This window comes from Desulfatiferula olefinivorans (assembly GCF_054657895.1).
Genome location: NZ_BAAHXV010000012.1, coordinates 56,820 through 113,485, shown reverse-complemented (window position 1 = coordinate 113,485; position 56,666 = coordinate 56,820). Strand labels below are relative to the sequence as shown.

Sequence of the window (56,666 nt, the reverse complement as noted above, 5' to 3'; positions counted from 1 at the left end):
GCCAAAGAGATCGAATCGCTGGTGGACGGCCTGAAGATTTCCGGCTGGAAACTCGGCCATACCCGTGAACGCTCGCGCAAGCTCCACACGGTTCCCCTGATCTTCACCCTGGAATCCTGATATCGGCGTCGCCCTTCCCGCCGGGGAAGGGGGTTACCGGTTGTCCCTGCCGCCGGGGCTCAGGATCACACCGGGGCATTCGGCGCAGACCTCCTCAAGATGATCCCTGAAATAGGGCCAGAAGGGAAAGGTCCGGCACTGCTCGGGCCTGACCGGATAGATTCCGCACCCGTTTTTTTTCTCATCGAAAAACACGCAGGCGTAATTGCCGCTGAATTTCAGTTCCCGGATGGACAGTCGATAGCCGACTTTCCTCAGATAACGGGCGATAAAGGTGTCCGTGCCAACGCCCAGATAACCGGCGATGGCCTCGATTTCCCGGGCGTTGACCCAGATGTTTCCCGTCTCGCCGTTGCAGCATCGGCCCGGGCAGGTCCGGCAGGCGTCCGGATCGAAGCGGTAGGGGTAACCGTCGGACGAGAGCAGCGTCATTTGAGCATGCCTGCGACCTGATTGAGGATTTCCCGTGCTTCATCGTAGTTGTAGCGGTTGACCTCTTCCTCCAGGTGGGCGATCAGTTCTCCGACGCCGCTGTCGGCCGGTTCTTTGGCGAACAGCGATTTGACCTTGCTGAAACTGGCGGAGGTTTCCACCGGGTCGGATTCCACCAGGTGGGCGTCCAGGGTCCTGAGAAGGACGCTGACTTCGCCGTTCAGACCGGCCGGGTGTCGTCTGCCTTCCGACGGGTTGTCTGCATCGGTTGACGGGGGTGCTGCGATGGCCTGGCGGATCGAGTCAAAGACCGTGGTCATTTTGTCTTCCACGGTGTTCAGGGCGATCAGGGCCTTGAAGATGTTTTTCTGGGTACAGGCCTCCTCAAGGGCGGCGGCGGCAAGCTTCAGCTCGCCCGCGGAGATGTTGGCCGCGACGCCTTTGAGGGAGTGGGCTTCGATGCGGGCCTTGTCGTATTTTTTTGTTTCGACCAGACTCCGGAAATGGTCCGGAAATCCGGCGTAGTTTTCCATGAACCGGGTCAGGACGGCGTTGAGCACGTCCCAGGAGCCGCCGAGACGGTTGAGGCCTTCACTGATGTTCAGGCCGGGCAGGGAATAGGATTGGCTGTTTTTGAGCGAACCCGTCAGCGGCGCCCCGAGCCCCTTGAGGTGGGAGACGTGTTTGCGGATGGCCGCAAACAGCTGCCCCTTGTCGATGGGTTTGGCTATGTAGTCGTTCATGCCCGCGTCCAGGCAGCGTTCCTTGTCGCCGTACATGGCGTGGGCCGTCATGGCGATGATCGGCAGATCCGTCAGGAAGAGTTCGCCGCGGATCACCCGTGTGGCCTCGATGCCGTCCATGATCGGCATCTGGACATCCATCAGCACGGCGTCGTAACGGTTTTCCTTGAGTCGCGTCAGGGCCTCCCGGCCGTTTTCCGCACGGTCCACGCTGATGCCCGCGGTGGACAGGATTTCCATGGCCACCATCTGGTTGATGGGGTTGTCCTCCACCAGAAGAATCCGCGTGTTGGGGAAGTCTTCGGGAAAGACCCGGTCCGATGACCGTTTTTCAGGCCGGCTCAGGGTGTAACCGAAGATTTCCATGATGGTGTCGAACAGCACCGACTGCTTGACGGGTTTGATCAGAAAGCTTTCGATGCCGATTTCTTTGGCCCGCTGTATTTCGGGTTCGCGGCCGTAGGCGCTGATGACGATGATGGGCGGGGCCGAAGTCCGGGTGTTCTGCTTGATCAGGCGGGCGGCCTCGATGCCGTCCATGCCCGGCAGCTTCACGTCCATCAGGATCAGGCCGAAGGGGCGGTCTGCGTCGATGGCCGCCTCGTATTTTTCCAGGGCCGACTGGGCGTTGGAGGATACATGGGCCTGAAACCCGAAGGCATCCATAAACCGTTTGAGCACAATGGCCGTGGACAGGTTGTCTTCGACGATCAGGGCCCGGGTGCCTTTGAGATTCGGCGGCAGCTCGATGGTTTTGGCGGTTTCGGACAGGCCGGTTTTGAAGATGGCCGTGAAGAAGAAGGTGCTTCCCTTGCCCGGAGCGCTGTTTACCCAGATGTCCCCGTCCATCATGCCCACAATGTTTTTGGAAATGGCCAGTCCCAGGCCGGTGCCGCCGAACCGGCGGGTCATGGAGTCATCCCCCTGCTCGAAGGCGTCGAACAGCGTCCCGATGGATTCCTGGGGAATGCCGATGCCGGTGTCCTTGATGCTGAACAGAAGCTTGGCCGTGGCCTCGCTCTGGGACAGCATCTTGACGGTCAGGCAGATTTCACCGGTGCTGGTGAACTTGAAGGCGTTGCTCAGCAGATTGGCCAGCACCTGACGCAGGCGAAGCGGGTCACTGATCAGCTCCTTGGGGACATCCGGGTCGATGTCGACGATCAGTTCGATGTCCTTGGAGATGCACTTTTCGAGGAACAGATCGGTGACGGCGTCGATCAGTTCGTACAGGTAGAAGGGGATGTATTCGAAATCGAGCTTGCCTGCGTCCATTTTCGAAAAGTCGAGAATGTCGTTGATCAGCTGGAGGAGGGATTTGGACGAGGACCGGACCACCGACAGATACTCGCTCTGCTTGCGGGAAAGGTCGGTGTTCATGATCAGGTCGCTCATGCCGATGATGGCGTTCATCGGCGTCCGGATCTCATGGCTCATGTTGGCCAGAAACGTGCTTTTGGCTTCGTTGGCCGCCTGGGCCTCCCGGGCGGCGGTCTCGGCTTTCCGGCGGGCGCATTCCAAGTCTTTGTTCATTTTCTCGAGGTTTTTGTTGGCCTCTTCGAGCTGACAAGTCCGTTCCTTGACGATTTCTTCAAGATGGGCCCGGTGGCGCATCAGCTCCTTGTTCTGGCGGTTGATTTTCGCCTCGGCCTTCTTCTGGTCGGTGATGTCGGTGATGATCGACAAAATACCTGTCCGGCCGTTGATAGCGATGGGGGTATCCGAGATGATGACGTTGATGATCTCACCGGTGCCCCGGAGCAGTTCGGCTTCGTACTGGCTGGGGATTTCCGTTCCGGCGACGTACTCCTTGAATCGTTTTTTGATCAGGCGTTTGCCCTTCATGGAGTTGGGGAAGAAATCCAGCATTTTCTTGTTGTAGAATTCTTCTTCCGAATAGCCGCTGATCCGAATGATGGCCTTGTTGGCGTAGACCGGCTGGTCAAGCATCCGCACCACGATGCCGTCGTTGGCGTTTTCGACCAGGGTCTTGTATTTCTCGTCGGATTCCCGCAGGGCGATCAGAGCCCGGTTTTTTTCCTCGAGCACATGCTTGAATTTCTCGCCGATGCCGAAGGACAGCAGCAGGACCATCAGACAGGAACCGATCTGGATGCCCCAGACCGCGATGAAGCTGCATTCCATGAATCCGAAGGATCGGAGAGCGGAAAAAAGGGTGCCGAAAATAAACACCGACCAGGCCGCCAGATACATCGGGGCGCTGGGCGCACCCTTGGAATACAGGACGCCCCCGCTGATCAGAAGCGTCGAGATGATCAGAAACACATAAAAGGTCGTGGCCTGGACCATCAGGTGGTAATCGACGACGAACACAGCAAAAACCATGACCAGAAGGCCCAGGTACATGTACCGGAGAACCCGGTCGGTGCGGGGGCTTTCATATTCGGTGTTCAGAAAGGCACGTGTGAACTGGATGCCGAAGACCCCGGCGGCGATCATGAACAGCAGATAGGCGGTGTTGGTCAGGGTCGGGCTGTCGGGCCAGAGGAGCTGGTAAGCCAGTCCGGAATGGGACAGGGTGTGGAAGGCGATGGACAGGGTGAACAGCATCAGGTGCAGGTGGCTGACTTCCCGGGTCGAAAAATAGATAAAGCCGTTGTAGACGGCCATGGCCAGCATGATGCCGTAAAAGATCCACTGGATGGGCATGGCGGCGGCGGCTTCCCGGTTGAAGGCCTGGGGCGTCCAGGCGGTCATGGGCGTGGACAGGGACCCCATGGAGTGGATTTTCAGGTAATAATCATGGATGCCGGGGGGCGTGGAGACGGGGAAAACGATGTTGTGATAATTGACCGGCCAGGAGGTAAAGGGCCGCCGGTCGCCCGCCCGGCTGACGGTAAACCCTGCCTCGGCGTCCGACGAGGGGTCGGGGCTGAACAGGTCGATCTCGTCGATGACCGGATAGCTGAATTCGAGAAACCAGGTCACCGCCTGATCCTGTGAATTGACGGCGGTGAAGGCCAGCCAGAGAGGATGGCGTGAGAATCCGAAGGACGGCCGGTCGCTGTCAACGGGAAGAAAATCGTCATGCCGGGATAGAACATCCGTGATATCAAGATCTTGTTCGTTGCCCTGGTAGTAGGCCAGGCAGGGGCCGAGAATGCGTGAGGAAAAGGTGTTGTCGAGAACCAGGGGCTCAAGGCCCAAGGCGTGTGAGCTGATCATAAGCCATGCAACCGGGAGAACGCAGCGAAGCAAAAATAACGCAACAGCCCGGAGACATTGAATACCAGCCATGAAATACCTTTATCGGTTTGAGAGACCGTGAATGTTCAGTGATTGTTCATGTCGACAATAATGGATAGGCCAGGGAGTGTCAAGGGCAAAGATCGGCGTGTATTATTTGGCAGTTATCCGCCGTAGAGCACCGGCGGAGCACCCGGGAGAGACCCTGGGGGCGGGGTGACATATTATGTATAGCGGCAGACAATGATTGACTGTGTCCTGCCTTTCCCCCGGAGCGGGGTAAGCCATGATTGCTTGAAAAATGAGGGGGATTGTCCGGCTTGCCGACAATTAGGGCGTCATGGTATAAGATTTGCTTAAAATTTGAGGCGTTTTGAGGCCGATCGCGGTGACGGCAGGTGAGCCGGACGGGCATCGCCCGAATTGCCGCGTCGACCGGGTTTGTCATGTCTCACAAAGAGGGGGTTGTTATGCTTTCGTTTTTGCCGGGGCCGGTTCGTGCCGTATTTTCCCTGCTGCTGTTTACCGTCAATACCGTGTTCTGGATCGGACCGCTTCTGGTCATGTCCCTGTCGAAACTGCTCATTCCGTTTAAATTCTGGCAGTATCTTTCACGGCTGGTCATCGACTTCATTGCCACCTGCTGGGTGGATTTCAATAATTTCAACATCCGGCTGATGCACAAGATCAAAATCGAGGCCACGGGACTCGAGGCCCTTTCCAAGAAAGACTGGTATGTGGTGGTCTCCAATCATCAGTCCTGGGTGGATATCCTGATTCTCCAGAAGCTGCTTCTCCGGCGTATACCCTTTCTCAAGTTTTTTCTGAAACAGGAACTGATCTGGGTGCCTCTGATGGGGCTGGCCTGGTGGGCCCTGGATTTTCCGTTCATGAAACGCTATTCCCGAAGTTTTCTGGAAAAGTATCCCCACCTGCGCGGCAAGGATATTGAAATCACCCGCAAAGCCTGCGAAAAGTTCAAGACCATTCCCGTCTCCATCGTGAATTTCATGGAAGGCACCCGGTTTACCCCTGAAAAACACAGACGGCAGCAATCGCCCTACTCCAATCTGCTCAAGCCCAAGGCCGGGGGCATCGCCTTTATTCTGGGTTCCATGGGCTCGATGGTCACCGGCATCGTCAATGTGACCATTGCCTATCCCGACGGTCCCAAGACCTTCTGGCAGTTTCTGTGCGGCCAGGTCCGTCATGTCAAGGTCAATGTGGAGCTGATCCCCGTAAACGAGACCATCATCGGCGATTACTTCGAAGACGAGCGTTTCCGGGACGGCTTTCAGAACTGGGTCAATACCCTCTGGCGTGACAAGGACCGGACGCTGGGCCGCATGCTGACCGACGAGGTCGGTTAAAAAAAAGGCCGGGGAGGGATAGTCCCTCCCCGGTCCATTGTCATTTCATGTTTCCGGATTTGGCGTTGGTCTCCATCGATCTCACACCGTTCCGCCCCGTCCTCCGGCGCTTTCGGAATTGACTCTCCGATGCGCATTGGCTATAATCATCCCGCTTTAAAAAACGGCTGACACAGGCGTGCTGCCGGAAGTCTTTCCATTTCCAGCCGCTCCAATCCCTTGGGTATCCGGTAATGATACCGTTTGTCTTATCCCTCGCCCGATGCCGGGCTGTCTGGTGCCATGATGGAATTCGATATTGAGGATCTGAAAAAGAAATACCGGAAGAAAACCCGGGCCCCCATCGTCGACCTCAGCGAGCTGCAGGTGATGGTTCCCGTCCTTGTGCGTGAAATCTGCCGCCTTGAGCACGAGATGGCCGAGCTTGCCCGCTATGTCAAGGATCTCGAGAAGAAGAAACCCCCCGCGTCGAAAGAAGGCGCCCTGGGAAAAGCCCAGTGGCAGGTGGCCTATGACATGAAAGCCCGGCGATTGATCATCACGCTCAAGGGGGTTTTTGATTACAAAAGCGGCAAACAGGCGTCCAATGCCCTGATCGAGGTGCTTGAACAGGCTGAGAAGGGGTTCGACGTGATCAACGATATTCGGAATCTTTCGGCGATCACGGATATGAAGACGGTGTTTCATCTGCGGAAGGCCCGTTACCATCTGGTTCAGGCCGGCGTGAACCGGACGGTGCGTCTGGTGAGCAACCCGAAGGCGAAGATGGCCCGTTTGTTCGAGACCTATTTCCAGGCGGGCGAGAAAACCATGGTGGTCACGACCATGGAGGATGCCGTTGCCGCCCTTGAGAACGACGGCAGATTTCTTGCCCCCTGAGGCCCGGTCAGCCGCCGATGGAGGCCATGACGTCATGGGGCCCCGGGGCCGTGCCCTGGCCCAGGGCGTGTTTCTCATGCTTGATCCGGGCGGCGGTCCGGAACAGGGCCGCCAGTGCCTCGTCGTCGGCTCCGCTTCGAAGCACCGGCGCGATGGAAAGGGTCTCGTCCGAAAGCAGGCACAGTCTCAGGCGGCCGTCGGCCGTCAACCTGATCCGGTTGCAGGTTTTGCAGAAATGGTCGCTGACCGGACTGATCAACCCCACCTCACCAAGCGCCCCCCGGATGCGGAAACGCCGGGCCGGCCCGTCCAGTCTGTCGGAAACCACCGGGTCGAGGGGACCCACCGTTTCGATGATGTTTCGGATATCGGGCGTCAAAAGATTCCGGCGCGGATCGAGCTCGGGATGGCCGATGGGCATGTATTCGATGAAGCGTACATGGAGGGGCAGGGTCAGGGTCAGCCGGGCGAAATCGGCCAGTTCGTCCTCGTTGATGCCGGGGAGGGCCACCACATTGATTTTGATCGGTGAAAAGCCCATGTCAAGGGCCTGCATGATCGCGGCCCAGACCCGGTCAAACCCGTCGTGGCCGGTGATGGCCCGGAATCGTTCGGGTTTCATGGAATCCAGGCTGATGTTCAGGCGTGTGATGCCCGCCCGGCGGATCTGCGAAAGATGGTCTGAGAGCAGGATGCCGTTGGTGGTCAGGGAGACATCGTCAAGCCCGGGGACGGCGGTCAGCCGTTCAAGAAAATCCGTGATGCCCCGGCGGACCAGCGGTTCACCGCCGGTCACGCGGATCTTGTTGATGCCGAGCCGGACGCCCACCCGGACGAGGCGGAGAATTTCTTCATAACGCAGAATGTCACTGTGGCTGAGCTTGGGATACGGCTCATGGGAGACGCAGTAGATACACCTGAGGTTGCATTTGTCCGTGACCGAAATCCGAAGGTAGTTCAGGGTCCGGTTGTACCGGTCGACCAGTGTCCCATGGGCCTTGTCGTTCACAAAAACACACCCCCTCAAGCGGACTGGTAATACGCAAGAATCGCATCGACAAGGCCCGGAATGGTGTAGTTGTCCGCACAGACAGACACATGGAAGCCCAGGCTCCGGGCCGTGTCGGCCGTGATGGGGCCGATGCAGGCCACCGTGACGTTTTTCATCAGATCGGCGGTTTCGTCCGGGGGAAGCAGGGCAGCAAAATTCCGGACCGTTGACGAGCTGGTAAAGGTGACCGCGTCGATGTCGCCGCTGCGGAGCCGGTCGAGCAGGCTGTCGGCCTGGTCCCGGACCTCCAGGGTCTGATAGGCCGCGACTTCGTTGACCCGGGCCCCCATTTTCCGGAGTTCCTCGGGCAGAATCGGACGGGCTTCAAGAGCCCTGGGGATCAGAATCCGACGGCCGTTTACGGCCTGGTGTTCAAACGCTTCGACCACCGACTCGGCCCGGTAGGTGTCGGGCATGATGTCCGTGTTCAGACCGAAATCCCGGAGACGCCGGGCCGTGGCCGGGCCGATGCAGGCGGTTTTGACGGTGTGCAGGCGCCGGACATCGTAACCTAAGGCGAACAGGCGCTCGAAAAAGAAATGCACGCCGTTGACACTGGTGAACACCAGCCAGTCATAGCTTGAGATCTCTTCGATGGCGTTGTCCATGGGGCCGGTATCCGGGGCGTCCGTCACGCGGATCGAGGGCGCCTCGATACAGGCCGCACCCAGATCGGACAGGCTTTTCACCAGATCGCTGGCCTGTTTGCGGGCCCGGGTCACCACGATGCTTTTGCCGAACAGAGGCCTGTTTTCGAACCACTGCATGGTGTCGCGCAGCGACACCACCTGGCCGACCACGATGATCGACGGGGACTTGAGCCCGGCCTGACGGACCCGTTCCACAATGGTGTCAAGGGTTCCGGTGACGGTTTGCTGGCGGGCCGTGGTTCCCCACCGGACCAGGGCCACGGGGGTATCCTGGGGCTTGCCGCAGGCGATCAGGCGCTCGACGATCATCGGCAGGTTTTTGACCCCCATGAAGAACACCAGGGTGCCCGATTTAGAGACGGCGGGCCAGTCGATGTTGGAGGATTCCTTTTCCGGATCCTCATGGCCGGTGACCAGGGACAGGGTGGCGGTGAATTTCCGGTGGGTCAGGGGGATGCCTGCATAGGCGGGGGCCGCGATGGCCGACGTAACGCCGGGAACCACCTCGAAGGGAATGCCCGCCTCGACCAGAACCTCGGCTTCCTCACCGCCCCGGCCGAAAATAAACGGATCGCCGCCTTTGAGCCGGGTGACCACCTTTCCTTCCCCGGCCTTTGCCACCAGAAGGGCGTTGATGCCGTCCTGGGACAGGGTGTGATCCCCGCCCTTTTTGCCCACATAGATCATGTCGACCCCGTCCGGGGCATGGCCGAGCAGGGCCGGCGAAGCCAGGTAGTCGTAGACGATCACATCCGCCTTTTCAATGCATTCTTTTCCTTTGACGGTGATCAGCCCGGGGTCCCCCGGACCGGCTCCCACCAGATATACTTTACCGGTTGTCGTTTTCATGGGCCTTTTCTTTCAACTGATCGAGGATGTGGTTCGCCCCCCGGGCAAGGAGGGTTTCGGCGAGGGTGACGCCCAGGGCCGCGCTCTGATCGCAGGGGCCGGACAGGCTGTCTTTGAAGACCCGTGATCCGTCCAGATCCGCCACGAGACCGGTGATGGACAGGGTGTCGCCCGCGATGACGGCATGGGCCGCCACGGGGACCTGGCAGCTGCCTTCCAGCCGGTGGAGGAACGCCCTCTCAGCGGTGACCCCCTGCTCGGTGACAGCATGGTTCAAGGGATCGACCAGGGCCTTGACCCGTGGGTCGTTTTCACGGATCTCAACGCACAGGGCACCCTGGCCCACGGCGGGAAGCATCCGGGTATCGTCCAGAATCTGGGTGATCCGGTTGTCGTAGCCCAGTCTGAGCACGCCGGCAGCCGCCAGGACAATGGCATCGAACTCGCCGTCGTCGAGTTTTTTCAGGCGCGTGTCGATGTTGCCCCGGAGGGGAATGATAACCGCATCAGGCCGGGCGTGGAGAATCTGGGAACTGCGGCGGAGGCTGCTGGTTCCCACCCGGGCGCCTGCGGGAAGGGTGTCGAGCGTATGTCCCTGAGCTGAAATCAGGACGTCCTGGGGATTTTCACGCATCGGAACGGCCGCGATGGTCAGGCCCGGGGGAATGGCTGCGGGCATGTCCTTCATGCTGTGAACGGCCAGGTCAATGGCGCCGGAGAGCAGGGCTTCTTCGATTTCCTTGACGAACAGCCCCTTGCCCCCCACCTTGGCCAGGGGCACGTCCAGGATCTTGTCGCCCTTGGTTTTGATGATGACGATGTCGACGGTCAGATCCGGGTTGTTTTTCAGAATTTCATCTTTGACCCAATAGGCCTGCCACTGGGCCAGCTTGCTGCCCCGGGTTCCGATTTTCAGTGCGGCGCCCATCTTAACGGCACCCCGCGCAGCTTGAGGCCGTGCAACCGGTGCAGGACGAGGCCGAGGCAGAGGAGCCCGTGGTCTGGCCGCTGCTGTTTTTGCTGACGAACCCGCAGGCGGAGATCATCTGTTTGACCTTTTTCCCCTTGCATTTCGGGCAGGCGTCCGGGCCTTTTCCGCCCATGACCAGATATTCAAAGGATGTGCTGCAATCCTCACAGGTGTATTCGTAAATCGGCATGCTCACCTCGCTGGCGGCGCCTGAATGGACAGGGCCGGCTGTTCCGCCTCCCGGATAAACCGGGAGATCGCGTATGTAAAAAAACACCTGACCGGATCAGGCGTTGCGTGGCGAGATAATAATCATTCCTTGGGATAAAAGCAACCCGTTTAACGGGAAAATGCCTGGGGAAAGAGAATGCGGTCCACCAGATCGCAGAGGATGTGTCCCATGGTGATGTGGCACTCCTGAATCCGGGCCGTCACGGTTGAATCGACCGGAAGCGTCATATCGCAGAGGTCGGCCAGACGACCGCCCCGGCCGATCATGCCCAGGGTCAGAAGATCGTTTTGACGGGCCAGTTCCATGGCCTTGACCACGTTTTTCGAATTGCCGCTGGTGCTGATGCCCCAGGCCAGATCCCCGGGGCGGCCCAGGGCGGCGATCTGTTTGGAAAACACGTCGTCAAAGTGATAGTCGTTGCCGATGCTTGTCAGAACCGAGCTGTCCGTGGTCAGGGCCAGGGCCGCCAGGGGGATGCGTTCGACCTGGAACCGGTTGACGAATTCGGCGGCCAGATGCTGGGCGTCCGCTGCGCTGCCCCCGTTGCCGAAGATCAGGATTTTATGGCCGGAGGTCAGGCAGGCGGCCAGGGTTTCGGCAATGCGGACCAGCCTGTCGGCGTTGCCGGTGACCCCGGCTTTCAGCACCGCCAGGGTCTCGTCAAGGGTTTTGAGGACGCGGGTTTTCATGACATCAGGCTCCTAGGATGTGGGCGAGCGCGTGTTGGATCAGTTCGGGTTCGTCGTCCTGAAGGGTTCTGGGATCTAAGATCAGACGGTCGTTTTCGATGCGGGCGATCACCGGCGGCCGGCCGGCCCGGAGTCGTTCTTCGAGTTCCCGGGCGGACAGGCCGCTGACGGAGAGTCCCAAACAGGTGCTGGGCAGGTCGAGCAGCGGCAGGGAACCGCCCCCGGCCCGGGACGCAAGGTCCATGAACTCTGTTTTGACCCTGGGATCACCGATGTCCGAAATGGCCCGGGCCACGGTTTCAGCCATGACGCGGGTTGCCTCCTTGGTCATGGTCAGCATGCGGAGGGTGGGAATCAGGCGGACGGCTTTTTCCTCGTCCCGATAGAGACGGAGGGTGCTTTCCAGGGCGGCAAGGGTCATCTTGTCGATGCGCAGCGCCCGGGTCAGAGGATTTTTCCGGATGCGTTCGATCAGGTTTTTTTTCCCGAGGATGATTCCCGCCTGGGGGCCCCCCAGCAGCTTGTCTCCGCTGAAGGTGACGATGTCGCAGTCCGCGGCGACCGATTCCTGGACGGTGGGTTCCTTGGTCAGGCCGTATTTTGAAAAATCCACGAAGGTGCCGCTGCCTAAGTCTTCCATGACCGGAATGCCACGGCTTCGGCCCATGGCCACCAGATCGGCCAGGGAGACACTGGCGGTGAAGCCCTGAATGCTGTAGTTGCTGGTGTGGACCTTGAGCAGAAGAGCGGTGGCCTCACTGATGGCGGCGGTGTAATCGGCCGCATGGGTCCGGTTGGTGGTGCCCACTTCCTTGAGGATGCCCCCGCTTTTTTCCATGACGTCGGGAATGCGAAACGATCCGCCGATCTCAACCAGTTCCCCACGGGAGACAATCACTTCCCGGCCGCCGGCCAGGGTGTCCAGGCAGAGGAGAACGGCGGCGGCGTTGTTGTTGACGACCATCCCCGCTTCGGCTCCGGTGATGTCGCACAACAGGTCTTCGACCACGCTGTAGCGCAGGCCCCGTTTGCCCGTATCGAGGTTCAGCTCCAGATTGGAATAGCGGTCGCCGACCTGACGGACGTGGGCCAGGGCTTCTCCGGCCAGGAGCGAGCGGCCCAGATTGGTATGGATCACGACGCCGGTGGCGTTGATCGTGCGTTTGAGGTTCAGGGTCATGCGTTTATCGACAAGGCCTTCGATGCGCCGGGTCAGGGCTTCGTCGGTCAGGTCGTCATCGCTGAGCGCGGCATCGTTTTTCAAGATGGCGGATCGGAGATCGTCGATGGTGTTTCGGACGGACTCGACCACCACGCGCCGGGGGACGACGTCGGTGTCGAACCGGCCGGACAGGCGATCCAGCATGGTGTCCACGCCGGGAAGGTTTTTCAGTCTCTGTTGCTGTTCGGGTGTGATGGACATAGTCTCACTTGATTGATTCAGGGATCCGTCCGCCCAGGGTCGGAACGGAACCTCAAGGGGTATCGGGGCTCGGCCCCCTCGTTGACAAACCTCCATGTCTTATCATGACGGAACTGTTCTGGAAACAGATTTGTTGGCGGAGCGAAGCGGACTGTCGTTTCGGCCGGACAGGATCATCTCCGGGTTGGTCAGCGCATCCAACGGGATCATGTCCACGATTTCGGGGAAATCCAGGACGGAAAACCCGTTCCGGTCGAGCAGAAGATTGAAATGGCTCATGTCGATCCGGTTGAGTTGGGGACCTGAGCTGAACATGTGGAACAGCAGGTTGGCCAGGCTGACAATGTCCGTGATCGGCATGGGTTCGCCGGTTCTCTCGGGGTGGTGATGAAAGGCGATGGCCTGTGTGACGCTGTCGGGCAGGGACCATTTTTGAGCCAGGGTGAGACCGATGCGGGTGTGGTTGGTGTTGAGATATTTGTCTTCGAGCATGATCATGGTGTTTGCGGGCTGCTTGAAGTCTCTGTAGAAAAACGGAACGAACCGGGCGACGAACTGGTCGAGGACGATTTTTCCGATATCGTGGAGCAGTCCGGCGGTGTAGGCGGAAAAGGGCAGTCCCCGTTTGTTTTTTTCGGCCAGTTTCTCGGCGATGAGCGCAACCCCGATGGCATGATGGTACAGGCCTCCCTTGACCAGCGAGTAGCCCTGGTTGTGGCTGATAAAAAGGTTTTTCACCGCCACGGTGGTCACGATCCGGTAAAGGTGGTTCCGGCCGATGATCAGAAGGGCGTCGTCAATGGAATCGATCCCCCGTTTTCCGGAAAAGACGGCGGCGTTGCAATACTTGAGCACCTGGCCGCTGATCACCTGGTCTTTTTTGACTTCCTGGGCCAGGTCCGAGAGGTGGTCGACGTCCTCGCTGATCATCCGGAGAATTTTAAGGGCGATCTGGGGAATGGGCTGAATGGCGTCCATGATCGTTTCAAGGTCGTCGGGACCGGGGGCAAGGGGCGATTCGTCCAGTTCCCCCCCCGTGTACGAAGGGCTGATGTCCACGGTTCCGTCGAGCATGTTGAGACTCAGGCAGCAGGTGAAAAAACCGCCGGTTTCGGACCGGTCCACCCGGATTTTTTCTTCCGCCAGGATGGTTCTGACCGTTTCGGCCGTCCGGCCGCCGATATCCAGATGGATGTCCTGACGGCTCAGTAATCCTGAAAAAGCGCCTCCGGCGATGCAGATGCGCAGGTTGTCTTTGGACGCCCCCATGGCGTACAGGGCGTCGAGGAATCGGGGCAGGCCGGTTGAGGCGTATTTGTCCTCGTCTCCCTCCCGGCAGCGGCTGACGGGTTCGGGCAGGAGGAAATGGGCCAGGCCGCCGATTCCATGGACGGGGTCATAGGCCGAAACGCCCACGCAGGAACTTAGGAATGCCTGGAACAGAACGGCTCCGACCCGGTCACAGGCAAAGGAACCTGACGGGACGTGCATTTTTTTCAGATGAATCGGTGCCATGGGCTGGGAATCTCGTATGGGTCAATCATCAAGGCGCGGCGGACAGGTCGAATTTTTAACGACTATACCATAAACGTCCGGAAGGATTCAACGACTAAGCCGGATTGTGAAAAATAAAAAAGCCCCTTTATCTGACGGGGGATATGAGGTATTTTTCACGAAACTCAGCCGGGTTCGGCCCCGGCGTTCAAACGGAGAGGACTGCATGAAAAAAGCCAAAGATTACATTATGTTTCCCCTGGATGTGTCCACCTTCGACGAGGCCCGTCGCTACATCCGGCTGTTGGCCGGGGAGATCGGCCTGTTCAAGGTGGGACTCGAACTGTTCATCACCATCGGGCCGGATATTGTCAAATTCATCCATGACACCGGTGATGCCGGGGTTTTTCTGGATTTAAAGCTCCATGACATCCCGGCCACGGTCGAACGGGCCGCCCGGGTGGTCGGTGATCTGGGGGTCGACTTTACCACGGTCCACTGCGGCGAAAGTCTGTCCATGCTCGAGGCGGCGGTGCGCGGCGGGGGAGCCAAAACCCGGATTCTCGGGGTGACGGTGCTGACCAGCGTGAGCGCCGATGACATTGCCCGGTCGGGGTATCAGGACATTTACGCCCGGCAGATGGCCTCGCTGATCGTCAAGCGAGCCGGAGACGCCCGGGCCGCCGGATGCGCCGGGGTGGTGTGTTCGGGACTTGAGGTGCCGATGATCAAAGAGGCCTGCGGTTCTGATTTTTTGACGGTGACGCCGGGAATCCGTCCCATGTGGGAGACCGTCGGCGGGGATGACCAGAAGCGGGTGACCACCCCGGCCCAGGCCATTGCCAACGGATCGGATTACCTGGTCATCGGCCGGCCGATCCGGGATGCCCGTGATCCGGTGGACGCGGCCAGACGGGTTTCTGAGGAAATCGAATCGGCGCTGTGATCAGGGCACGGTTTTGACGGAGACTTCCTTGCCGTGTTTGTCGAGAATCACTTCCCGGGTGAGGACGCCCCTGTCGTTGAAGTACTGGATGCCGGTGTGGTTGAGCATCCTGCCCGTGTAGGTAAATTCCTTGCGCAGGATGCGTCCCCGCTCGTCATACACGATCCGGGTCATGTTCCGGTCGTGACCGGCGATGAAGGGGACCGTGTGAAGCAGTTCCGTTTTTCGGAGGCGGTCGCCGGCGTCGAAATAATCCATTTGCTTGAACAGCCCCTCCGGGCCTTCGTAGAGCGGGTCGCCCTTGCCGTAGGTGGTCATGACGGTGTTGCCGCCGAATTCATTGCCCACGGCGATGATTTCCGACGTCCGGTTCGTTTCACTGGGGGTCTCGTTGATGAGGGCGTTTATTTTTCGTTGTTTGCTTCGCGAAAGTTCCAGCCGCCGGGTCAGCTCACCGCTTTCAAGAATGCGTTTGGCCTGTCGGTTGCCCAGTTCGGCGGCCCGGTCCAGGTCCTGGAGGGCCAGCTGCAGTTTGTTGACCTTGCTGTAGCACAAACCCCGGGCCAGATAGGCATCCCGATCATCGGGGGTCATCATCAGCACCATGTCGAAGTCGACGATGGCCTTGTAATAAAGCTGAAGATCGTAGTAGACCAGGCCCCGGTTGTAGTAGGCGGCCTGATAGTCGGGGTCTTCGGCGATGGCGCTGGAGAAAGCCTCGACGGCCTGGGTGAGTTTGCGCTGGCTGTAGAAAATGTTTCCCCGGGCCTTGTGCTTTTCGGCAAGGCCTGTGTCCGCCTCGACGACCCTTGAACCGGAGGCGGCGAGAAAGAGGACAATCATGGCCGCTTGTGCTATGATGGAACACAATCGCATCATACAGGTCCCCGTTGGTGGCATCTGTGGAGCATGGGTTGCGGTTATTGGGATAAACCTTGAAATTATGATTGTCATACCATGAAAAACAGCGATGAAAAAGAAAGAAATGAACGTCTGGACAAATTGATCCGGATGCTCACTGAATGCGGAACCCGTTTAAAAAACAAGGCATTGTCGGAGCTTCTCGAGGATGATCGATGCCACAACAAGCATCAGAGCGAAGACGAGTATCAGAAGGAGCAGGCCGCCTGGCTCGAGGCCGTCAGGCGGCGCAAGCCGAAATGATTCGTCAAAAAAAGCCGGCCGCCCCGAGGGACGGCCGGCCGTAACAAACCTACACGCTGAAAAAATTACATTTCTTCGATTTTTTCAGTGAGGGCCGGCAGGAACTCGAGAATGTCGGCCACAATACCCACGTTGGCAGCCTGGAAAATAGGCGCGTTGGGGTTTTTGTTGATGGCAACGATCAAACCGCCCTTGATGCCGCCCAGATGCTGGAAGGAACCGCTGATACCGCAGGCAAGGTATACCTTGGGTTTAACGGTGCAACCGCTGGTACCAACCTGGCGGGAGGCTTCCAGCCATTTGGCGTCGACGATCGGACGTGAGCAGGACACTTCGGCGGCGTTGCCGAGGGCTTCCTTGAGGTTCATGGCGATTTCGATGTTGTCTTCTTCTTCGATACCGCGACCGATGGACACGAGGATGTCGGCTTTAGTGATGTCGACATCGCCGGCTTCCGGAGCCACGATTTCGATGAACTTCCGGTTGGCGGAAAGGTCACCGGCGTCGGCGGATTTGTCGGTGACGGAACCGCCGGCTGATTTGGATTCGTCGGCCGGGAAGGTGCCGGGACGAACGGAAACAACCGCGCCGCCTGCCATATCCACGTTCACGTGGGTGCAGACTTCGCCGCCGAATTCCTGGCGAACCACTTTCAGGGTGCTTCCGTCAACGCCGTCGATACCGACGATGTCGGCGACGAAGGCGGCATTCATTTTCACGGAAAGGCCCGGGGCGCAGTCCATGGAAAAGGTGTTGTGTGCGAAAAGCACAACGGAGCCTGCGGGAATGACGTTGGCCAGAGCTTTCCGCACAACTTCAGCATTGGGATAGGCCAGAGCGGCGTTATCCACTTTGATGACGTTGGGGAAAATGGCGGCGGCTTCAGCGGCGACCGCGTCAATACCGGAGCCGGTCACGATGGCGGTGGGTGCGTCGCCGGAAACGGCTTTGGCGGCGTTGATCAGTTCCATGGCTGAATCGTCGAGAACCCCGTCGTTATGAACCAAATATGCAAATACCTGTGCCATGATTATAACCCTCCGTTTGCTTTAAGGATTTCAATGAGTTTATCAATGATCTCTTCAGTGCTTCCTTCAAGCATTTCAGCGCCTTCGCCTTTTTCAGGTACGAAGTAGTCGATTTTCTTGGTTTTGGCACCGGCAGCACCAACGGCAGAAGCGTCAACACCAAGATCGGATGCACCGAGTTCCGGAATTTCAACACCGGAAACCTGACGAATACCGCGGATACCCACGTAACGGGGCTCGTTGATACCGGTCTGGATGGAGAGTACGCAGGGAAGCGTGATTTCGTTCATTTCTCTGTTACCACCCTCGATTTCACGTCCCACAACCAGCTTGCCGTCGCCAACTTCAATCTTGTTGACCAGGGAAGCGTAGGGCATGTCGAGCATGGCGGCCAGCATGCCGCCCACGGCGCCGGCGCCTTCGTCAGCCTGGGCACCGGTGAGGATCAGGTCGTATTTGCCTTTTTCCACAGCGCCTTTGAGAATCGTTGCAATGCCTTTGCAGTCGGAGCCTTCGAAGGCATCGTCGGTCAGGAGCAGGCCTTTGCCCGCGCCCATGGCCATTTCACGGCGGAGAATTTCGTCGCTTTCGCTGTCGCCTACCGTGACAACCGTTACGGAACCGCCAACCTTGTCAACAATCTGGATGGCTTCTTCCACTGCGTAGTTGTCCCATTCGTTTACAGAGTAAACAAGATCATCACGCTCGATGTCGTTCCCTTCGCTGTTCATTTCAATTTCATTTTCAGCGGAATCGGGAACTCTTTTTACGCATACCAAGATTTCCATGTTATTCCTCCCAATAAGTTATTAAATCCGAATTGACATGCCGGTAAATCCGTCAAGCAAAACCGAAACAGGCCGGACGCAGAGGCGCGTCCGGCCCGGTATCCTATTCCATGTGCTGGTTGATCAGCTCGGTCAGTTCAATGGCTTCGAGCTGGCCGTCAAGACCGGCAACCTTGATGGCGTCTTCCATGTTGACCATACAGAAGGGGCAGGCGCAGACGATGACGTTCGCACCGGCTTCGGCGGCCATTTTTACGCGGATCACGGCCATACGTTCTTCTTCATGGGGTTCGTAGAAGAGCATCAAACCACCGCCGCTGCAGCACAGAGACCGGTCGCGGTTCTTCTCCATTTCCACGAGCTGAGCACCCGGGATGGCTTTGATGGCATCGCGGGGGTCATCGTAAATCCCGTTGTGGCGGCCCAGGTAGCAGGGATCGTGATAGGTGTAGACCTTTGAGGGATCCATCACCGGTTTGAGCTTGATCTTGCCGGATTTGACGTTTTTGACGATGGTCTCGCTGATGTGTTCGATCGGAAGATCGACACGGTAATCATTTTTCAGTGCATTGTACGCATGGGGGTCGGAGGTGACGATGCGCTTGGCACCGGATTCCTTGATGATCTCCATGTTGTGGCTCTTGAGGCTCTGGTACAGCATTTCTTCACCGAAACGGATGACTTCGTTACCGCTGTCTTTTTCGTCTTTACCGATGATGAAGAAGTCTTCACCGCAGGCATCCAGGATCTTGGCGCTGGATTTGGCGATGTTGACCATGCGGTCGTCGTAGGAGGTGATGCTGTCGACAAAGTAAAGGGTTTCACCGGAGTCGCCGTTTTCCATGATCTTGACGGAGCATTCGGCGGCGAATTCTTTGTCTTTGGCCCAGTCGGCACGTTTCTTTTCAACCTTGCCCCAGGGGTTACCGCGCTTGCCGATGGCCTGGAGGGGTTTCTGCAGGGTCTGGGGAACCTCGCCCTGATCCACGAGACCGCGGCGGAGGTCAACGATTTTGTCGATGTATTCGATACCGATGGGGCATTCCTGCTCACAGGCGCCGCAGGTGGTGCAGGACCAGATTTCATCGGCTTCGTAGATGGAGCCGACCAGGGGTTCCTTGCTGTTGAGGAACTTGTCGCGGATCGGGTAGTTCTTGAAGATCAGGTCACGGGCCTTGATGGTGATGAACCGGGGAGACAGGGGACGTCCCACCAGGTTGGCCGGGCACTGGTCGGAGCAGCGACCGCAGTCCGCACAGGAATAGAAGTCGAGCATGTGCTTCCAGGTGAAATCTTCCAGCTTTTTGACGCCGAAAGATTCCAGGGAATCCAGCTGTTCGTCGGTGATGCCGTAAACCACGGGTTTGATGTTGCCGCGTCGGACCCTCATGAACAGAACGTTGAAGAAAGAGGTGATGACGTGAAAGTGCTTGCCCATGGGCAGGAAGCAGAGGAAGAAGAAGAACAGGGTGTTGTGCACGTAGTAGGACGCGATGTGCAGGAACTGGAGCAGGCCGTGGGGCGCTGCGGAAAACACTTTCGAGAAAATCCAGGCCAGGGTCAGCGGAGCCAGGAAGGCATCGTGGCCGGCAGAGACCAGAACGGCTTCGAAAAGGCTTTCGGTCAGCATCAGGCCCATGATGATGGCCAGAACGAATACCGCCTCAGCGGTGTGATCGTGACCGTATTTGGCCGGAACGGCGTAGCGTTTGGGCTTGATGATGCCGCGGCGGACGGCGGCGATGATACAGGCAACGAACACGGCGGTGGCCATGTAGTCTTTGGCCACGTTGTAGACCATGCCCAGGGGCTGATCAGCGCCGAGGCCGGGCAGGGCGAAGTCCGGAAACATACCGATGACGACCAGAGAGCAGGTCCGGATGCTCAGGGTCAAAAAGCCGAAAAAGATGACGATGTGAAGAACACCTGCCACCATGTAGCGGGGCTGACGGATCTGGCCGAGCCAGATGGTGAAGATGTTAAGGATGCGTGCCGGAATGTCGCTGAAGCGGCTGTTGTCCGGAGCCGCCTTGACCAGAGGTGCCACCCGGTTCGCCATGATGTAAGCGAAGATCCCGACGCCGACAACCACATACAAAAAGGACAGGATCGCCCCAGGGAAAAAACCCAGAAATTTGTAATGAGCTGGTGCAATTAGATGTTCCATTTTTAATTTTACCTCTCCTTGAATTGAATTTATTAATCAATAGCACGCCAAACAGCGCTACTTGTCTCCATCTTCTGAAATGAATAATCCCTCATACTTAAATGACAACGCAGGATTCGTCAAGAAAAAATTCAAGGGCCGTACGACTGTACAAGAGCGGCCGGGCCATGCCGTGACGCATGAATTTCCGGGGTGTTTGTGCCCGGGAGTTTTTTTGCTGTCCACGCCTAACCTCCCTGAATCGTTTTTGATCTGCCTGATGCTCCTTGGGTTTGTCCGGCCGTGGGGCCGGCAGCTCCGGCGTTGTCCGAATCGGACCGGAGGGGTTTCCCTCCGGTCCGCAGGCCGAATCAGCCTATGAATGAATCTTCAGAGATCTCAACGGTGGCGCCGTTGCAGGCCTTGATGGCGTCCATTTTTCCGGAGGTCACCGGAAGAACACAAGCCGTGAAGTATTCCAGGCTTTTCAAAAGTCCTTCGTAGAACGGAACATCTTTTTTCTTGGCACTTTCAAGTTTGCCGGCAGCGATGGTCCCCCGCCACAGCAGCATCCAGGCCATGACCACATCGCCGGTCACCTCGAGGAAGGGGTGGGCGAAGGCGAAGGCATTCAGCACCTTGTCGCTCATGGCGGTCTTGCCCATGTGCATGGCCACCTCACCCAAACGGTTGAGGGCGTTTTCCACGGCGGCGGTCATGGCGGCCAGTGCGGGAATGTCCTTGGCCGTCTTGAGGGTTTTCTGGATTTCACCCATCAGGTCCATGAACACCTGCCCTTTTTTCATGCCGAGCTTCCGGCCGAGAAGGTCCATGGCCTGAATCCCGTTGGTGCCTTCGTAGATCATGGTGATGCGGCAGTCACGCATCAGCTGGGCCACGGGGTATTCCTCGATGAACCCGTAGCCGCCGTATACCTGGATGGCATGGTTGCAGACCTCGAAGGCACGGTCGGTCACGTAGCCCTTGGCCACCGGGGTGAGGATTTCGATCAGTCCCTGGTATTTTTCCCGAACGGCCGGATCATCGGAGACGGCGATCATGTCGTTGCAGTAACCGATGAAGTACAGAAGGCTGCGCATGGCTTCCACGTATGTTTTCATGATCATGAGCTGGCGACGGACATCGGGGTGCTGGATGATCGGCACGCCCCCGTCCTGGGGTTTGACCAGGTTGGCGCCCTGGATGCGTTCCTTGGCATAGTTGACCGCATACATGTAGGCGGCGGTGGCGCAGGAAAAACCCTGCATGCCCACCAGCAGACGGGCTTCGTTCATCATGACGAACATGGCCTTCATGCCTTTGTTTTCTTCGCCCAAAAGGGTTCCGATGCATTCGCCTTTGCCGCCCAGGGTCAGGGAGCAGGTGGCGTTGCCGTGGATCCCCATTTTGTGCTCGATACCGGTGCAGACCACGTCGTTGAAGGCGCCCAGGCTGCCGTCTGCGTTGACGCGGAATTTGGGAACCAGGAACAGGGAAATCCCCTTGGTTCCGGCGGGGGCGCCTTCGATACGCGCCAGGACCGGATGGATGATGTTTTCGGCCATGTCGTGCTCGCCGCCGGAGATGAAGATTTTGGAGCCGGAAATCGAGTAGGTGCCGTCGGCATTCTTTTTGGCGACGGTTTCAAGTGCCCCGACGTCGGAGCCGGCACCGGCTTCGGTCAGCAGCATGGTCCCGGTCCATTTGCCGGTGTACAGATTTTTCAGGAACAGCCGTTTCTGCTCGTCGGTACCGAACTCTTCGACGAGTTTTCCGGCGCCGTGGGTCAGACCGGGGTACATCATGAAGGGGAAGTTGGCCCCGTTGAAAAATTCGGACGCGGCGGAGGATACGGACCGGGGCATGCCCTGGCCGCCCCATTCGGGTTCCTCGTTCATGGCCAGCCATTCGCCGGCATTGAACAGTTCGAACAGCCGGGGGAAGGTTTCGGGGACAATGACCTTGCCCGCTTCGAATTTACAGCCGCTCTCATCGCCGTCTTTCCAGGTGGGAATCATTTCCTTGACGGCCAGATTTCTGGCCTCGGAGACGACCATGTCGACGGTTTTCTTGTTGAAATCGGCAAATTTTTCGTGTTTGCTCAACTCTTCCACGTTCAACTGTTCATGAAGAACAAAGTCGATGTCTCGTCTGTCTGCGATAAGCTGTGCCATGATGTTTTTCTCTCCTTCTTGGTTATGAAAGGTGGCCTTTTCTCGTCCGCGATGTGCCGTCCCAAACCCCTGTTTCTCAGCACGGTCGTGGGTTTCTCCCCAACTAAACACACCGGCCGCGGCCGGTGAACAAGCGCCTAATGATTGCCGATGCCTCTCAGGTAAAGATCCACCAGGGGATCGGCCATGGATACCAGATCGTACTTGCCGTTGGCCAGCACCCATGAATTGATGACTTCCTCCACGGCCCCGGTGATAAAGGTCTTGACCAGGCCGATGTACAAATCCTTGCGCATGATGCCTTCGTTTTGTCCCTCTTCGATGATTTCGCCGACCAGTTCGCGGTATTTCCGGGTGATGTCCCGGATATGGACCTTGATGGCTTCGGACTGCTGAACCTGGCGGGTTTCGGCCTGAAAAACAATGGCCATGTCCATGTTGCCCTGGAATTCTTTGAGATGGCTGGTGACCAGGTTCCGGAGTTTGCTTTCCGCATTGTCGCTTTTGTCCACTTCCATCTGGAACTGGTCGAAAATCTGCCGTGTCTTGTAGGCGAAAAACTGAAGAAGGATGTCTTCCTTGTTTTCGAAATACAGATAGATGGTACCGTCGGCCACGCCGGCCTTCCGGGCGATCTGGGCCACCGTGGACTGGAAGAAGCCGTGTTCAGCGAAGACCTTGATGGCGGCGTCCAGAATGATATGGTATTTTTCAGACTTCATAATCGGATCAGGCCTGTGTGCGTTGCATGGGTCGGTATGAATACTCATTCATTTTCAAGCACGAATAGCAAAAACCGCAAATGCCTGTCAAGGCAAAAAAACGGGTCAATTATTTATGTTAGTGATATTGGGTAGATAGCTTGTAATGGCGGTCGAATGGCCGGAGATAACGCCGGAGTAAGCCCGGAGCCGCCGGGGGCGGCGCCCGGGGATTTTGAATGAATCAGGAATGCTCTGGAGCGGGAAGGTGGACCGTCAACTGGTTGAAGGGAATCGACCACTTTCGGGCGTTGCACACATCCACGCAGGCGGCCTGGATCAGGCGGTTCAGGCGGGCGTAATGCCTGGCCCCGTCGCCCGCCACATCGACCAACAGCTCGATGTCCAGGGATGAAGCGGCGGCCTGCTTGAATTCAGCACGGACCCGGATGATCCGGTCCATGAACCCCGATGCCGTCAGATGCTCCTCGACGCCTTTTTCCAGGATGCCGGGCACCGAGTCCGTGACGATGGGCTGGAGGGCGTAATCCAGACCGAAAGGCACCTTGATCCGGAATCCTGAAGAAAGATTCATCGGGGCCGCCGACAGATAGTCCGCCGCCGGATAGGAAATTCGGGCCCCGCCGATTTTTTCCACGACCACGGTTTCGGGCGTCTGGGTCAGGACCTTCATCGGGTTCTCGTCTCCAAGCAGCACCCAGTCCCCAATCCGGGAGGGAAACCAGGGTTCGGTGGCGGACGCCGGGCGGGATCGCAGGGAAAGCAGGTCGGCCACCGGAATCCGAATCCGGCTGTTGGGGATATCGGGGTTATATATTAAGGTGAAGACATTGATCGACAGCACCTTGTAGGGAATACCGTTGTAGACGATCAGTTCGCCCTCCCTGACGGGGCCCAGATTGAGGATCAGGCGGCACTGATCCCAGACCCGCGGCAGGGTTTCCTTGGATGTCCAGACCAGGCCGATCATGAAGACCAGCAGCAGGGACAACAGCACCCAGTCGCTGAGCAGGTAGAGCACGCCCAGGAGCACCCCCAAAGACAGGCCCATCGCAGCGATGCGGTAGCCCAGGTCGAAGGCCCGGATATAAAACGGCGATTCAAGTCTGCGGCGCCGGGTCGCCCTGACGATCACCCCGTGAAAGCGGAAGAGGATGAAGGCGGTCAGGAAAAAGGCCAGAAGGGCCATGATCAGGTTGTTGCCATGGCTTTTGAAAAACATTTTCGGGATTTTCTGAAGGGTCCGGGTGAAGGGCTCGTCATGGCCGCTGATCTTGTCAAGCTGGAGCGTTGCGATGCTCCGCTGGGTTTCAACCTCGCTCCGCCGGTTTTTCCAGGCGGCCAGGGTTCGGCTGAGCCGTTCCCGCAGCCGGGGAGGGCAGCCCGGGTTGTTCATCAGGGTGTTGATCCGTCCCATGGCCTCGTCGATCCTCTCGAGCTGCTGATTCTGGGTCTCGATGGCGCTGCGGTATTTTTCGATTTCCCTGGGCCGTGACGTGGCCTGTTGCAGTTCCCGGATCAGCGGGCTGAGGATGATTTTCAGTTCACGGTTCCAGTTGAAATCCTCATCTGCGGCCTGTCCCAGGGTGTCCAGGCTGATTTCGGAGGCCAGGTCGTTGAAGTTTCCTTCAAGGCTGAACAGCTTCCGCTGCAGGCTGTCTAAGTGGGATTCAAGGAGCTGTTCGCGTCCCTGGCCTTCGGGTTGGGACATGCGGTCCCGGGTTTCGATGATTTCCCGGGACAGGGAATCCATGGCATTCTGAATCCGCGTCAGTTCGACCAGCTTTTGGTCGATGTCGGTGCTCGATTCTGCGGCGCCCCCCAGGATCGGGGTCAGGCCGATCAGAAGAATGATCAGAACATGGAGTATGACGCGGTCCGGTCGGCGCGAGGCTGCCATCTGGGGTGCTCTCCCTTCGGGTAAGGTTGACGAGTCATCACGGTTGGGACCCGGCCTCGGTTGGCGCGGGCCGGATCGGATGATGCAAAAAATGTACGGAACATTTCCGGAGAAGTCAAGGAAGGCGGTTGATCCCCCGGGATTTTTCACTTATAATCCGAAAATAAAAAACAAACGCCCGCATCATTCCCGTTGCGAATTCGGCTGACCTTTCCGGGCGAACCCATGGACGGCGCCCATGAATGTAAGTTCAACCCTTCATTTTCTGCCCGACTACAGTAGGCACCCGGCCTGGGAGCAATCGGACCCGGGCCGGATTCAGTATCCGCCCGTCAAAACGCCGGATGCGTCACGGATCGCGTCCGATGCCGACGCCCATCGGTCGGATCAGGATTCCGGTGCCTACAAATATTATGTTCTTGTCGATGCCCGTGACATGGTGTATACCCGCCGCAAGAATCTGGAAAACCCATTTCACGCGGTCAAGGGAGGGCTCGTCAACCTTTACGTCTGACGCCCTTGCCGCCGGTCCGCCGGTCTGGAAAGACGGAAAATAAGACTTTACAAACCCCGGCAAATATATTTGAATTGGCATCATTTTTAGCATGATGACCGACGTCTGCGGATAACCTTTTGACGAGGAGAAGAACACCATGGCTGACGGAAACACCCGTTACACTGCAGAATACAACGAGGCCCTGACGGTGGGACGGCCCCCCAATATCGTGTCCCTGTTTCCCAACTCAAAAGCGCTGATCGTCAGCGGCAAGTATATCGATCGCGCCATGATCGAAAAAGGGCAGGCCATGACCATCGCGGCCAACGGCCGGAGCCATATCGTGATCCGGGGCGTCCTTGCCGCCGCCCAGCGGGCCCGGGCCGCTGTGATCATTGAAATCGCCAAATCCGAGGGCGGTCGCGAGGCCTATTGCCCCGTCAGCTACTGGAACATCGCCCGGCAGGTGGACGCCGTCGCCAATGAACTGGGCATCACCGTTCCGGTGGCCATCCATGCGGATCACTACGGGATCAAGAACGAGGCCGACCTGGACCAGGCCCGGACGGAGATCCCGTCGATGTTCGAGGCCGGTATCACCTCCATCGCCATCGACGCCTCCCACCAGCCCGATGACCGCAACCTTCTGGCAAATATCGCCATGAAACCTTATATTCCCGAATGGGCCGGCCTGGAAACCGAAATCGGAGAGATCAAGGGCAATGACGGGCTTTCGTCTCCGGCCGAAGCGGTGTTTCTGATTGCGGGGCTCAACGCCCACGGCATCTTTCCCGACTGGATCGCCCTGAACAACGGGACCACCCACGGCATCGAGGCCAGCGGCCAGGGTATCGATGTGGATTTGACCCTTGCCATCCACCAGGCCATTGCCAAATACAGGGTGTCCGGCGCCCAGCACGGAACCTCGGGCAACAGCTTCGAGCGGCTTCGTCAGATCGCCCGGAAGACCCACACCACCAAGGCCAACGTGGCCACGGCCCTCCAGATGCTGTCCTGGGGCCTCTCGGTCAACGACGAGGGCAACGCCCAGCAGGATGCGGACGGAAATTTCATCAAGATCGAGGGGGAGGGGCTGACCGAAGATCTCTGGCGGGACATGCAGTCCTATGCCCGCGCCAAAGGAATTTCCGGCGGGAATTACAAGAAGCTGAACCTGCCCTTTGAAAACAAGATCCTCAGCCAGCCCGAAGCGGTTCGCCGCCGCATGGCCAAGCGGGTCGAGGATTTTACTTACACCCTTCTGGTTGAAGTGTTCAATGCCGGGGGGACGGCCGATCTGGTGATGGCGGATATTCTGAAAAACAGGTCCCATCATCCCGGCGTCAAGGCCGACGTCATGGAATCGCCCGACGAATGGACCGAGGACGCCATTGTCCATAAGGCGGCCGAACTCAATACCGACAAGGGGCCTGCGGGTGATTTCGACGACTGATCCGCCGGGCGGGTCCGGGGCGGGGACGGGCATGCGAGAAAAAAAATTCTGCTCCTATTGCGGATCACCGGTCATCACGACCACCGTCGAGGGCCGGTTGCGGAAACATTGCCCCCACTGCAACACCACCTTGTACGAAAACCCCGTGCCTGCGGCCTGTGTGGTCCTGATCGATCCGGACGACCGGATACTCCTGGCCCGACGCAAGGTCGCGCCCCAGGCCGGGCTCTGGTGCCTGCCCGGCGGATTCGTGGAGCTGGGGGAACGGCCCGATGAGGCGGCCCTTCGTGAACTGGTCGAGGAAACAGGCCTTGCGGGAAAAATCGAGATGCTGATGGGCGTGGCCATCGATCCCCACCCCGATTACGACACGGTGCTGATCACCGCCTATCTGGTGCGAACCTTTAAGGGACGTCTTGTGCCCGGAGACGATGTCTCGGAGGCGGGATTTTATCCCTTCGACCGGCTTCCGGACATTGCCTTCCGAAGTCACCGCCATTTCATTCGCCATTATTACAGCGCCTATTCCCCGGTCACAAAATAATCCGATTTTTTTGTAAAGTTTCGTCCAAGGAGAGCCGATGGTACAAGCAAGGAGAACGGGTTATGCATATACCATCGTACCAGATCAACAACGTGATCAAGGTCTACAGCCGGCAGATCAGCCAGAACCGTCTGATCGACCGGCAGAAGGGCCTTGGGGCCGATGGGCTGTCCATGCAGGACAGTATCAGCATTTCCGAAGAAGGGAAACGGCAGACCATCATAAACAAAGTGTCCGCCGATATTCTGGACCGGATCACCCGCTTTGGTCCCAAAGATGAGACCGAACAGCAGATCGTGGACCGGCTGAACCGGGAAATCAGCGGGAAACTCAAGGGGTTTGATACCCACGAGCAGCAGTTTGTGTTTAATTTTATCGGTGAGAACAACGAAAAGGTCACCAGCACCCTTTCCGTGGAGGATTCAAAAATCGTCAGCCGGCGCCTTGAACAGCTTGTCAGGGAAACCGTTGACAAGTCCATGGAATCCTGACCTGGAGGTAAGACAATGAAAGTATCGGAAACCAATGTAAATTTCGGAAGACAGGCCTATGTCAAGGGGGTGGAATCCGCCTCGCCCCAGGATTTGGCTGCCGGCCGGCAGGCCGAAGCCCGAAAGGAAGTCCCCGAGGACAAGGTGAGCCTCTCCTCCAATGCCCAGGACATGCAGGTGGCCAAAGATGCCATGGCCCTTGCGCCCGAAATCCGGACCGACAAGGTGGAGGCGGCACGTAACGCCATTGACCAGGGAACCTATCAGATCAACGCTCAGCAGATTGCCGACAAGATCATCGGTTTTTCCATTGACCAGATGGTCTGATCGCCCTTAGGGCCCGGCGTGTTTTGAATGAACACCCTTTTTTTCCCCCGCTCAGACCCCGGGTCGGAGCGGGGCGTGTCGTTTTGCTTCCGCAGGATTGATCCCCGTCTCCAGTTGCCTTTTCCCCAAAAATAATCCTTTGAGATCGATTTAACGTTTAACCGTGGCCCGGGATTTGCTATTTATCCTTAACAGCAAGGGGTTATGGTCCAAAAAGGGAAAAGATTGCCGGGTTCCGCTTATGAAAAACAGGGAACCGGCAAAAAAATCCCCTGACGTGACACCTGACAATTCGAATCACTGGAGACATGATGATGAAAGGGATATCCGATCTTGACAAACTTGGTCCGGTTCAGCCAAAACCGGCCGACAAGGCTGGGGGCGCTGTCGATCAGGACCTGTTCCGCAAAACCTTTGAGCAGGCCCTGGCCGGCGTGGAGGAAACCGTGACAACCCCGGCCCCGTCCGGACTGGGTGAAATAAGGTCCTTCGGTTTTCGTCTGGAGGATTCCGGGGATCAGGCCCTGGAAACCGGCACAGACCGTCTGCTGACCCTTCTGGATAATCTGGCCTCGGCCCTGTCGGACCCGGATCGTACCCTGAAAGAGATGGACGGGCTGGTTCGGACCATCAAGCAGGAAGCCGACTCGCTGACCGAGGCGGCCCGGCAGCGGCCCGATGGGGATTCCTTGAAAGCCGTGGCCGAAGAGAGCGCCCTGCTGGCCCAGGTGGAGTACCTGAAGTTCACACGGGGCGACTACGCCTGACCTACCATCCCATCCGGACCTTGACGCCCCGACCGTGAAGGTAATGCTTGATGTCGGAGACGGTGTAGCTGCCGTAGTGGACCATGGAAGCGATCAGGGCCGCGTCGGCCCTGCCGTCGGTCAACACCGCCCGCAGGTGCTCGGGCGTGCCCGCGCCGCCGGAAGCGATGACCGGAATGTCGACGTTTTCCGAGATCAGCCGGGTCAGGGTCAACTCATAGCCGGTTTTCATGCCGTCGGCATCGATGGAGTTCAGGCAGATTTCACCGGCCCCCAGGGACTGGGCCCGCTGAGCCCATTCCAGGGCGTCGATCCCCATGTGTTTCCGTCCGCCGTTGATCACGATTTCATAGCCCGAGGGAATGGCCGGGCTTTTTTCCACCTGTTTCACATCCATCCCCAAGACCACGCATTGATTGCCAAAGGCCTCGGCCCCCTGCCGGATGATGTCCGGATTGAGGACGGCGGCCGAATTGACGCTGATTTTTTCGGCCCCCGCCAGAAGCACTTTGCGCATGTCCTCGACGGTTCGTATCCCGCCTCCCACGGAAAAGGGAATGAAAATCGTTTCGGCCACCCGCCGGACCACATCGATCATGATGCCCCGTTTTTCGTGGGAGGCGGTGATGTCGTAGAAAACAAGTTCATCGGCCCCGGCTTCGTAGTAGAGGCGGGCCATGTCGACCGGATCGCCGATGTCGATGTTGCCTTTGAATTTGATGCCCTTGGTGGTTCGTCCCTCATGGACGTCCAGACAGGGGATGATGCGTCGGCTCAGCATGGTGTCCACCCGCAGAAATTGTTTAAAAGTCGAAGACCGGCCCGGCCGCTTTTCTCCGGATGAAACTGGGTGGCGATCAGGTTGCCGCATCCGATGATCGAGGCGAAGGCCGTCCCGTAGACCGTCGTTCCGATGCGGTGTTCGATGGATCGGGGCTCGGGATAATAACTGTGAACAAAATAAAATTCATCCTCGGCGGTGATCCCGGCCAGGACCGGATGGTCCCGCTCCACCCTGACCCGGTTCCAGCCCATGTGCGGGATTTTGATCGGCGACCCGTCGTCGTCGCGGCTTTTCGGATCGAACCGTACCACCTTGCCGGGAAGGATATCGAGGCAGGGGGTCTGGTGTTCTTCGCTGTGGCCGAGGATGATCTGGGTGCCCAGGCAGATACCCAGAAGGGGTTTTCCGCTATGATAAAAGTCATGGAGCACCTTGTCCAGGCCCCGGCGTTTGAGGCCGGCCATGGCCGAACCCGCCGACCCCACACCGGGGAAGATCACCCGGTCGGCCCGGCGGATGGCTTCGGGCGACGCGGTAATCTCATGGGCGAAGCCCAGATGTGCCAGGGCCCGCGCCACGCTGGTCAGGTTCCCGGCGTCATAATCGATGATGGCGATCATAGGTCGTTTCCCACAAAAAAGGGTTGTCAAAAGAAGGACGCATCCTAACAGAAAGCGGGTTTATTGGGTATCTTTTTTTGCGGCATCCCAGGCCCGGTTTTTTTCGTCGTCGGAAAGGTCCGTCAGGTTTATGTTCTGATCGGCCAGACGGCGTTCCATGTGCCGGTAACGGGTTTCGAACTTGCTGATCGCGGCGGCCAGAGCCGTCTCCGGATGAATGTCCAGGAACCGTGCGACGTTGGTCAGGGTGAACAGAAGATCCCCGAATTCCAGGGTGACGGCGGCCCGGTCGCCGTCTCCGACGGCGGCTTCCAGTTCGGCCCATTCCTCCCTGACCTTGGCGATGACCCCGGCCAGATCGTCCCAGTCGAAGCCCGCCCGTCCCACCTTCTCGGAGATCATGTGGGCCCGATGGAGCGGTGAAAGGCCTCCGGGAACCCCGTCGATGACGGAACCTTGGGCGCCGGTTTTCTCGTCGGCCTTGATCTTCGCCCAGTTGGCCTTCACCGCCTCGGCATCGGCCGCATCGACGGTGCCGAACACATGGGGATGGCGGCGGATCATCTTTTCCCGGTTCCGGGCGATGACATCGTTCAGGGTGAACTGACCCGCCTGTGAGTAGAGAAAGGCCATGAACAAAACCTGGAACAGCACGTCCCCCATTTCATCGGCAATCCTGTCCGCATCACCGGCGTGGACGGCCTCCATCAGTTCGTAGGATTCTTCGATCAGATAGCGGATCAGGGTTTCGGGGGTCTGCTTTTTGTCCCAGGGGCAGGCGTTCCGGAGAACGGCGATCAGGGACAGCATGGCCGCAAGGGGATCATCGTCGATGGGTGTCAGCTCCGTCAAAACAGCACTCCCGGGTCATCAGGGTTGGGTCGGTAACCTTTTTTTTCGGTCTTCCCAGGATTTCCGTGCAATGTCGATTTTGGCGCTGAATTCGTGCCGCATGTCCTTGGACGCAAACCGGCTCATGGCTTCCGAGGCCGAGGACACATAGGGACAGAGCAACGATTCGTTGATCACCGGTGCGCCTTTGCTCAGAAAGGTGGTCAGGATGAGCAGCAGCATGGATACGATCATGAAGCCTTTGACAAAACCGAACCCCGCGCCGCAGAGCTTGTCGACCCAGCCCAAAAAAACGATTTTCATCAGGTATTTGAGCAGGATACCCAGGGCGGACACGGCGGCGAACAGGGCTCCGAAGATGATCAGGAAGCTGACGATGTTCAGATAGCCCGCATGGGGAAACAGGTCGGCAAAACGATTCAGCGCCGAGGCCAGATGGGCGTAGTAGGTGTAGGCGGCATAAAGTCCTGCGATGACGCCGATGATCGATGTGGCCTCCTTGATAATCCCACGAAAGGCTCCCCGGATGACACAGAAACAGATGATGGCGATGATGGCGATATCAAATGGATTCAAATCCGTCTTCCTTATAATGATTATCCTGGGCGAAGACGGCACCGGGTCACGCCGGCGCCGCCGCTTGATCACCCGGTTTGATTAACAAAGGCGAACTATTGAGTCAAGTTATTTTTATTTTTAGCTTTTTCAGCGTTAATGCCGTTTGCTTCTTCAGGGGAAGGTATGATAGATTCATCAATTAACAATTGTATTTCCGGACGGATTTATATAAACAGTCCAGGTTGGAAAAAATGAGGGCAACCCAAACACGGCACAAGGCGGTCATGACCATTGATGGATGAGAACCAGAATACGCCCCGGATGGAACAAAGCTTTCCCGATCTCAATCTGGCCCGGCAGCTGTTCGGAGAGCACAACAGGAATTTGAAAAACATCGCCGACGCCCTGGCGATTACCGTCAATGTCCGGGGCAACACGGTTTACGTGCAGGGTGACGCCATCGCCGCCGACCTGGCCCTCAATATCCTCAGCCAGCTTTACGGCCTGCTCAAGGAAGGCTTTCCCGTTTATCCCAGGGATGTGGATCACGCCATCAAAACCCTTTCCGCCGACGATCGGGTCAAGCTCAGGGATATTTTCATGGATACGGTCTACGTGACGGCAACCAAACGGCCGATCACGCCCAAGAGTCCCATTCAGAAAGCCTACATCGATGCCATCCGGACCCATGATATCGTTTTCGGCGTCGGTCCGGCCGGAACGGGCAAGACCTATCTGGCCATGGCCATGGCCGTGGCGGCTCTGTCCGCCGGTGAGGTCAACCGGATCATTCTGACCCGGCCCGCCGTGGAGGCCGGTGAATCCCTGGGATTTCTGCCCGGCGATCTGGCTGAGAAGGTGGACCCCTATCTGCGGCCCCTTTATGATGCGCTCCATGATATGATGCACTTTGAAAAAGTCGCGGCCCTCACCGAACGGGGCGCCATCGAGGTGGCTCCCCTGGCGTTCATGCGGGGGCGCACCCTGAACAACGCGTTTATCATTCTCGACGAGGCCCAGAACACCACATCCGAACAGATGAAAATGTTTCTCACGCGCATCGGATTCAACTCCAAAGCCGTGATAACCGGGGATGTGACCCAGGTGGACCTGCCACGGGACAAGCCCTCGGGGCTGATCGAAACCATGCGGATTCTTGACAATATCGAAGGAATCCGCTTTATTGAGTTTTCAAAAGACGATGTCGTCAGACACAGGCTGGTCATGAAGATCATTTCAGCGTACGAGAAGAATGAACGCGCCAAGGCCAAGGCGAATCAGGCCAGGTAGCGCCGGTTTGACAACGGCCTCCACGGCACCGGCGGCAGACCGTCGGGCCGCCGCGGAGAAGCCGTCAGGAATCCGGCTGGCGGAATGCTCACCCAAAGGGCCGCACCGGTGTCGCATGCGGTAAATATTATGGCAAAAAACAAACCGACCTTCAGGCATAAACTGACCGACTTCTTTCGAAGCAGCAACAATGTGGTCTGGTTTATCCTGCTGGGGTTCACGCTGGTTTTTACGGTGTTTCTCTATCCGGATATCAGCGCGGACAAATACGAGTACAAGCTGGGGGACATTGCCCCCCGGGATATCAAGGCCCCCCGTGATTTTTTCGTGGAAGACACGGACGCCACGGAGATGAACCGTCTCCAGGCGATACGCTCGGTGCTGACCGTCTATGACCACGACACGAACCTGGCCATTGATTTGACCCAGAGGGTCCGGCGCGTGTTTGCCGAGTTCCGGGGCCTGTTCATCGAGGCGGCCAAGACCGGTGCCGTGGCGGTGCCGGCTCTCCCGCCGGTGGCGGCCGGATCAGCCCCCAACGGCGGGGAGGAGGCCAAACCCGAAACCACGGTCCATGCCCTGATATGGGCGAAAAAAGACGAGTTCGAACGGAAGCTGGGCATCAAGGTCAGCAAGGCGGTGTACCAGGTGCTTGAAAAGGCAGAGTTTTCCGTGGAAATGGAAAACCTGATCTGCGAGATTCTGTTCAAGATTCTGGATAACGGCATCGTGGACAACAAGGAGATTCTGCTTCGCCAGGTTGAAAAGGGCATCTCCATCCGGAACCTGGCCACCAAGACCGAGACCGTGGAGCAGAGCCTCAAACGGTTCTACAGTCTGGAACAGGCCCAGACCATGGTCCGTATCGAGGCGGACCCCCTGCTTGAGGGAATCGACTACAGCGTCCGAAACGTGATCGTCGATTTTTCCCAGCGGCTGCTTCTGCCCAACATCACCCAGAACCGCAGCGAGACCGAAGCGCGTGAAAAGCGCGCCGAGTCGGAAATCGCCCCGACCATGTTCCGGATCAAGGCGGGCGAGATGCTTCTCCGGGAAGGGGAACGGGTGTCCCGGCCCCAGTTGCTCAAGCTCAAGGCCCTTCAGAACCAGACCCGAAACGAAAACATGATTCTCCGGAGCGTGGGCGTGGCCCTCCTGGTGCTTCTGTTCCTGTCCACCGTCTATATCCTCAATCTCAGGCCCAGGAACGAAATCAACATCGACCACAACAAGAACATGCTGTTCCTCACCTGCATCATGGTGGTGTTTCTGTTTATCACCAAGATCTCCCTGTCGGTGCCCGGCGTCATCTCGGCCACCCTGGCCTTCGACATTCCCGAGTCATCGGTCCATTACGGCATGCCCATCGCCGCTGCGGCCATGACGGTCTGTCTGTTCATGGGCCTCGAGGTGGCGATTCCGTTCTGCATCGTGTTCTCGGTTCTTGTGGCCATTTTGTTCGAGAATCAGTTCGAGGTGTTCGTGTTCTTTCTGATGAGCACCACCATGGCCGCCTACTGGACCCGGGACTGCAGTGAGCGCAAGGTGTTCATCAAAGCCGGAGCCAAGCTCGGGCTGGTGAACCTGCTTTTTTCCACGGCCGTTATCACCTATTTCGGTGATTTCAACTGGAACAGCATCTTCTGGGGCTGGGTGTTCGCCTTTTCCGGCGGCATCGCCGCAGGGATCGTCACGGCGGGGCTGGCACCGCTGGTGGAAATCCTTTTTGATTACACCACGGATATCAAGCTGCTCGAACTGGCCAATCTGGAGCAGCCCATTTTGCGTCGTCTGATGATTGAAGCGCCGGGAACGTACAACCACAGCGTCATCGTGGGCACCATGGCCGATGCCGTGGCGTCCGAGATCGGGGCCAACCCCCTGCTGGCCAGGGTCTGCGGCTACTATCACGACATCGGCAAGATCGACAAGGCCCAGTATTTCATCGAAAACCAGCAGCACGGGAAAAACAAGCACGACAAGCTGGCTCCGTCCATGTCGGCCCTGATCCTGACCGGCCATGTGAAAAACGGCGTGGAAATGGCCAAGAAATACCGTCTGGGCAAACCGATCATCGATACGATCCGCCAGCATCACGGCACCAGCCTGATCGAGTTTTTCTACGAAAAGGCCAAGGCCCAGAAAATCGACAGTGAAGAAACGGTCAACCCGGCGGACTTCAGGTATCCCGGGCCCAAACCCCAGACCGTGGAGGCCGGCATCGTGATGATCGCCGACGTGGTCGAAGCCGCCTCGCGGACCCTGGACGACCCCACACCGGCAAGGATCCAGGGCCTGGTTCAGCGGCTGATCAACAAGATCTTCTCCGACGGTCAGCTCGATTACTGTGAAATCACCCTCAAGGATCTGCACAGCATCGCCAAACGGTTCAACCAGATCCTTTCAGGCATCCATCATCACCGCATCAAATACCCGGACAAGACACCGGCCGCCAACGGAAAAGCGAAAAATGGAGATACTGACCGACAACAGGCAGCAAACCCACAGCGTGGACTTGACGAAACTTGGGACGAAAGCGGAAGCCATCTTAAGCGCCTTGGGATTAAATGATGACGAGCTGTCGATTCTGATCGTCGACGACGCCGACATGGCCGAGCTGAACCAAACTTACCGGAACAAGACCGGCCCCACCAATGTGCTGTCCTTTTCCATGCGTGAAGGGGAGTTCGGGGCGATCACCCCCCTTCTGGGCGATGTGGTGATTTCGGCGGACACGGCGAAACGTGAAGCCGATGACGCGGGTATCACCCTTGCCGAGCGTCTGTCCCAGCTTCTGGTCCACGGCATCCTCCACCTGGTCGATTACGATCACGAGCGCTCCGAGGCGGATGCCCTGATCATGGAAACCAAAAGCCTCGAGCTGCTTCGTCTGATCGAACCCAATCCGAATCTCGACGCGTTTTAGCGGACGGCAGCCGCCGTCGTCTATCATGGATTTATAATCGAAGGAGAACACCCATGGCAGGACTGGCAGTGAATATCGATCATATCGCAACCCTGCGCCAGGCACGGGGAACCCGGTATCCGGACCCCGTGGCCGCGGCCCTGATCGCCGAAATGGCCGGAGCCGACGGCATTGTGGCCCACTTAAGGGAGGACCGCCGCCATGTGCAGGATCGGGACGTCCGGCTGCTCAGGCAGGTGGTTCAGACCCGTCTGATTCTGGAGATGGGGGTGACCCCGGAAATGATCGGCATCGCCCTCGACGTGAAGCCCGACCTGGTGACCCTGGTGCCCGAGCGGCGTGAAGAGCTGACCACCGAAGGGGGGCTCGATCTGATCGTGCATCGGGACAAGGTGTCCGAGGCCGTCGAGAACCTGAAAAGCGCAGGGATCACGGTCAGCGTCTTCATCGATCCCGATGTGGAGCAGATCAAGGTCGCCCACCGCATCAGCGCCGATATGGTCGAAATCCATACGGGGACCTTCTGTGACGAGATCTCCGGGCCCCGGCGGGAAAAGGCCTTTGCCGACATCGTCAACGCCGCCAAGGTGGCCGACAAGCTTCGTCTGGGCGTCAACGCCGGACACGGAATCTGTTACACGTCGATCAAGGCCTTTGCCGGACTTCACGAGATCGACGAGTTCAGCATCGGCCACAGCATCGTGTCCCGGGCCGCCATGGTCGGCATGGATGCCGCCGTCCGGGAGATGCGTGCCCTGATTGCCGGCCTTTAGGGTCGCGGAAAGGAGGGGACAATGGATCTGGTCACCGCCGGTCAGATGCGGCAGATGGATCGTAAAACCATCGAGGATCTGGGCATTCCCGGCCTGGTGCTGATGGAAAACGCCGGTCGGGGGGCCACGGGAGCGCTGCTCGACATGATGGCGGCCCTGTCGCTCACGTCCGTGGGCGTTCTTGCCGGACGGGGCAACAACGGGGGCGACGGATTCGTCATCGCCCGTTATCTGGCCTGCCGGGGCATTCCCGTTACGGTCTACCTGTTTTGCGACATGACGGCCGTCTCCGGTGACGCCAAAGCCAACCTGGACCTTCTTGCCCGCCTTTCCGTTCCCGTCATCGAGATTCGGGACCAGGCGGATCTGCTCAGGCACAAAACCGCCATGGCCCATCGGGACATCTTTGTGGACGCGCTCCTCGGAACCGGGGTGAACACGGATGTCACGGGCCTGTTTCGCCTGGTCATCGAATTTGTCAACAAACTGGACAAACCGGTTCTTTCCGTGGATATCCCCTCGGGCCTGCATCCGGACACGGGCCGGATCCTGGGAGCCTGCATCCGGGCCCGGGTCACGGTTACCTTCGGAGCGGCCAAGGCCGGGCTGTTGCTCTACCCGGGCGCGGGTCTTGTCGGGCGCATCGAGGTGGTGGACATCGGCATACCGCCGCAGATGGCCCGTGAAGCCCTGGTCTATACGCACCTGTTGACGCCTGATATGATCCATGACCTGTACCGGTCGCGCCTTCCGGACAGCCACAAGGGCAGCGCCGGACACCTGATGGTCGTGGCCGGATCCCTGGGAAAAAGCGGCGCGGCCGCCCTCTGTGCCGAAACGGCCTTGCGTGTCGGCACAGGTCTGGTCACCCTGGGCGTTCCCGCATCGTTGAACCCCGTGCTGGAAAGCCTGCTTACCGAAGTGATGACCCTGCCGCTTGCCGAAGCCGGAGGCGGCGTTCTGGGCAAGGCCTCGCTGGATCAGATCCGCTCGGCGCTGGACGGAAAAGCCTGTCTGGCCGTGGGGCCCGGCCTGGGGCTGGACCCCCAGACCGTTTCCGTGGTCCACGCCCTGATGGGTGAAGCGTCGGTGCCCGTGGTCATGGACGCCGATGCCCTGAACAGTCTGGAAGGCCATGGGGGCCGGTTGAAAACCATGGCCCATCCGCCGGTTCTGACGCCCCACCCCCGGGAAATGGCCCGGATGACCGGGCGGTCCGTCGAGGCCATTCAGGCGGATCGGGTGGGCACGGCCCAGGCCTTTGCGGAGAAGTACCGGGTCCATCTGGTACTCAAGGGAGCGCGGACCGTGGTGGCCCACCCCGACGGCCGGGCCTTTGTCAATCCCACGGGCAATCCCCTTTTGTCGACCGGGGGAACCGGCGATGTGCTGACGGGGCTGATTGCCGGTCTGATCTGTCAGGGCTATGATCCGGGCGACGCCGCACGCATGGGCGTTTACCTTCACGGCGCGGCGGCCGACAGGCTGGCCGATACCGTGGGACCTGTGGGGGTTCTGGCTTCGGAAATGGCCGCGGTCATGCCCCGGGTCATGGGGCTGGTCCGGGACCGCCGCCTGCCCGCCCCGGATTTCATCACACAGCGAGCGTTCTGATATGACCGCCCTGTCTGACCGGCTTTGTTCCGGCTCGCCCTTCACCCTGATCGCCCCGACCCTTGCCGACACGCATCGGATCGGCCGGGAACTCGGGGCCCTGGCCGAACCGGGCACGGTGATCTGTCTGGCCGGGGATCTGGGCAGCGGCAAGACCGCCCTGGTTCAGGGGCTGGCCCGGGGTCTGGGCGTGCCCGACGCGTATTACGTGACCAGCCCCAGCTACACCCTGGTCAACGCGTATCCCGGTCGGCTCCCTCTGTATCATCTGGATCTTTACCGTATCGAAGACCCCGAGGATGTCTGGGACCTTGGCATCGACGAGATGCTGGCCGACGGCGGTGTTCTGGCCGTGGAATGGCCGGATCGGCTTCCCCCGGGTTTTTTTGAGGACTACCTCCGCATCGAGATGGTCATCGGACGGGACGATGCGCGACAATTGTATTTTCAGCGTTTCAGCGCTGGACTTGGATGAAGAAATCTGATAAGGAACTTTTTTTGTCCAACTGGCCTGGAAGTGAATCAGATTTGCTTATAATCAAGCATTGTTAGGGAGATGAAATGGCACTCATTGTTCAAAAATACGGCGGCACCTCGGTCGGTAATATCGAACGCATACGCAATGTCGCAAAACGGATCATCAAGACCTACGATCAGGGTCATGACGTGGTGGTGGTGCTTTCCGCCATGTCCGGGGTGACCGACAACCTGATCGCCATGGCCCATCAGGCCAGCAAGGTGCCGGACAAACGGGAACTTGACGTTCTCATGGCCACCGGCGAGCAGACCACCATCGCTTTGATGGCCATGACCCTTCAGGACATGAATTATCCGGCGGCCTCCCTGCTCGGGTTCCAGGCGGACATCTTGACCGACGGCATGGCCACCAAGGCCCGGATCATGAGTATCGGCGCACAGCGGATCAAAGATCTTCTGGCCCAAAAGAAAATCGTGATCATCGCCGGCTTCCAGGGCATCGATCCGGACGGCAATATCACCACCCTGGGCCGGGGCGGGTCGGATACCTCGGCCGTGGCCATCGCCGCTGCGGTCAAGGCAGATACCTGTGAGATCTATACCGATGTGGACGGCGTCTACACCACGGACCCCCGCATTTGCGACAAGGCTCGAAAACTCAAACAGATTTCCTACGATGAAATGCTGGAAATGGCCAGCCTGGGCGCCAAGGTGCTTCAGATCCGTTCCGTGGGCTTTGCAAAGAAATACAATGTACCGATTCACGTGAGAACATCATTCAATGAGGAGGAAGGCACAATGGTTGTTGGTGAAGATTCCGGCATGGAACAACTGGTGGTATCCGGTATCACCCTGGATAAGAATGAATCCCGTCTGACCCTGAAAAAAGTGCCGGACCAGCCCGGTGTCTCGTCCAAAGTGTTCACCCCGTTGGCCGAAGCCGGAATCCAGGTGGACATGATCATTCAGAACACGCGGTCCGGCGGTGAAACCGATCTGACCTTCACGGTCAACAAGACCGATTTTGCCCAGGCCAAAGCCATTGCCGAAAAGGTGGCCCAGGAACTCGGAGGCAAGGAGGTTCTGGGTGCCGACGATATCGCCAAGGTGTCGGTGATCGGCGTGGGCATGAAGAACCATGCCGGTGTGGCGGCCACCATGTTTTCGGCCCTGGCGTCCGAAAACATCAACATCCGGATGATCAGCACCTCGGAAATCCGCATTTCCTGCGTGATCGACGAACGTTACGGCGAGCTGGCGGTCCGTGTGCTGCACCAGGCCTTCAACCTGGACAAGATCTAAGGCTGTCGTGTATCGGTTCAGCGCCGATCAGCTTCTTTTCGTCCTTGTCGCGGGGGCCGCGATCCTGCTGGTGATTCTGGCGGGCAGCGGCCCTTTTTTTTAGCCGGCCGCCATGATGCTGCTTCAGGATATCCGAAAGAGCCCGCCGTCGCCCTGCCATTACCTGCCGGGGAAAACGTGGCGCTTCGACTATTTTTTCGCCGCGGGCCTGAACGAGGAAGAGCTTGACGCCTATCTGACCCGCGGCTGGCGGAAATTCGGCTATTATTTTTTCAGGCCGGCCTGTCCCGACTGCCGGGCCTGCATTCCGCTCCGGGTGCCCACGGAAACCTACCGGATCAGCCGGAGTCAGAAACGGGTCCTGGCCGGAAGCCGGGACATCCGGGTCCGTTTCGGTCCCCTTGCCTTTTCAGACCGGATCTTCGACATCTACCGCGACCATTCCCTCCATCGTTTCGGCAAGCGGGACAACGATCCCGGCGAATTTTTCAGGAGTTTTTTCACCCCCTCCTGTCCCTCCCTCCAGTCCGAGTATTACCTGGGCGACACCCTGGCGGGCGTGGGCTTTCTGGATCGCTGCCGGAGCGGTCTGAGCAGCGTGTACTTCATCTACGACACGGCCTTCAGCCGTCTGAATCTGGGCACCTTCAGCGTGATCCGGGAAATCGGCGAAGCCAAAGCCCTGGGGCTTCCCTACTACTACCTGGGTTATTATGTCGAGGCCTGCCCCCGCATGACCTACAAAAACCGCTTCCAGCCCAACGAGACTTACAACTGGGATACCGGTCTCTGGACGGGGGAGCATGGACACTGTTAGATTTTTGTTAGGATTATTCCCCCGTATTGTAATTGAAATACGTGTATGATAAACTTCAAAATCATTGTGCCGTCCTCTCGGCGCGTTCGTTTCCCCACCGATTTCGTTTTCTCTTGACCAAATTTCGGGCGTACGTGTTTTGTCTTTATCGCAGAGCCTGTTCGGTTTTTCTTATCGCGTGTGGTGGTGGGAGATCATTCTTTTGTAATTATCGGGTCGGTATCATGTCGCGTTTCTTGCTGTCTATCATCAAAAGACGGGCCAACGGCGTCGGCCCGTCAGATCAAGGAGGACGTATGGGTAAGATTCTGTGTTTGTCAGCCCTGGTGTGGTGTCTAATGCTTGGCAACCTGTCGGTTGCAGCGGTTAATGAATTGACCGTCGTGTGTGATGAATGGCCTCCCTATCAGATCGTTGACGAAGGGGGTGGGCTTAGCGGTTTCAGCACAAAGGTCGTAAGGGAGGTGTTCAAGCGCATGGGCGTCACGGTGAAAAGCCTCAAGGCCTACCCGTGGAAACGGGCCATTTACATGATCGAGACCGGAGCAGCCGATGCGCTGTTTTCAGCTAATTTCTCCGATGAACGCACAGCGTTCGCCTTTTATCCGGAAGAAACCCTCGTGACGTCTCCCTGGGTGATCTGGTCACGGGCCGAAGACAAGGTGAACTATCGCGGACTGACTGATCTGAAGGGGAAAAAGGTCGGGGTCGTTCGCGGGTACAGCTATACGCCGGAATTCCTTGAAACATTGAAAACCATCGGGACGATGGATGAATCGACGGACGATGAGACCAATTTCAGGAAACTGAACGTTGGGCGGATCGATTTGGTGGCCGCCGAACTGGGTAACGGGTCCGCCATCTTGAAAGCGCAGAAGATGTCCCAGATCATTCCTCATACGGATAATCCCATCAAATCGGACGGTCTATATATCATGTTCAGCAAAAGCAAGGTTCCTGAAGCGTTCGTCAGGCAGTTTTCAGATACGCTGAAGCAGATGAAAAGCGAGGCGGTGTATCAGTATATTTACGAAGAATACTTCAAATAGAAGGGCTAAACGTTGGGAGAATCATCATGCGGGCACGGCCTTGCGGCTGAACTGCGAAGGGCCTGCATTTTCACAGGCCCTTCGGGGCTATTTTGAACGGTACTCGTCGATGGCTTTGTGAAGGGTTTTCACGGCCAGCTGGATGCAGTGGTGTTTTTTCTCGGGAATGTTTTCAAGGGTCTTGAAGATGTCTCCGTCGTTGATGCTCCGGGCGAAATCAAGGGTTTTGCCTTTGACGATGTCCACGGCGGCCATGGCGGCGGATATGGCGCCGGCGCAGCCCATGACTTCATACTTGAGGTCCTCGATGATGTCCCCGTTGATTTTCAGGTAGATCGTCATGGTGTCCCCGCAGGACCCGATGAAGTCCGACACCTGGTCGGCGTCGGCAATGCGGCCCATGTGGGGCCGGTTCAAAAAGTAGCGGGCGGCCTTTTCCGAATAGCCCGTCTGGGCCATGGCCGTGATCATGTCCTCCAGGGGGGCTGCCTCAGCGTGAAGCTCTTTCATAGTCTCTCCGTCACATCAGGGTGTTAAATGTGATGGCTTCGTAAAACGCCCGATTTCTGCGTTGCGCGTCATCCCTCGTCATTGCGGCGTACCCTAAGTACGCCTCATTCCTCGGGCTTCGCGGCGCCTTGAACTCGAACGTTTTTCTTTACCATCGTTTGATGACTTTTTTTCGAGTCTATCAAATGTTGCTCGAATGCCAAACGGGACAAATTAATAAGAATCGTCCGTGAAGTCAAGCAAAGAGCTTAAAATCCCGGTCTCCCCCCGGAAAAAAACGTCAGATCATTTCAAGAAAGGCTTCAATCCTCACTCTCAGCTGTTCGGTGTTCGAATCGGAATAGTCGGTTTCAAGGTGGAGCATGGGCCGGCCGCAGGTGTCGTTCAGAAAGGATTCGAGGCCGAAGGATTCCACGTTATACGTGTGACAGGCCTGCCAGGTCAGGTCCACCACCCCGTCCACGGAAAAGCGTTCGATCATGTCTGCGAGGAGATCAAGGCGTCCCGGATTGGGGCTCATCACCGAACAGGGGATGGACAGGTACTGACGGGTCAGGGCGTCGATGGGATCGTCGGTTTGGGGGATGGTGAACACCTGCTTGTATCCGGTGCAGTTTTCGAAGCCCACCACGCAGGCTCCGGCTTCTTCAAGGATCCGGCAGACCTTGTCCGATCCGATCCCCATGGGCACGCCCGAAATGAGGATGCGGGGCGTTGACGATGTGTATGGACTTTCGCCCTTGGCCGCACGGCCCGTGAAGTGATCCGCGATATCGTTCATCAGACGGATCCCCTTTTCCTTGTCCGCCAGAAATCCCACCTTGAACAGGACGTTCAGTATTTCAGACCCCTTGATGGGCGAGGGCTTGGTTTGGGCCAGATCCATGACGGCCTTCTTGGCATCCCGTTCCCGGTTGAGCAGATCGATGGCCGCGTTGATGCGTTCTGTGGACAGAGAGATGCCGGTCAGATCTTCGATCCGCGTTTTCATGGTCTCGACCTCGCGGCGAAAGGGCGCAAGCGACAGGTCCGTGTTCTGATTCTGGGGAAGCTGGAGCACGTGCACCTCTTTGTATTCCTGCATCAGTTCGAACATTTTTTTCTTTCCGTCGCAGGTGGTGTCCGCCACGATGATGTCTGAAAAACGGAAAAAAGGACAGGAATCCAGGGCAGCGAAGCCGTAACTGCTTTTGATCAGGGGGCAGAGGTTCCTGGGAAGCACCTCTTCGGCGGCGGCGACGGGGTCGTTTTTGGTGCCGCAAAGGGGCAGGGGGACGGCGTCGGCGGCCACGATCAACTCCACCGGCGAATACAGGCAGTAGCACCCGACGGCTTTGCGTCCGTCTTTTTTCATGGTGTCGATATCACGGACATTTTGTTCGAAGGCTGCCTGCAATGTGTTGAATAGCGTTTCGCTCATGGTTTACCTCACGGTTTCGGTTGCGATGAATGCGGCCCCCAATGCACCGGTCATCTGGGGCTGTTCGGGAAGGAGGACCTCTCGCCCGCTCACGGCTTCGAGAAAACGGACCATGCAGCGGTTGTGGGCCACGCCTCCGGAGAAAACGATGGGCCCCTCGTCCGAGACCCGGCGGATCATGGACAGGGCCCGTGTGACCACGGACCGGTGAAGGCCGCGGGCGATGTGACGCCTGTCCTGCCCCCGGGCCAGAAGGGAGGTGACCTCGGATTCGGCGAACACCGTGCACATGCTGTTGATGGACAGCTCGCCGTCCGCCGACAGGGCCTGGTCGCCGAAGTGCTCGATATCGAAGCCCAGGGACCGGGACATGATTTCCAGGAATTTTCCCGTTCCCGCTGCGCAGCGGTCGTTCATTTCGAATTTGACGACCTTGCCGGCCCCGTTGGTCCTTATGACCTTGCTGTCCTGGCCGCCGATGTCGAGAATGGTCCGGACGCCGGGGAACAGGGCCTGGGCCCCCCTGGCATGGGCCTTGATTTCCGTGACCGTTTCCCCGTCACAGGCGATTTCGAACAGGTTCCGGCCATAGCCCGTGGCGACGATGCGGTCAAACGTGAGACCGCGGATCAGGTCGAAGGCCACGGCCATGGGGTCGAAACCCGTATCGGCCTGTCGGGTTTCGACCACCTTTCCGTCTTCAAGAATCACCAGTTCGATGGATCGTGATCCGATGTCGATGCCTGCCGAACGCATGGGGCCTCCTCAGGGTGCGGTTTCGTAAAAATTGTCTGATACCTGTCATAGCTAAGGGTTGTCAAAATGATAATCCCGATGGCTTGCGGGCGGCGGATCGGTCCTTTCAATGACGGGTTGCGGCCCGGCCCCGTGATTTTACATTAATATTACCTTTGGCCCTTGACATTGCAAAGTCCGTCGGGGCACAATTCGTTATCACCGATGTGACTTCCACCATACAAGACTCCCTGCCGCAAAGGCCCGTTTGCCGGGCAGGGATCGTGATTCTTCACTCAGGAGTTTTTTGATGAAACGTTTGATGCGGGAGGCGGCGCCGCTGGTGCTGATCGCCCTGGCCGGGCTTGCCTCGGGATGCGCCCTGACCACCCGGCTGATGGTGGACATGAGTTCGCCCGTGGTGACCCAGATGAACGAGTCGTTCAACCGGAACTGCGATATTGGGATCATGGCCGAGAGCATGCCCTTCTCGCTGGCCGGCATCAGCGGGCTGATCGATATCTCGCCGGACAATGACGCCTTTCTGCTGAACGGGGCCCATGCCTATTTCGGTTACGCCTTCGCCTTTGTGGAGGACAGCGACGAGCCCCGGGCGAGCCGGATGTACCGCATCTCACGGGATTACGGGCTTCGGAGTCTGTTTGCAGACGGGACGTCGGTGCTTTCCGAGCCCCTTGACGCCTTCGAGCGACGAATTGGAACCATCAGGAAGAAAAAAGTGCCGGCCCTGTTCTGGACCACCATTGCCTGGCTGAGTTACATCCGGCTCAATCTGGACGATGTCCGGGTGTACCTGGACGTTCCCAAGGCCGAGGCCATGGCCCGTCGGCTTCTGGAACTCGACGAGACCTATTTTTTCGCCAGTCCCTGCCTGGTGATGGCCTGTTACTATTCGGCCCAGCCGGAAATTGCGGGCGGTGATCCGGTCAAGGCCCGCGCCTATTTTGAGAGGGCCATCGACCTGTCGGGGGGGCGTTTTTTGATGCATCATCTGTTTTTCGCCAAATTTTACGCGGTGCGAAAGCAGGACAGGGAGCTTTATCTGAGCCTGCTTCAGCATATCCTCGACCAGCCCGAGGACATTCTGCCCGACCATTGCGCCGTGACCAATGTCTGTAAGATGAAAGCCGGGGAGCTTGTGAACCATGTGGATGACTTCTTTTAAAACAGCCGGGACGAGCCGTGTCATGTCCGTATGGACGGTGGGATTACTGTGCGTTCTGATTTCCGGATGGCCCCTGCCTGCGTCGTCGGGCCCCTCAGAACCCCAGGTGGTGCTCAAGATGGCCACGGTGGCCCCCAAGGGCCACGCCATGACCCGGCGCATGGACGATTTCAACGAGGAGGTGAAACGGGCCACAAACAACCAGGTGGCCTTTAAAATTTACTGGGGCGGGGTCCAGGGAGACGACAGCAACGTGTTCCGGAAAATCCGGCTGGGCCAGCTCCACGGCGGGTTTTTTTCGGGCTACAGCCTGGGGCAGATCGTGCCCGAGGTCCGTGTGACCGAGATCCCCTACCTGTTTGCCGGCGACGCCGAGGTGGCATACGTCAGGGACAAACTCGAAGCGGACATGTTCGAATATTTCGATCAGAAAGGCTTCGTGGTGCTGGGCAGTTTCGTCGATATCGGCTTCATGTACCTGTTTTTCAAACAGCCGGTCATGACCGTCGACGACATGCGAAAGGCCCGCTGCTGGGTGCCGGGGGAAGACACCCTGGCCCAGGCCTTCTACAAGTCCATGGATATTAACCCCGTACCCCTGTCGGTCAACGACGTGATGACCTCGGTGTCGACCAACCTGATCGATTCGGCGGGCATGACCCCCTTCGGGGCCATCGCCTTCCGATGGTACACGCGGTTCAAGTACATGTCCGATGTCCCCATGCTCAACGTGGTCGGGGCCAACATCGTCACCAAGAAAATCTGGAACCGGATTTCACCGGAACACCGGCGGATCATTCTGGACATCGCCGATCGCTACTGTGACCGCCAGAAGGAGGACCTGAGGGCGGCCAACCATGAAAGCGTCAAACTCCTCAAGGAAGCGGGCATGACCATTCTCCAGCCCGACTCCGAGGCCCATTCGCAGCAGGTCCGCTTTCTGATGGAGGCCGGACACGCGGCCCGCGAAAATCAGGTGGGGGTTCTCTATTCCCGTGAGCTGCTCAACCGGACCCTTTCTCTGGTCAGGGAATACCGGGAAACCCACGGGGAAAACGGCGGGGGGATCGATGGCCGGATTTTTTGACCCCTCAAGCCGCCGGATCATGCGGCTTTTCGCCCTGATCGCCGGGTTGGATGCCGTTCTGGCCGCCGTCTGCCTGTCGGCTATGATTATCCTGGTTCTGGTCCAGATCGTTCTGCGCAATGTGTTTCAAACGGGTATCGAGGGGACCGACGTCCTGGTGCGTCATCTGGTGCTCTGGGTTGTCTTTCTCGGTGCCGGGATGGCCGCCCGTGAAGGCCTTCACATTCACATCGACGTTCTGCCCCGGTTTCTTCCGGTTCGGTTCCGCCCGGTTGCCGAGGGTCTGGTGCTGCTTTTCTCCCTGGGGGTTCTTGCGGTGCTCTGCTTCGCCGGTGTGCGTTTCGTGACGATGGAATACGAGGGCGGGATGAAGCTGCCCGGCCTCGACGTGCCGGTCTGGCCGGCGGAAACGATCATTCCGCTGGGCTATGCCCTCATCGCCGTTCATCTTGCGGTCCGGGGTCTTGCAGGGCTCTGGGCTCGGAAAGCGCCTTAGGCCGGACATGTTGATCCTGATTCTTACGGTGATCACGGTGATGGCCTTTCTGGGCGCGCCGGTGTTTCTGGTGCTGTCAGCCTATGCCGTGACGGGCTTCTTTTTTGCCGACATCCCCATCGCCGCCATTATTGTCGATGTGTACAATAATTTTTCGAACAACCCCCTGTTGTATACCATCCCCCTTTTTACCTTTTCCGGCTACCTTCTGTCGGAAAGCCGGGCCTCGGTCCGGCTGATCAACGTGTCCAGCGCCGTCCTGGGGTTCATGCCCGGCGGGCTTGCCGTGGTGGCCCTGATCTGCTGCGCCTTTTTCACGGCTTTTACCGGGGCCTCGGGGGTGACCATCGTGGCCCTGGGGGGGCTGTTGTTTCCGGCCTTGATCCGCCGGGGGTATCCCGAATCCTTTTCCCTGGGGCTGTTGACCTCGTCGGGCAGCCTGGGGCTTTTGTTCGCTCCCAGCCTTCCGCTGATCATGTATGCGGTGGTGGCTGAAACGGGTATCACCCAGACCTTTGTGGCCGGGCTTTTTCCCGGTCTTCTGCTGATCGTGGTGCTGGCCCTGTTCAGCATGGCCGTGGCCCGGCGAAACAAGGTGCCCCGCCTGCCGGGAACCCTCCGTGACGTGATGCGGGCCGTTTTTGTGGCCAAATGGGAACTGGCCATCCCCGTCATCGTCATGGGCGGCCTGTTCGGCGGGTTCGTCACCCTGGGCGAGGTGGCCACCCTGACGGTGGTCTATACCCTGGTGATCGAGGTGCTGGTGTATCGGGATATCCCGGTAAAGGCCGTCTACGGGGTAATGACGCGGAGCATCGCCCTTTCCGGGGCCATGCTGATCATCATGGGGGCGGCCTACGGTCTGACCAACTACATGGTCGATGCCCAGGTGCCCATGATCATGCTGGACGCCATCAGGCAGGTCATCGACTCGCGGCCGGCCTTTCTGATGGCCCTCAACGTCTTTTTGCTGCTCGTCGGCTGTTTTCTGGATATCTATTCGGCGATTTTCGTGGTGGTTCCCCTGATTCTCCCCCTGGCCCAGGCTTACGGGGTGCATCCCGTGCATCTGGGGATCATCTTCCTGGCCAATATGGAAATCGGCTATTCGACCCCTCCGGTGGGCATGAACCTCTTTATCGCCGCCTTGCGATTCGACCGCCCCATTTTGTCCCTTTACCGGTCAACCCTGCCGTTTATCCTGATCCTGATCGGCTGCCTTCTGCTGATCACCTACCTGCCCGTTCTCAGCCTGGGGCTGATCGATCTGTTTGGGGTTCCCTGACGGGTCGGCTTCGGGTCACCGGTTGAGCGCCTGCCGGATGGCCTGGCCGATGCTCTCGATCATGTAGGGTTTTTTGATGTAATGGGCCACGCCCAGGTGCTGGGCTTCCCTCACCCGATCCGTTTCCGAATAGCCGCTGACGATGATGGCCCTCTGATCGGGGTTCATGGCGATGATCTGCTTGTAGGTGTCCAGGCCGTCCATGCCCGGATCCATGATCATGTCCAGCACCACGCAGTCCGCCTGGTGGTGCTTCAGGTACTCCACGGCCTCCTCGCCCGAGGACACGGTATGGACCTGATAATTCAGGCGGCTGAGCATACGGCCTGCGATTTCGCGCTGTTCCGTCACATCGTCGACCACCAGGATCCGTTCGTCCTTGCCCATGATCGATTCGATGGTGGCCGGTTCCTCTTTGTCGGTGTCCGTGGCCCGCACCAGAGGGAAATAGAGCTCGAACACGGTGCCAAGGCCCAGGTGGCTGCTGAGATTGATAAACCCCTTGTGATCCTGGACCGTGCCCCAGACCACGGCCAGCCCCAGCCCCGTCCCGCTTCGGCCCATGACTTTCTTGGTGTAAAACGGCTCGAAGATTCGCTGCATGTCGTTTTCCGATATGCCTTCACCCTCGTCGGACACGGTCAGGACCACGTATTCGCCCTCATCGACCGCGTAAAACCCGGTCATGGGTTTATCCAGATAGCGGCTCTGGGTGGACAGGGTGATGGTGCCGCCCCGGGGTTGGGCCTCGGCGGCGTTGGCCACCAGATTCATCAGGGTTTTCTTGATGTGGAGCCGAGAGCCTTTGATGCCGGGCAGCTGATCTTCCAATTGAAGGCGGATGGACACCCGGGGGTGAAAGGCCATCAATTTTTCATGCTCCGGGGAGGCCAGGTATTCGTTGATGGTGTGGTTGAGCACCATGGTTTCCTTGGCCATGACTCCGCGCCGGGCCAGGGTCAAAAGATCCTCCACGATGGCCGCCGCCTTCAGGCCCGAATCCCTTATCAGGCTGATGGGGCGATAAAGGGGGCTGTCCTCGGGTAAATCCAGCAGCAGAATTTCCGGATAACTGACGATGCCTGAAAGCACGTTGTTCAGGTCGTGGGCCACCCCGCCGGCCAGGAGGCCCAACGACTCCATTTTCCGGGACCGGTCCAGCTGCCGTTCAAGGGCGTCTTTTTCCTGCTGGGCCTTCATCCGGTCGGTGATGTTGCGGGTCACCCCCATGATACCGGTGGGGACCCCGTCTTCGTTTACGATGAACGAGGACTTGATTTCACAGAAAAGGGTGCTGCCGTCCTTGGAGTACATTTCGAGAATCAGGGTGACCGAGCGGTTGTACCGGCCGGTTTGACTTCCCGTGACCAGTTCTTCGCCCAGCTTGGCGGCGGCGATTTCGTAAGATTCCGGGGTCAGGACATCCTTGACGGTCAGGGTCTTCAGGTCCTCGTCGGTCCAGCCGTGGAGTTTCCCGGCCACCGGGCTGATGTAGGTGTAGTTCAGGTCGAGGTCCATGGTCCAGATCACGTCGTTGATGTTTTCGGCCAGGAACCGGTGCTTTTCCTCGCTGTTCCGAAGGGCTTCCTCGATGCGGGCCCGCTCGACAATCTCATGCTTGAGAGCCGTGTTGGAATTTAACAGTTCACGGGTCCGCTCCCGGACGTTGTCTTCAAGGGCCGCTTTTTCTTCGAGGACGCGGATATACAGGAATACCACCGTCAGACAGAGCGTCAGGAAGAAAAAGGCGTAGGCTTTTTCGGCCAGGGTGTTTTTGACCCAGACCGCCTCGATCGTGCCGATGGGCCGTCCCTCGTAGGCGATCGGGGAGGACAGGGGAATTCGGGGAATCAGCCCCGTTTTGAGCAGTCGGCCTTCGAGGCCGGAACAGGGCCGCTGGGGAAGGCTCCAGAACAGATGCCCCCGGTGGTCGGTGATCACGACACTCTCGTAGCCGTAGGTTTCAGCGGCCAGATCCAGGTAAGCCCGGACACCTTCCAGGTTGAAGTTCCAGAGGTTTCCGGCCACCACCCGGGCATGCTCGTTCATCCGCGTTTGGGCTCGTTTTTCGGTGTGGTCGTCAAGCTTGACGATGAATACCGTAAACAACAGAGCCAGAAGGATCGAACTTACGGGGGGGACCCATTTCAGGAATCCGGTCGGCCGGTAGCCTGCCTTGATCGCATTCAATGAATATCACCTTCTGTCATAAGCGTTGTGATGGATGTGTGGGCCGATGGTGCGCAATGACCTTTAAGATAACACGCCTTGTCCGTCAAATCAAACCCATGTCGTCATGGGTCGGGCAGTACGTCTGGAGAATGTCCCGGATCGCTTCCCGTTTGAACGGTTTGGAGATGAAGGCGTTCATCCCCGCCGACAGACAGGCGTCCCGGTCCGATTCGAACACGTTGGCCGTCATGGCCACAATGGGTGTCGTCACCCCTTTGAACCGAAGGTGGCGGGTCGCTTCCAGGCCGTCCATCCGGGGCATCTGCATGTCCATCAGCACGATGTCGTAGGCGGCGTTCAGCGCCATGTCCACGGCCATGCGGCCGTCCTCGGCGATATCGGGACGGTGCCCCATCTTGGTCAGCATTTTCACGGCCAGGGTCTGGTTGACCGTGTTGTCCTCGGCCACCAGAATCTTCAGGCCGGGCGATTTTTTCCGGGAGACGGCCTGTTCGGTCAACAGGGGGCCTTTGCCCGGGGCCGTCGCAAGGCCCATGACACGGTGGACCATGTTGATCAGGGACTTTCGTCGGACCGGCTTGAACAGGTAGCCGGAAAAACCGCTTTTCTCGATCTGCCGGACAATGCCGGTCCGGGTGTCGGCGGTGACGGCGATGACCGGCGGCATGGCGTCCTTCAACCGGCTTTTCAGGGCCTCGATCAGCATGTAGCCGTCCATGTCCGGCATCATGATATCCAAAAGGATCAAACGGTCGTTTCCGTCGATGACCTCAAGGGCCTCCCGGGCCGAGGCCGCCGTTTTGGGAATCATGCCCACCCGGGAGACGATGTCGGCCTCGATGCGCAGGGCCGCCGGGTTGTCGTCGACGATCAGGCAGTGTTTCCCGATGATGTCCTCTTCGAGCACGGGGTATTGCCCGTCGTCGCCTGCCTGGGCCCGTTCCAGGGCCACGGTAAAGTAGAAACGCGATCCTTTTCCCACCCGGCTTTCCACATGGAGGCTGCCCCCCATCAGACCGACCAGTCGCCGGGCGATGGTCAGGCCCAGGCCGGTACCGCCATAGCGGCGTGTGGTGCTGCCGTCGGCCTGGGTGAAGGGATCGAAGATTTTTCCCAGCTGCTCGTCGGAAAGGCCGATGCCCGTGTCGCTGATGGAAATCTCCACGTAAAGGTGCGACGGGTCTTCACCGGCATTTTTCGCTTCGACCAGAATGTGACCCTCCTCGGTGAATTTGGCCGCATTGCTCAGATGGTTCATGATCACCTGGTGGAGGCGAGTGGGGTCGCCCTTGACCATGGCGTCGATGTCTTCGTCGACATGCACCAAAAGGTCCACTTTGCCGCTGCTGAGCCGTGTCTTGACGATATCGCAGGTTTCGTAAAGCAGATCCTCCAGATTGAAGTCGATGGCTTCAAGTTCGATTTTATCCGATTCGATCTTGGTCAGGTCGAGGATGTCGTTGATCAGGGACAGCAGGGTTTCGGAACACTGGTTGACCGTGATCAGGGCCTCGCGCTGTTCGTCGGTCAGGTCCATGTCCAGCACCAGGGCCGTGAAACCGATGATGCCGTTTATGGGCGTTCGTATTTCGTGGCTCATGTTGGCCAGAAACTGGCTTTTGGCCTTGTCGGCCCGTTCGGCCTCTTCCTTGGCCTTGGCCAGGTTGGCGGTCCGTGCGTCGACCAGATCGTTGAGCTTTTTCGTGAGAATCCAGCTTTCCAGATGGACCGTGATCCGGGCCAGCAGCAGGTCTTTGGTGAAGGGTTTGGTCAGAAAATCCGAGGCCCCGGCTTTGAGGATGCGAAGTTCGGTGCTTTCCCCGCCCTGGGAGGTCAGGAAAATCACGGGGATCCGGCCCAGGGTCTTGTGCTTGCGGATTTTGATGCACAGCTCTTCCCCGTTCATTTCCGGCATGTGCAGGTCGGTGATCACCAGGTCGATTTTCGGCTGCGTTTCATCGTTCAGGATCGACCAGGCCTCTTTGCCGTTTTCGGCGGTGAGCACATGGAAGCCGGCCTGACCGAGGGCGTCCGAGGCCACCTTGCGGATGAACCGTGCGTCGTCGACCACGAGAATCGTGGCGTTGGCCAGGTTTTTTTTGGAATCGTAAAGGCTGCACACCGCGTCCAGCAGTTCGGACTTTTCAAAGGGCGCCAGAAGGATCTTGGTGACGTCGGCGGCCCAGGCTTCATCGATCCGGGACGGTTCGTCGTGTTCGATGATGGCCAGAATCGGCAGGGGGACGCGGCTGCCGGGCATGAACAGTTTCGCTTCGCGGATGGTTCGGATCAGGCTGATCAGGTGGTCCGAATACACCAGGACCAGATCCGGCATGTAGGCCCTGATGTGGGACAGGATGTCGTCACAGGATTCGAAGACGGCGATTTCCCTGTTTTTGTTCATGATTTCATGAACAATCAGCTTGGCCACAATTTTATTTTCACTGACCAGAAGGGTTTTCATGCGTCATGCCGCTTAAAAGGTTTTTTTCTTCCGTTAACCGAGTAGACAAAGGCCAGCAGTTCGGCCACCACCACATAGACATCTGGGGGGATTTCCTTTTCAATGTCGAGGCGTGAGAGCACCTCGACCAGATCGGCGTCGTCCCGGATGGGGATATCATGCTCGCGGGCAATGGCGATGATCCGTTCCGCCGTATCGCCCGCGCCTTTGGCGGTGACCTTCGGGGCACGGTCCGTGAGGGGGTCGTAGCGCAGGGCCACCGCTTTTTTTCGTTTTTTCGTCATGGCCGGAATCCTATATCAGAATGTTGACGGCGCCGTCGCCCCGGTCAACCATGCGTTCGGCAAGGGATTGCCCGGTTAGGGCGCCGGGTTCGGCCAGGCGGCATTCCATCCGAGTGACGGTGTACCCTTTCCGGGTCAGGTCCGCGACGCAGTCGGGCAGGGCCCGATCCAGCTCCTCTTTGGCCTGAGGGGTTTCGACAATGAATTCCCCTCCCAGCGATTTCCGGAAGATCGCGAAATCCGCCTGGACATGCCCCAACACGCTCATGTCCAGCAGAAAGGCCACCCGAATCATCCGGTCACCCGGTTTGCCCGGCTTTTCCGGCCTGCGGTCCAGGTCGATGAACAGCTGGCCGAAGCTCAGACTCTGGCCTGAAAAAAAAGGCAGGGGCAGGAGATAACGCCCGGCATCGTCGGCACTGTGACTGTTCAGGATCTGCATTTTGTCGAGGCTGTCCACGAATCGCCGGAGGGTCTCGGCGGTGTCCCGGCCGCCGGATTCCAGGCTGTCGGCCAGTTTCATGGACAGGGCCTTCACATCATCGGTCACCCGGGGGAGGGGCGTCGGTTCGGCCCCCGGTTTTTCAGGCCCCGACGTCAGGGACTCGGTGAAGGACCGGATCTTGGCTTCCCACATCAGGCCGCTGTTTTTCACGAGGCGCATGAGGGCTGCGGGCTCGAACGGTTTGTCGTCGGTCAGGGCCATGGTCCGGATCAGGTGCCTTAAGCGGTTGACCATGCCTGTGTCGGCCGGGGTGTTCGATTCCGGTGAAAGGGAAGGGGTTGACGGAAGCGGCGCTCCCGGGCTCGGGGTGATGTCGGCCGGGATTCGGGGGTGGTTGGTCAGAACCTTGAGAACGGCGGATTTAAGTTCCGAAAACGTCCGGTCCATGGGGGGCGTGTCGGGACGGGGCGGGAAAATCCGCCTGATTTTTTCGGACAGGGGCAGGGTCGGCTCGCGCAGCGCCTGCATCAGGAGGTTTCTGTCCTTGGACGGCAGGGCGTCGAACAGGGCCAGGGCTCGCTGCTCGAGCCGGGCCATGGGCGTGGTCGGCACAGCAGGCGTGTCCGTCGCAGCCGGAGCCCGGGCCGTCAGCGTGTTCAGCCGGGCCAGAAGGGCGTTGACCAGAGGCTCGGGGAGCGGGGGCCGTGACCGGTCGAGGGTGAGCATCATCGACAGCGTCAGTTCCGGAGGAATGGTCCGGGTTCCGGAAAGGGTCAGGATCGGTTCCGGGACGGGCCGGGCAGCGGTTTTCAGGACCAGGGGGGGCGGGGTCGTCTGGGGGGCGTTGCCCGCGGGATGCGGGCCGCCCTGGTGAACGGGGCTATCCGTTGCGGTTTCGGCCGGGCCGGGGGACGGCATGGGAGCAGGCGGATCGTGACGGGTTAGCCCGGCGGGCGGGCTGTTGAGCAGGCGTGCGAGAATGCCGTGGGGACCCTGAATACCCAGGGAACGCATGTCGGAAAGTCCCGGAGCCTGAGTCACGGGGCGCTGGGCTTCGACCAGTTTGAGAACCTGCTCGTCTCCCTGTCGGACGACCTTGAGAATCAGGGTGTCATGTTCGGTGAGGGGCACATGGGTTTTCACGTCCACCTGCCGCCCGTCGATCCGGAGCTGGGCCCGGCCCTGGGGCAGCACCTCGACGACCTTGGCTTCGATCAGCTGGTTGTCCCGGAACCCGGCAGGGAGTTTCCTGTCCTGGAGCAGATCCAGAACCAGTTCGGCGGAGGACAGACGTATGCGGGACACGAGGGTCATGGGCGTTTACCTTCATGGGTCCTGTTCCATGGCGGTGCATTTCTTCTTCAGGGCGATGACCAGATCCACTTCCTGGGCCGGAACGGAAAGTTTTTCGGCAATGGCCGCAGGCTCAAGACCCCGGCGATACAGATCCAAAATGGCCTGCTGCGTGTCCATCACCGCATCGGGAAGGACCCCCGGCGCCCGGTCGCCGCTGCGGGCCCGGTCCAGGCAGGCGTCGGCGCGGTTGAGCAGAAGGTTGAGGCTGATGATCCGGCTGTCCAGCTTGTCGTTGAGATCACGGATCAGCTGCTTTTTTTCGGCGATCTGGCCCTCGAACACCCGGGCTGCGGCGTCGGCCTCGTTCAGAAGGGGCTCCATCAGGGCCACGATGCGACGGGCGCAGTCCGCAGCCTGATCCTGATCCTGAGCGGAAACGCTGCGCCCATGGCGGATGAAATAAACCAAAAGGCCCAGAAGAATGACGATTGCAAGCATCTGGAACAGGATCCAGAATTCGGTGGAAAACATGGCCATCATGAACGGTGATCCTGTGGGTTGTGCCCGGACGGTGTCAGGCGACGGTATTGAGCAGACGGCCCGGGGTATCGATATCCACAGCCTTGTCCGCGGGTTCGGTGTCCGGTTTTTTCCGGGGCGACCGGTTCTCCTGCCGACGCTTACCGTCGCCGGAATGCTCCTTGTTGAACAGGACTTTTTCCGCCTCCTCGGTCTGGGACACCATGGTCCGTTTCCGATCTTCGTCTTCCAGCCGCTGAAAGGCCACATGCTGGGCCGTATCCAGAGCCTGGTTCTTGATGTTGTGCGACTCGCGCACCGCATCACCCTGCTGGATGACGATATTCAGATTCGGAATCGTTGTCATAGCCTTTTCCCCTGTGTCGGGTGCCCATAAAAGCTGATGCGCTATCCCGCCGTGAATCCCTCAAAATCGATTCGGGACACGGAACCTTCGGACAGGGCATCGTTCAAGGCCTCTTTGATCATTTTCTTGAGGTCCGCCTCGACAATCCGGGCTTCACTCTGGAGAACAAAGGCCTTGTTGATCACCTCATACACAATATTTCGGAAAAAGGGTTCATAATCTTTAATGGGATCCGAGGGGGCATCGGATATTTCAAGGGTCA

The 56,666-nt window shown here is 58.5% G+C and carries 54 protein-coding genes (2 of these 54 cut by a window edge); 24 read left to right on the top strand and 30 right to left on the bottom strand.

Features of this window, described 5'->3' with window-relative positions; all coding sequences use genetic code 11:
* On the top strand, positions 1–120 hold the final stretch of the coding sequence (locus ACYQ11_RS10885; RefSeq protein WP_459923809.1) for a pancreas/duodenum homeobox protein 1. 273 nt of this gene lie to the left of the window's left edge; only the last 120 of its 393 coding nucleotides appear in the window; its start codon lies off the left edge, out of view; it ends in the stop codon at positions 118–120.
* Positions 121–153: 33 nt separating this feature from the next.
* Here the strand turns inward: ACYQ11_RS10885 and ACYQ11_RS10880 are convergent, their stop codons facing one another.
* A complete protein-coding gene (locus ACYQ11_RS10880; RefSeq protein WP_459923808.1) occupies positions 154–552 on the bottom strand; it encodes a YkgJ family cysteine cluster protein in 399 nt (132 codons plus the stop codon).
* Positions 549–4,481: a response regulator gene (locus tag ACYQ11_RS10875; protein WP_459923807.1), complete on the bottom strand. Its 3,933-nt coding sequence runs from the start codon at positions 4,479–4,481 to the stop codon at positions 549–551. The genes ACYQ11_RS10880 and ACYQ11_RS10875 overlap by 4 nt, the downstream gene beginning before the upstream one ends.
* Positions 4,482–4,972: 491 nt before the next feature.
* Here ACYQ11_RS10875 and ACYQ11_RS10870 point away from each other — a divergent pair, with 491 nt between their 5' ends.
* Positions 4,973–5,872: a 1-acylglycerol-3-phosphate O-acyltransferase, YihG family gene (locus ACYQ11_RS10870; RefSeq protein ID WP_459923806.1), complete on the top strand. Its 900-nt coding sequence runs from the start codon at positions 4,973–4,975 to the stop codon at positions 5,870–5,872.
* Between the two features lie 243 nt (positions 5,873–6,115).
* On the top strand, positions 6,116–6,751 hold the full coding sequence (locus tag ACYQ11_RS10865) for a hypothetical protein (RefSeq protein ID WP_459923805.1): 636 nt from the start codon (positions 6,116–6,118) through the stop codon (positions 6,749–6,751).
* 7 nt (positions 6,752–6,758) lie between these two features.
* On the opposite strand, the gene moaA is transcribed toward ACYQ11_RS10865, so the two are convergent.
* From moaA to ACYQ11_RS10830, 7 genes are all read right to left on the bottom strand, one after another.
* The gene (moaA, locus tag ACYQ11_RS10860; protein ID WP_459923804.1) at positions 6,759–7,760 is read right to left on the bottom strand and encodes a GTP 3',8-cyclase MoaA; all 1,002 of its coding nucleotides are present in this window, start codon (positions 7,758–7,760) and stop codon (positions 6,759–6,761) included.
* A 14-nt stretch (positions 7,761–7,774) separates the two neighbouring features.
* Positions 7,775–9,301: a uroporphyrinogen-III C-methyltransferase gene (cobA, locus tag ACYQ11_RS10855; RefSeq protein WP_459923803.1), complete on the bottom strand. Its 1,527-nt coding sequence runs from the start codon at positions 9,299–9,301 to the stop codon at positions 7,775–7,777.
* Positions 9,282–10,229, bottom strand: coding sequence for a hydroxymethylbilane synthase (gene hemC, locus ACYQ11_RS10850; RefSeq protein ID WP_459923802.1), 948 nt, complete (start codon positions 10,227–10,229; stop codon positions 9,282–9,284). Before hemC ends, cobA begins: the two co-directional genes overlap by 20 nt.
* Position 10,230: 1 nt before the next feature.
* Positions 10,231–10,461 (bottom strand): FmdB family zinc ribbon protein, encoded by a 231-nt coding sequence (locus tag ACYQ11_RS10845; protein WP_459923801.1) that lies wholly within the window; start codon positions 10,459–10,461, stop codon positions 10,231–10,233.
* Positions 10,462–10,610: 149 nt separating this feature from the next.
* Positions 10,611–11,192 carry a D-sedoheptulose-7-phosphate isomerase gene (locus ACYQ11_RS10840; RefSeq protein ID WP_459923800.1) on the bottom strand — a complete coding sequence of 194 codons (582 nt, stop codon included), beginning with the start codon at positions 11,190–11,192 and terminating at the stop codon, positions 10,611–10,613.
* Between the two features lie 4 nt (positions 11,193–11,196).
* Positions 11,197–12,615 (bottom strand): L-seryl-tRNA(Sec) selenium transferase, encoded by a 1,419-nt coding sequence (gene selA, locus ACYQ11_RS10835; RefSeq protein WP_459923799.1) that lies wholly within the window; start codon positions 12,613–12,615, stop codon positions 11,197–11,199.
* A gap of 102 nt (positions 12,616–12,717) precedes the next feature.
* Entirely contained in the window at positions 12,718–14,130 is a 1,413-nt protein-coding gene (locus ACYQ11_RS10830) for an HDOD domain-containing protein (RefSeq protein ID WP_459923798.1), read from the bottom strand.
* A 205-nt stretch (positions 14,131–14,335) separates the two neighbouring features.
* Here ACYQ11_RS10830 and pyrF point away from each other — a divergent pair, with 205 nt between their 5' ends.
* Positions 14,336–15,055, top strand: a complete 720-nt coding sequence (gene pyrF, locus ACYQ11_RS10825) for an orotidine-5'-phosphate decarboxylase (protein WP_459923797.1) — start codon at positions 14,336–14,338, stop codon at positions 15,053–15,055.
* Here pyrF and ACYQ11_RS10820 read toward each other — a convergent pair whose 3' ends face one another.
* Complete coding sequence (locus ACYQ11_RS10820; protein WP_459923796.1) at positions 15,056–15,934, bottom strand: tetratricopeptide repeat protein; 879 nt, start codon at positions 15,932–15,934, stop codon at positions 15,056–15,058.
* 78 nt (positions 15,935–16,012) lie between these two features.
* On the opposite strand from ACYQ11_RS10820, the gene ACYQ11_RS10815 reads away from it, so the two are divergent.
* Positions 16,013–16,219, top strand: coding sequence for a hypothetical protein (locus tag ACYQ11_RS10815; protein ID WP_459923795.1), 207 nt, complete (start codon positions 16,013–16,015; stop codon positions 16,217–16,219).
* Between the two features lie 65 nt (positions 16,220–16,284).
* Here ACYQ11_RS10815 and ACYQ11_RS10810 read toward each other — a convergent pair whose 3' ends face one another.
* The 6 genes from ACYQ11_RS10810 to ACYQ11_RS10785 form a co-directional block, all read right to left on the bottom strand.
* Entirely contained in the window at positions 16,285–17,247 is a 963-nt protein-coding gene (locus ACYQ11_RS10810) for an electron transfer flavoprotein subunit alpha/FixB family protein (protein WP_459923794.1), read from the bottom strand.
* Positions 17,248–17,249: 2 nt separating this feature from the next.
* Positions 17,250–18,035 carry an electron transfer flavoprotein subunit beta/FixA family protein gene (locus ACYQ11_RS10805; protein WP_459923793.1) on the bottom strand — a complete coding sequence of 262 codons (786 nt, stop codon included), beginning with the start codon at positions 18,033–18,035 and terminating at the stop codon, positions 17,250–17,252.
* Between the two features lie 103 nt (positions 18,036–18,138).
* Positions 18,139–20,202, bottom strand: coding sequence for a (Fe-S)-binding protein (locus tag ACYQ11_RS10800; RefSeq protein ID WP_459923792.1), 2,064 nt, complete (start codon positions 20,200–20,202; stop codon positions 18,139–18,141).
* A gap of 350 nt (positions 20,203–20,552) precedes the next feature.
* Positions 20,553–22,355: an acyl-CoA dehydrogenase gene (locus ACYQ11_RS10795; RefSeq protein ID WP_459923791.1), complete on the bottom strand. Its 1,803-nt coding sequence runs from the start codon at positions 22,353–22,355 to the stop codon at positions 20,553–20,555.
* 137 nt (positions 22,356–22,492) lie between these two features.
* Complete coding sequence (locus tag ACYQ11_RS10790; RefSeq protein WP_459923790.1) at positions 22,493–23,077, bottom strand: TetR/AcrR family transcriptional regulator; 585 nt, start codon at positions 23,075–23,077, stop codon at positions 22,493–22,495.
* A gap of 223 nt (positions 23,078–23,300) precedes the next feature.
* Positions 23,301–24,977: a hypothetical protein gene (locus tag ACYQ11_RS10785; protein ID WP_459923789.1), complete on the bottom strand. Its 1,677-nt coding sequence runs from the start codon at positions 24,975–24,977 to the stop codon at positions 23,301–23,303.
* A 238-nt stretch (positions 24,978–25,215) separates the two neighbouring features.
* Between ACYQ11_RS10785 and ACYQ11_RS10780 the strand changes: the two genes are divergently transcribed.
* From ACYQ11_RS10780 to ACYQ11_RS10755, 6 genes are all read left to right on the top strand, one after another.
* Complete coding sequence (locus tag ACYQ11_RS10780; protein WP_459923788.1) at positions 25,216–25,491, top strand: hypothetical protein; 276 nt, start codon at positions 25,216–25,218, stop codon at positions 25,489–25,491.
* 139 nt (positions 25,492–25,630) lie between these two features.
* The gene (locus ACYQ11_RS10775; protein WP_459923787.1) at positions 25,631–26,926 is read left to right on the top strand and encodes a class II fructose-bisphosphate aldolase; all 1,296 of its coding nucleotides are present in this window, start codon (positions 25,631–25,633) and stop codon (positions 26,924–26,926) included.
* A 31-nt stretch (positions 26,927–26,957) separates the two neighbouring features.
* Positions 26,958–27,470, top strand: coding sequence for an NUDIX hydrolase (locus ACYQ11_RS10770; RefSeq protein ID WP_459923786.1), 513 nt, complete (start codon positions 26,958–26,960; stop codon positions 27,468–27,470).
* Positions 27,471–27,532: 62 nt separating this feature from the next.
* On the top strand, positions 27,533–27,961 hold the full coding sequence (locus tag ACYQ11_RS10765; RefSeq protein ID WP_459923785.1) for a DVU0524 family FlgM-associated protein: 429 nt from the start codon (positions 27,533–27,535) through the stop codon (positions 27,959–27,961).
* Between the two features lie 15 nt (positions 27,962–27,976).
* Positions 27,977–28,288: a flagellar biosynthesis anti-sigma factor FlgM gene (gene flgM, locus ACYQ11_RS10760; protein ID WP_459923784.1), complete on the top strand. Its 312-nt coding sequence runs from the start codon at positions 27,977–27,979 to the stop codon at positions 28,286–28,288.
* Between the two features lie 308 nt (positions 28,289–28,596).
* Complete coding sequence (locus ACYQ11_RS10755) at positions 28,597–29,055, top strand: hypothetical protein (RefSeq protein WP_459923783.1); 459 nt, start codon at positions 28,597–28,599, stop codon at positions 29,053–29,055.
* A 1-nt stretch (position 29,056) separates the two neighbouring features.
* On the opposite strand, the gene hisF is transcribed toward ACYQ11_RS10755, so the two are convergent.
* Genes hisF through ACYQ11_RS10735 form a run of 4 tightly spaced genes read right to left on the bottom strand, consistent with a single transcriptional unit; the run spans position 29,057 to position 31,887 of the window.
* On the bottom strand, positions 29,057–29,836 hold the full coding sequence (gene hisF / locus ACYQ11_RS10750) for an imidazole glycerol phosphate synthase subunit HisF (RefSeq protein ID WP_459923782.1): 780 nt from the start codon (positions 29,834–29,836) through the stop codon (positions 29,057–29,059).
* Positions 29,830–30,459 (bottom strand): imidazole glycerol phosphate synthase subunit HisH, encoded by a 630-nt coding sequence (hisH, locus tag ACYQ11_RS10745; RefSeq protein ID WP_459923781.1) that lies wholly within the window; start codon positions 30,457–30,459, stop codon positions 29,830–29,832. Before hisH ends, hisF begins: the two co-directional genes overlap by 7 nt.
* A 60-nt stretch (positions 30,460–30,519) precedes the next feature.
* Positions 30,520–31,311: a nucleoside triphosphate pyrophosphohydrolase gene (mazG, locus tag ACYQ11_RS10740; RefSeq protein ID WP_459923780.1), complete on the bottom strand. Its 792-nt coding sequence runs from the start codon at positions 31,309–31,311 to the stop codon at positions 30,520–30,522.
* A gap of 18 nt (positions 31,312–31,329) precedes the next feature.
* Complete coding sequence (locus tag ACYQ11_RS10735; protein ID WP_459923779.1) at positions 31,330–31,887, bottom strand: CvpA family protein; 558 nt, start codon at positions 31,885–31,887, stop codon at positions 31,330–31,332.
* A 276-nt stretch (positions 31,888–32,163) separates the two neighbouring features.
* Here ACYQ11_RS10735 and ACYQ11_RS10730 point away from each other — a divergent pair, with 276 nt between their 5' ends.
* The 9 genes from ACYQ11_RS10730 (at position 32,164) to ACYQ11_RS10690 (ending at position 42,117) form a co-directional block, all read left to right on the top strand.
* The gene (locus tag ACYQ11_RS10730; protein WP_459923778.1) at positions 32,164–33,159 is read left to right on the top strand and encodes a PhoH family protein; all 996 of its coding nucleotides are present in this window, start codon (positions 32,164–32,166) and stop codon (positions 33,157–33,159) included.
* 129 nt (positions 33,160–33,288) lie between these two features.
* Positions 33,289–35,730 carry an HD family phosphohydrolase gene (locus ACYQ11_RS10725; RefSeq protein ID WP_459923777.1) on the top strand — a complete coding sequence of 814 codons (2,442 nt, stop codon included), beginning with the start codon at positions 33,289–33,291 and terminating at the stop codon, positions 35,728–35,730.
* Positions 35,717–36,085, top strand: a complete 369-nt coding sequence (gene ybeY / locus ACYQ11_RS10720) for an rRNA maturation RNase YbeY (protein ID WP_459923776.1) — start codon at positions 35,717–35,719, stop codon at positions 36,083–36,085. The genes ACYQ11_RS10725 and ybeY overlap by 14 nt, the downstream gene beginning before the upstream one ends.
* A 53-nt stretch (positions 36,086–36,138) precedes the next feature.
* Entirely contained in the window at positions 36,139–36,858 is a 720-nt protein-coding gene (locus tag ACYQ11_RS10715; RefSeq protein ID WP_459923775.1) for a pyridoxine 5'-phosphate synthase, read from the top strand.
* Positions 36,859–36,879: 21 nt separating this feature from the next.
* Positions 36,880–38,472, top strand: coding sequence for an NAD(P)H-hydrate dehydratase (locus ACYQ11_RS10710; protein WP_459923774.1), 1,593 nt, complete (start codon positions 36,880–36,882; stop codon positions 38,470–38,472).
* Between the two features lies 1 nt (position 38,473).
* The gene (tsaE, locus tag ACYQ11_RS10705) at positions 38,474–38,947 is read left to right on the top strand and encodes a tRNA (adenosine(37)-N6)-threonylcarbamoyltransferase complex ATPase subunit type 1 TsaE (protein WP_459923773.1); all 474 of its coding nucleotides are present in this window, start codon (positions 38,474–38,476) and stop codon (positions 38,945–38,947) included.
* Between the two features lie 86 nt (positions 38,948–39,033).
* Complete coding sequence (locus tag ACYQ11_RS10700) at positions 39,034–40,251, top strand: aspartate kinase (protein ID WP_459923772.1); 1,218 nt, start codon at positions 39,034–39,036, stop codon at positions 40,249–40,251.
* 112 nt (positions 40,252–40,363) lie between these two features.
* Entirely contained in the window at positions 40,364–41,068 is a 705-nt protein-coding gene (locus tag ACYQ11_RS10695; RefSeq protein ID WP_459923771.1) for an arginyltransferase, read from the top strand.
* Positions 41,069–41,292: 224 nt separating this feature from the next.
* Positions 41,293–42,117 (top strand): substrate-binding periplasmic protein, encoded by an 825-nt coding sequence (locus ACYQ11_RS10690; protein WP_459923770.1) that lies wholly within the window; start codon positions 41,293–41,295, stop codon positions 42,115–42,117.
* 87 nt (positions 42,118–42,204) lie between these two features.
* Here ACYQ11_RS10690 and ACYQ11_RS10685 read toward each other — a convergent pair whose 3' ends face one another.
* The 3 genes from ACYQ11_RS10685 to ACYQ11_RS10675 form a co-directional block, all read right to left on the bottom strand.
* On the bottom strand, positions 42,205–42,627 hold the full coding sequence (locus ACYQ11_RS10685; RefSeq protein ID WP_459923769.1) for an iron-sulfur cluster assembly scaffold protein: 423 nt from the start codon (positions 42,625–42,627) through the stop codon (positions 42,205–42,207).
* A 280-nt stretch (positions 42,628–42,907) separates the two neighbouring features.
* On the bottom strand, positions 42,908–44,047 hold the full coding sequence (locus tag ACYQ11_RS10680; RefSeq protein ID WP_459923768.1) for a double-cubane-cluster-containing anaerobic reductase: 1,140 nt from the start codon (positions 44,045–44,047) through the stop codon (positions 42,908–42,910).
* Positions 44,048–44,050: 3 nt separating this feature from the next.
* The gene (locus ACYQ11_RS10675) at positions 44,051–44,803 is read right to left on the bottom strand and encodes an acyl-CoA dehydratase activase (protein ID WP_459923767.1); all 753 of its coding nucleotides are present in this window, start codon (positions 44,801–44,803) and stop codon (positions 44,051–44,053) included.
* A gap of 289 nt (positions 44,804–45,092) precedes the next feature.
* On the opposite strand from ACYQ11_RS10675, the gene ACYQ11_RS10670 reads away from it, so the two are divergent.
* The 4 genes from ACYQ11_RS10670 to ACYQ11_RS10655 are packed head-to-tail and all read left to right on the top strand — an operon-like array spanning position 45,093 to position 48,836.
* Positions 45,093–45,968: a TRAP transporter TatT component family protein gene (locus ACYQ11_RS10670; protein WP_459923766.1), complete on the top strand. Its 876-nt coding sequence runs from the start codon at positions 45,093–45,095 to the stop codon at positions 45,966–45,968.
* Between the two features lie 22 nt (positions 45,969–45,990).
* Positions 45,991–47,055, top strand: a complete 1,065-nt coding sequence (dctP, locus tag ACYQ11_RS10665) for a TRAP transporter substrate-binding protein DctP (protein WP_459923765.1) — start codon at positions 45,991–45,993, stop codon at positions 47,053–47,055.
* Entirely contained in the window at positions 47,039–47,551 is a 513-nt protein-coding gene (locus ACYQ11_RS10660) for a TRAP transporter small permease (RefSeq protein ID WP_459923764.1), read from the top strand. Before dctP ends, ACYQ11_RS10660 begins: the two co-directional genes overlap by 17 nt.
* A gap of 7 nt (positions 47,552–47,558) precedes the next feature.
* A complete protein-coding gene (locus tag ACYQ11_RS10655; protein ID WP_459923763.1) occupies positions 47,559–48,836 on the top strand; it encodes a TRAP transporter large permease in 1,278 nt (425 codons plus the stop codon).
* Between the two features lie 15 nt (positions 48,837–48,851).
* On the opposite strand, the gene ACYQ11_RS10650 is transcribed toward ACYQ11_RS10655, so the two are convergent.
* The 7 genes from ACYQ11_RS10650 to ACYQ11_RS10620 all read right to left on the bottom strand — a co-directional run.
* The gene (locus tag ACYQ11_RS10650; RefSeq protein ID WP_459923762.1) at positions 48,852–51,026 is read right to left on the bottom strand and encodes a hybrid sensor histidine kinase/response regulator; all 2,175 of its coding nucleotides are present in this window, start codon (positions 51,024–51,026) and stop codon (positions 48,852–48,854) included.
* Positions 51,027–51,111: 85 nt separating this feature from the next.
* Positions 51,112–53,493 (bottom strand): hybrid sensor histidine kinase/response regulator, encoded by a 2,382-nt coding sequence (locus ACYQ11_RS10645; protein ID WP_459923761.1) that lies wholly within the window; start codon positions 53,491–53,493, stop codon positions 51,112–51,114.
* Complete coding sequence (locus ACYQ11_RS10640; RefSeq protein WP_459923760.1) at positions 53,490–53,777, bottom strand: EscU/YscU/HrcU family type III secretion system export apparatus switch protein; 288 nt, start codon at positions 53,775–53,777, stop codon at positions 53,490–53,492. Before ACYQ11_RS10640 ends, ACYQ11_RS10645 begins: the two co-directional genes overlap by 4 nt.
* A 10-nt stretch (positions 53,778–53,787) precedes the next feature.
* Complete coding sequence (locus ACYQ11_RS10635) at positions 53,788–55,536, bottom strand: hypothetical protein (RefSeq protein WP_459923759.1); 1,749 nt, start codon at positions 55,534–55,536, stop codon at positions 53,788–53,790.
* Between the two features lie 12 nt (positions 55,537–55,548).
* Positions 55,549–56,058 carry a hypothetical protein gene (locus ACYQ11_RS10630; RefSeq protein ID WP_459923758.1) on the bottom strand — a complete coding sequence of 170 codons (510 nt, stop codon included), beginning with the start codon at positions 56,056–56,058 and terminating at the stop codon, positions 55,549–55,551.
* Between the two features lie 34 nt (positions 56,059–56,092).
* On the bottom strand, positions 56,093–56,404 hold the full coding sequence (locus ACYQ11_RS10625; RefSeq protein WP_459923757.1) for a hypothetical protein: 312 nt from the start codon (positions 56,402–56,404) through the stop codon (positions 56,093–56,095).
* 41 nt (positions 56,405–56,445) lie between these two features.
* Positions 56,446–56,666, bottom strand: the final stretch of a protein-coding gene (locus ACYQ11_RS10620; RefSeq protein ID WP_459923756.1) for a hypothetical protein. Its footprint extends 1,339 nt past the window's final position; 221 of the gene's 1,560 nt are visible here — the last part of the coding sequence; its start codon lies off the right edge, out of view; its stop codon occupies positions 56,446–56,448.

Excerpts from the sequence above, each read along its gene's own strand:
- ACYQ11_RS10880 (WP_459923808.1), bottom strand. The coding sequence starts at position 552 with ATGACGCTGCTCTCGTCCGACGGTTACCCCTACCGCTTCGATCCGGAC.
- ACYQ11_RS10875 (WP_459923807.1), bottom strand. The coding sequence starts at position 4,481 with ATGATCAGCTCACACGCCTTGGGCCTTGAGCCCCTGGTTCTCGACAAC.
- ACYQ11_RS10870 (WP_459923806.1), top strand. The coding sequence starts at position 4,973 with ATGCTTTCGTTTTTGCCGGGGCCGGTTCGTGCCGTATTTTCCCTGCTG.
- cobA (WP_459923803.1), bottom strand. The coding sequence starts at position 9,301 with ATGAAAACGACAACCGGTAAAGTATATCTGGTGGGAGCCGGTCCGGGG.
- hemC (WP_459923802.1), bottom strand. The coding sequence starts at position 10,229 with ATGGGCGCCGCACTGAAAATCGGAACCCGGGGCAGCAAGCTGGCCCAG.
- ACYQ11_RS10845 (WP_459923801.1), bottom strand. The coding sequence starts at position 10,461 with ATGCCGATTTACGAATACACCTGTGAGGATTGCAGCACATCCTTTGAA.
- ACYQ11_RS10840 (WP_459923800.1), bottom strand. The coding sequence starts at position 11,192 with ATGAAAACCCGCGTCCTCAAAACCCTTGACGAGACCCTGGCGGTGCTG.
- selA (WP_459923799.1), bottom strand. The coding sequence starts at position 12,615 with ATGTCCATCACACCCGAACAGCAACAGAGACTGAAAAACCTTCCCGGC.
- ACYQ11_RS10830 (WP_459923798.1), bottom strand. The coding sequence starts at position 14,130 with ATGGCACCGATTCATCTGAAAAAAATGCACGTCCCGTCAGGTTCCTTT.
- pyrF (WP_459923797.1), top strand. The coding sequence starts at position 14,336 with ATGAAAAAAGCCAAAGATTACATTATGTTTCCCCTGGATGTGTCCACC.
- ACYQ11_RS10820 (WP_459923796.1), bottom strand. The coding sequence starts at position 15,934 with ATGATGCGATTGTGTTCCATCATAGCACAAGCGGCCATGATTGTCCTC.
- ACYQ11_RS10815 (WP_459923795.1), top strand. The coding sequence starts at position 16,013 with ATGAAAAACAGCGATGAAAAAGAAAGAAATGAACGTCTGGACAAATTG.
- ACYQ11_RS10810 (WP_459923794.1), bottom strand. The coding sequence starts at position 17,247 with ATGGCACAGGTATTTGCATATTTGGTTCATAACGACGGGGTTCTCGAC.
- ACYQ11_RS10805 (WP_459923793.1), bottom strand. The coding sequence starts at position 18,035 with ATGGAAATCTTGGTATGCGTAAAAAGAGTTCCCGATTCCGCTGAAAAT.
- ACYQ11_RS10800 (WP_459923792.1), bottom strand. The coding sequence starts at position 20,202 with ATGGAACATCTAATTGCACCAGCTCATTACAAATTTCTGGGTTTTTTC.
- ACYQ11_RS10795 (WP_459923791.1), bottom strand. The coding sequence starts at position 22,355 with ATGGCACAGCTTATCGCAGACAGACGAGACATCGACTTTGTTCTTCAT.
- ACYQ11_RS10790 (WP_459923790.1), bottom strand. The coding sequence starts at position 23,077 with ATGAAGTCTGAAAAATACCATATCATTCTGGACGCCGCCATCAAGGTC.
- ACYQ11_RS10785 (WP_459923789.1), bottom strand. The coding sequence starts at position 24,977 with ATGGCAGCCTCGCGCCGACCGGACCGCGTCATACTCCATGTTCTGATC.
- ACYQ11_RS10780 (WP_459923788.1), top strand. The coding sequence starts at position 25,216 with ATGAATGTAAGTTCAACCCTTCATTTTCTGCCCGACTACAGTAGGCAC.
- ACYQ11_RS10775 (WP_459923787.1), top strand. The coding sequence starts at position 25,631 with ATGGCTGACGGAAACACCCGTTACACTGCAGAATACAACGAGGCCCTG.
- ACYQ11_RS10770 (WP_459923786.1), top strand. The coding sequence starts at position 26,958 with ATGCGAGAAAAAAAATTCTGCTCCTATTGCGGATCACCGGTCATCACG.
- ACYQ11_RS10765 (WP_459923785.1), top strand. The coding sequence starts at position 27,533 with ATGCATATACCATCGTACCAGATCAACAACGTGATCAAGGTCTACAGC.
- flgM (WP_459923784.1), top strand. The coding sequence starts at position 27,977 with ATGAAAGTATCGGAAACCAATGTAAATTTCGGAAGACAGGCCTATGTC.
- ACYQ11_RS10755 (WP_459923783.1), top strand. The coding sequence starts at position 28,597 with ATGATGATGAAAGGGATATCCGATCTTGACAAACTTGGTCCGGTTCAG.
- hisF (WP_459923782.1), bottom strand. The coding sequence starts at position 29,836 with ATGCTGAGCCGACGCATCATCCCCTGTCTGGACGTCCATGAGGGACGA.
- hisH (WP_459923781.1), bottom strand. The coding sequence starts at position 30,459 with ATGATCGCCATCATCGATTATGACGCCGGGAACCTGACCAGCGTGGCG.
- ACYQ11_RS10730 (WP_459923778.1), top strand. The coding sequence starts at position 32,164 with ATGGATGAGAACCAGAATACGCCCCGGATGGAACAAAGCTTTCCCGAT.
- ACYQ11_RS10725 (WP_459923777.1), top strand. The coding sequence starts at position 33,289 with ATGGCAAAAAACAAACCGACCTTCAGGCATAAACTGACCGACTTCTTT.
- ACYQ11_RS10715 (WP_459923775.1), top strand. The coding sequence starts at position 36,139 with ATGGCAGGACTGGCAGTGAATATCGATCATATCGCAACCCTGCGCCAG.
- ACYQ11_RS10710 (WP_459923774.1), top strand. The coding sequence starts at position 36,880 with ATGGATCTGGTCACCGCCGGTCAGATGCGGCAGATGGATCGTAAAACC.
- tsaE (WP_459923773.1), top strand. The coding sequence starts at position 38,474 with ATGACCGCCCTGTCTGACCGGCTTTGTTCCGGCTCGCCCTTCACCCTG.
- ACYQ11_RS10700 (WP_459923772.1), top strand. The coding sequence starts at position 39,034 with ATGGCACTCATTGTTCAAAAATACGGCGGCACCTCGGTCGGTAATATC.
- ACYQ11_RS10695 (WP_459923771.1), top strand. The coding sequence starts at position 40,364 with ATGATGCTGCTTCAGGATATCCGAAAGAGCCCGCCGTCGCCCTGCCAT.
- ACYQ11_RS10690 (WP_459923770.1), top strand. The coding sequence starts at position 41,293 with ATGTCGCGTTTCTTGCTGTCTATCATCAAAAGACGGGCCAACGGCGTC.
- ACYQ11_RS10685 (WP_459923769.1), bottom strand. The coding sequence starts at position 42,627 with ATGAAAGAGCTTCACGCTGAGGCAGCCCCCCTGGAGGACATGATCACG.
- ACYQ11_RS10680 (WP_459923768.1), bottom strand. The coding sequence starts at position 44,047 with ATGAGCGAAACGCTATTCAACACATTGCAGGCAGCCTTCGAACAAAAT.
- ACYQ11_RS10675 (WP_459923767.1), bottom strand. The coding sequence starts at position 44,803 with ATGCGTTCGGCAGGCATCGACATCGGATCACGATCCATCGAACTGGTG.
- ACYQ11_RS10670 (WP_459923766.1), top strand. The coding sequence starts at position 45,093 with ATGAAACGTTTGATGCGGGAGGCGGCGCCGCTGGTGCTGATCGCCCTG.
- dctP (WP_459923765.1), top strand. The coding sequence starts at position 45,991 with ATGTCCGTATGGACGGTGGGATTACTGTGCGTTCTGATTTCCGGATGG.
- ACYQ11_RS10660 (WP_459923764.1), top strand. The coding sequence starts at position 47,039 with ATGGCCGGATTTTTTGACCCCTCAAGCCGCCGGATCATGCGGCTTTTC.
- ACYQ11_RS10655 (WP_459923763.1), top strand. The coding sequence starts at position 47,559 with ATGTTGATCCTGATTCTTACGGTGATCACGGTGATGGCCTTTCTGGGC.
- ACYQ11_RS10645 (WP_459923761.1), bottom strand. The coding sequence starts at position 53,493 with ATGAAAACCCTTCTGGTCAGTGAAAATAAAATTGTGGCCAAGCTGATT.
- ACYQ11_RS10640 (WP_459923760.1), bottom strand. The coding sequence starts at position 53,777 with ATGACGAAAAAACGAAAAAAAGCGGTGGCCCTGCGCTACGACCCCCTC.
- ACYQ11_RS10635 (WP_459923759.1), bottom strand. The coding sequence starts at position 55,536 with ATGACCCTCGTGTCCCGCATACGTCTGTCCTCCGCCGAACTGGTTCTG.
- ACYQ11_RS10630 (WP_459923758.1), bottom strand. The coding sequence starts at position 56,058 with ATGATGGCCATGTTTTCCACCGAATTCTGGATCCTGTTCCAGATGCTT.
- ACYQ11_RS10625 (WP_459923757.1), bottom strand. The coding sequence starts at position 56,404 with ATGACAACGATTCCGAATCTGAATATCGTCATCCAGCAGGGTGATGCG.